Annotated in this window: 65 protein-coding genes and 2 pseudogenes (1 of these 67 only partly in view); 57 read left to right on the top strand and 10 right to left on the bottom strand. The window is 71.2% G+C overall.

The genetic code is table 11. The features are described from left to right. Positions 1-723, top strand: the end of a protein-coding gene (locus ACIF8T_RS22050) for a hypothetical protein (protein WP_400037534.1). 783 nt of this gene lie to the left of the window's left edge; only the last 723 of its 1506 coding nucleotides appear in the window; its start codon lies beyond the left edge, outside the window; the stop codon is at positions 721-723. A gap of 216 nt (positions 724-939) precedes the next feature. Here the strand turns inward: ACIF8T_RS22050 and ACIF8T_RS22045 are convergent, their stop codons facing one another. Together ACIF8T_RS22045 and ACIF8T_RS22040 are read right to left on the bottom strand one after the other, a co-directional pair. After that, a complete protein-coding gene (locus ACIF8T_RS22045; protein WP_400037532.1) occupies positions 940-1185 on the bottom strand; it encodes a hypothetical protein in 246 nt (81 codons plus the stop codon). Between the two features lie 520 nt (positions 1186-1705). After that, on the bottom strand, positions 1706-8377 hold the full coding sequence (locus ACIF8T_RS22040) for a DUF3320 domain-containing protein (protein WP_400037530.1): 6672 nt from the start codon (positions 8375-8377) through the stop codon (positions 1706-1708). 277 nt (positions 8378-8654) lie between these two features. Between ACIF8T_RS22040 and ACIF8T_RS22035 the strand changes: the two genes are divergently transcribed. Genes ACIF8T_RS22035 through ACIF8T_RS22020 form a run of 4 tightly spaced genes read left to right on the top strand, consistent with a single transcriptional unit; the run spans position 8655 to position 13686 of the window. Further along, positions 8655-9191 carry a GNAT family N-acetyltransferase gene (locus ACIF8T_RS22035; protein WP_400037528.1) on the top strand — a complete coding sequence of 179 codons (537 nt, stop codon included), beginning with the start codon at positions 8655-8657 and terminating at the stop codon, positions 9189-9191. A 2-nt stretch (positions 9192-9193) separates the two neighbouring features. Next, positions 9194-10684, top strand: coding sequence for an ABC transporter substrate-binding protein (locus ACIF8T_RS22030; RefSeq protein ID WP_400037526.1), 1491 nt, complete (start codon positions 9194-9196; stop codon positions 10682-10684). Positions 10685-10687: 3 nt separating this feature from the next. After that, positions 10688-12448 (top strand): ABC transporter permease subunit, encoded by a 1761-nt coding sequence (locus ACIF8T_RS22025; protein ID WP_400037524.1) that lies wholly within the window; start codon positions 10688-10690, stop codon positions 12446-12448. Further along, positions 12445-13686, top strand: coding sequence for an MFS transporter (locus ACIF8T_RS22020; protein ID WP_400037522.1), 1242 nt, complete (start codon positions 12445-12447; stop codon positions 13684-13686). Before ACIF8T_RS22025 ends, ACIF8T_RS22020 begins: the two co-directional genes overlap by 4 nt. Before the next feature lie 100 nt (positions 13687-13786). Here ACIF8T_RS22020 and ACIF8T_RS22015 read toward each other — a convergent pair whose 3' ends face one another. Continuing rightward, positions 13787-14554 carry a CDP-alcohol phosphatidyltransferase family protein gene (locus tag ACIF8T_RS22015; protein ID WP_400037520.1) on the bottom strand — a complete coding sequence of 256 codons (768 nt, stop codon included), beginning with the start codon at positions 14552-14554 and terminating at the stop codon, positions 13787-13789. A gap of 108 nt (positions 14555-14662) precedes the next feature. On the opposite strand from ACIF8T_RS22015, the gene ACIF8T_RS22010 reads away from it, so the two are divergent. From ACIF8T_RS22010 to ACIF8T_RS21990, 5 genes and pseudogenes are all read left to right on the top strand, one after another. Next, a complete protein-coding gene (locus ACIF8T_RS22010; protein WP_400037518.1) occupies positions 14663-15643 on the top strand; it encodes a zinc-binding alcohol dehydrogenase in 981 nt (326 codons plus the stop codon). A 182-nt stretch (positions 15644-15825) separates the two neighbouring features. Continuing rightward, positions 15826-16224, top strand: a complete 399-nt coding sequence (locus tag ACIF8T_RS22005; protein WP_400037516.1) for a 6-pyruvoyl trahydropterin synthase family protein — start codon at positions 15826-15828, stop codon at positions 16222-16224. Then, entirely contained in the window at positions 16221-17420 is a 1200-nt protein-coding gene (locus tag ACIF8T_RS22000; protein ID WP_400037514.1) for a glycosyltransferase family 4 protein, read from the top strand. Before ACIF8T_RS22005 ends, ACIF8T_RS22000 begins: the two co-directional genes overlap by 4 nt. Next, complete coding sequence (locus ACIF8T_RS21995; protein WP_400037512.1) at positions 17417-18373, top strand: methyltransferase domain-containing protein; 957 nt, start codon at positions 17417-17419, stop codon at positions 18371-18373. Before ACIF8T_RS22000 ends, ACIF8T_RS21995 begins: the two co-directional genes overlap by 4 nt. After that, positions 18370-19317, top strand: a pseudogene (locus tag ACIF8T_RS21990) (lysylphosphatidylglycerol synthase transmembrane domain-containing protein); the annotation flags it as partial. The gene ACIF8T_RS21995 and the pseudogene ACIF8T_RS21990, both read left to right, overlap by 4 nt. A gap of 200 nt (positions 19318-19517) precedes the next feature. Here the strand turns inward: ACIF8T_RS21990 and ACIF8T_RS21985 are convergent. Further along, on the bottom strand, positions 19518-20306 hold the full coding sequence (locus ACIF8T_RS21985) for a creatininase family protein (RefSeq protein ID WP_400037510.1): 789 nt from the start codon (positions 20304-20306) through the stop codon (positions 19518-19520). Positions 20307-20347: 41 nt separating this feature from the next. Between ACIF8T_RS21985 and ribA the strand changes: the two genes are divergently transcribed. Beyond that, the gene (gene ribA, locus ACIF8T_RS21980; protein WP_400037508.1) at positions 20348-21007 is read left to right on the top strand and encodes a GTP cyclohydrolase II; all 660 of its coding nucleotides are present in this window, start codon (positions 20348-20350) and stop codon (positions 21005-21007) included. A 27-nt stretch (positions 21008-21034) separates the two neighbouring features. Here the strand turns inward: ribA and ACIF8T_RS21975 are convergent, their stop codons facing one another. Continuing rightward, positions 21035-22267 (bottom strand): serine hydrolase domain-containing protein, encoded by a 1233-nt coding sequence (locus ACIF8T_RS21975; protein ID WP_400037506.1) that lies wholly within the window; start codon positions 22265-22267, stop codon positions 21035-21037. A gap of 275 nt (positions 22268-22542) precedes the next feature. Between ACIF8T_RS21975 and ACIF8T_RS21970 the strand changes: the two genes are divergently transcribed. Continuing rightward, positions 22543-22980, top strand: coding sequence for a PPOX class F420-dependent oxidoreductase (locus tag ACIF8T_RS21970; RefSeq protein ID WP_400037504.1), 438 nt, complete (start codon positions 22543-22545; stop codon positions 22978-22980). Positions 22981-23050: 70 nt separating this feature from the next. On the opposite strand, the pseudogene ACIF8T_RS21965 reads toward ACIF8T_RS21970, so the two are convergent. The 3 genes and pseudogenes from ACIF8T_RS21965 to ACIF8T_RS21955 all read right to left on the bottom strand — a co-directional run. Further along, positions 23051-24325, bottom strand: a pseudogene (locus ACIF8T_RS21965) (MFS transporter); the annotation flags it as partial. A gap of 75 nt (positions 24326-24400) precedes the next feature. Beyond that, positions 24401-25687, bottom strand: a complete 1287-nt coding sequence (locus ACIF8T_RS21960; protein ID WP_400037502.1) for a tyrosine-type recombinase/integrase — start codon at positions 25685-25687, stop codon at positions 24401-24403. A gap of 442 nt (positions 25688-26129) precedes the next feature. Then, entirely contained in the window at positions 26130-26558 is a 429-nt protein-coding gene (locus tag ACIF8T_RS21955; protein ID WP_400037501.1) for a hypothetical protein, read from the bottom strand. Positions 26559-26735: 177 nt separating this feature from the next. Here ACIF8T_RS21955 and ACIF8T_RS21950 point away from each other — a divergent pair, with 177 nt between their 5' ends. From ACIF8T_RS21950 to ACIF8T_RS21855, 20 genes are all read left to right on the top strand, one after another. After that, a complete protein-coding gene (locus ACIF8T_RS21950) occupies positions 26736-26981 on the top strand; it encodes a helix-turn-helix domain-containing protein (protein WP_400037499.1) in 246 nt (81 codons plus the stop codon). 1 nt (position 26982) lies between these two features. Beyond that, a complete protein-coding gene (locus tag ACIF8T_RS21945; RefSeq protein ID WP_400037497.1) occupies positions 26983-27255 on the top strand; it encodes a helix-turn-helix domain-containing protein in 273 nt (90 codons plus the stop codon). 82 nt (positions 27256-27337) lie between these two features. After that, entirely contained in the window at positions 27338-27775 is a 438-nt protein-coding gene (locus ACIF8T_RS21940) for a hypothetical protein (RefSeq protein WP_400037495.1), read from the top strand. Beyond that, entirely contained in the window at positions 27772-28038 is a 267-nt protein-coding gene (locus tag ACIF8T_RS21935) for a hypothetical protein (RefSeq protein WP_400037493.1), read from the top strand. Before ACIF8T_RS21940 ends, ACIF8T_RS21935 begins: the two co-directional genes overlap by 4 nt. Next, positions 28035-28214, top strand: coding sequence for a hypothetical protein (locus ACIF8T_RS21930; RefSeq protein WP_400037491.1), 180 nt, complete (start codon positions 28035-28037; stop codon positions 28212-28214). Before ACIF8T_RS21935 ends, ACIF8T_RS21930 begins: the two co-directional genes overlap by 4 nt. Beyond that, positions 28211-28951 carry a hypothetical protein gene (locus ACIF8T_RS21925; protein WP_400037489.1) on the top strand — a complete coding sequence of 247 codons (741 nt, stop codon included), beginning with the start codon at positions 28211-28213 and terminating at the stop codon, positions 28949-28951. The genes ACIF8T_RS21930 and ACIF8T_RS21925 overlap by 4 nt, the downstream gene beginning before the upstream one ends. Next, positions 28948-29502 carry a hypothetical protein gene (locus tag ACIF8T_RS21920; RefSeq protein WP_400037487.1) on the top strand — a complete coding sequence of 185 codons (555 nt, stop codon included), beginning with the start codon at positions 28948-28950 and terminating at the stop codon, positions 29500-29502. Before ACIF8T_RS21925 ends, ACIF8T_RS21920 begins: the two co-directional genes overlap by 4 nt. Continuing rightward, the gene (locus ACIF8T_RS21915) at positions 29499-29735 is read left to right on the top strand and encodes a hypothetical protein (protein ID WP_400037485.1); all 237 of its coding nucleotides are present in this window, start codon (positions 29499-29501) and stop codon (positions 29733-29735) included. Before ACIF8T_RS21920 ends, ACIF8T_RS21915 begins: the two co-directional genes overlap by 4 nt. Position 29736: 1 nt before the next feature. Beyond that, positions 29737-30237 (top strand): hypothetical protein, encoded by a 501-nt coding sequence (locus ACIF8T_RS21910; RefSeq protein WP_400037483.1) that lies wholly within the window; start codon positions 29737-29739, stop codon positions 30235-30237. Between the two features lie 3 nt (positions 30238-30240). Further along, positions 30241-30648, top strand: a complete 408-nt coding sequence (locus tag ACIF8T_RS21905; protein ID WP_400037481.1) for a hypothetical protein — start codon at positions 30241-30243, stop codon at positions 30646-30648. A gap of 109 nt (positions 30649-30757) precedes the next feature. Then, complete coding sequence (locus tag ACIF8T_RS21900; protein ID WP_400037479.1) at positions 30758-31213, top strand: hypothetical protein; 456 nt, start codon at positions 30758-30760, stop codon at positions 31211-31213. Positions 31214-31289: 76 nt separating this feature from the next. Beyond that, the gene (locus tag ACIF8T_RS21895) at positions 31290-31421 is read left to right on the top strand and encodes a hypothetical protein (RefSeq protein ID WP_400037478.1); all 132 of its coding nucleotides are present in this window, start codon (positions 31290-31292) and stop codon (positions 31419-31421) included. Next, entirely contained in the window at positions 31421-32536 is a 1116-nt protein-coding gene (gene dnaN, locus ACIF8T_RS21890) for a DNA polymerase III subunit beta (protein ID WP_400037476.1), read from the top strand. Before ACIF8T_RS21895 ends, dnaN begins: the two co-directional genes overlap by 1 nt. A gap of 15 nt (positions 32537-32551) precedes the next feature. Then, positions 32552-33196, top strand: coding sequence for a hypothetical protein (locus tag ACIF8T_RS21885; RefSeq protein ID WP_400037474.1), 645 nt, complete (start codon positions 32552-32554; stop codon positions 33194-33196). 127 nt (positions 33197-33323) lie between these two features. Continuing rightward, positions 33324-33938, top strand: coding sequence for an exonuclease domain-containing protein (locus ACIF8T_RS21880; RefSeq protein ID WP_400037472.1), 615 nt, complete (start codon positions 33324-33326; stop codon positions 33936-33938). Then, on the top strand, positions 33935-34777 hold the full coding sequence (locus tag ACIF8T_RS21875; RefSeq protein WP_400037470.1) for a PD-(D/E)XK nuclease-like domain-containing protein: 843 nt from the start codon (positions 33935-33937) through the stop codon (positions 34775-34777). Before ACIF8T_RS21880 ends, ACIF8T_RS21875 begins: the two co-directional genes overlap by 4 nt. 10 nt (positions 34778-34787) lie before the next feature. After that, positions 34788-35768, top strand: coding sequence for an AAA family ATPase (locus tag ACIF8T_RS21870; protein WP_400037468.1), 981 nt, complete (start codon positions 34788-34790; stop codon positions 35766-35768). Between the two features lie 81 nt (positions 35769-35849). Then, positions 35850-36221 (top strand): hypothetical protein, encoded by a 372-nt coding sequence (locus ACIF8T_RS21865; RefSeq protein WP_400037466.1) that lies wholly within the window; start codon positions 35850-35852, stop codon positions 36219-36221. Continuing rightward, a complete protein-coding gene (locus ACIF8T_RS21860; RefSeq protein ID WP_400037464.1) occupies positions 36218-36463 on the top strand; it encodes a hypothetical protein in 246 nt (81 codons plus the stop codon). The genes ACIF8T_RS21865 and ACIF8T_RS21860 overlap by 4 nt, the downstream gene beginning before the upstream one ends. Continuing rightward, on the top strand, positions 36460-37290 hold the full coding sequence (locus ACIF8T_RS21855; protein WP_400037462.1) for a helix-turn-helix domain-containing protein: 831 nt from the start codon (positions 36460-36462) through the stop codon (positions 37288-37290). The genes ACIF8T_RS21860 and ACIF8T_RS21855 overlap by 4 nt, the downstream gene beginning before the upstream one ends. Positions 37291-37351: 61 nt before the next feature. On the opposite strand, the gene ACIF8T_RS21850 is transcribed toward ACIF8T_RS21855, so the two are convergent. Then, the gene (locus ACIF8T_RS21850; RefSeq protein ID WP_400037460.1) at positions 37352-37615 is read right to left on the bottom strand and encodes a hypothetical protein; all 264 of its coding nucleotides are present in this window, start codon (positions 37613-37615) and stop codon (positions 37352-37354) included. A 168-nt stretch (positions 37616-37783) separates the two neighbouring features. Between ACIF8T_RS21850 and ACIF8T_RS21845 the strand changes: the two genes are divergently transcribed. The 25 genes from ACIF8T_RS21845 to ACIF8T_RS21725 all read left to right on the top strand — a co-directional run bounded on the left by ACIF8T_RS21845 (position 37784) and on the right by ACIF8T_RS21725 (position 54434). After that, positions 37784-38596, top strand: coding sequence for an HNH endonuclease (locus tag ACIF8T_RS21845; protein ID WP_400037458.1), 813 nt, complete (start codon positions 37784-37786; stop codon positions 38594-38596). Then, entirely contained in the window at positions 38596-39660 is a 1065-nt protein-coding gene (locus tag ACIF8T_RS21840; protein WP_400037456.1) for a hypothetical protein, read from the top strand. Before ACIF8T_RS21845 ends, ACIF8T_RS21840 begins: the two co-directional genes overlap by 1 nt. Beyond that, entirely contained in the window at positions 39641-40261 is a 621-nt protein-coding gene (locus ACIF8T_RS21835) for a DnaA ATPase domain-containing protein (RefSeq protein WP_400037455.1), read from the top strand. Before ACIF8T_RS21840 ends, ACIF8T_RS21835 begins: the two co-directional genes overlap by 20 nt. After that, positions 40258-40656 (top strand): hypothetical protein, encoded by a 399-nt coding sequence (locus tag ACIF8T_RS21830; RefSeq protein WP_400037453.1) that lies wholly within the window; start codon positions 40258-40260, stop codon positions 40654-40656. Before ACIF8T_RS21835 ends, ACIF8T_RS21830 begins: the two co-directional genes overlap by 4 nt. Beyond that, positions 40653-42017: a replicative DNA helicase gene (locus ACIF8T_RS21825; RefSeq protein WP_400037451.1), complete on the top strand. Its 1365-nt coding sequence runs from the start codon at positions 40653-40655 to the stop codon at positions 42015-42017. The genes ACIF8T_RS21830 and ACIF8T_RS21825 overlap by 4 nt, the downstream gene beginning before the upstream one ends. A gap of 1 nt (position 42018) precedes the next feature. Continuing rightward, positions 42019-42288, top strand: coding sequence for a hypothetical protein (locus ACIF8T_RS21820; protein ID WP_400037449.1), 270 nt, complete (start codon positions 42019-42021; stop codon positions 42286-42288). Beyond that, on the top strand, positions 42285-42521 hold the full coding sequence (locus tag ACIF8T_RS21815; RefSeq protein ID WP_400037448.1) for a hypothetical protein: 237 nt from the start codon (positions 42285-42287) through the stop codon (positions 42519-42521). Before ACIF8T_RS21820 ends, ACIF8T_RS21815 begins: the two co-directional genes overlap by 4 nt. Next, a complete protein-coding gene (locus ACIF8T_RS21810) occupies positions 42518-43501 on the top strand; it encodes a DNA cytosine methyltransferase (RefSeq protein ID WP_400037446.1) in 984 nt (327 codons plus the stop codon). Before ACIF8T_RS21815 ends, ACIF8T_RS21810 begins: the two co-directional genes overlap by 4 nt. 196 nt (positions 43502-43697) lie before the next feature. Further along, positions 43698-43988: a hypothetical protein gene (locus ACIF8T_RS21805; protein ID WP_400037444.1), complete on the top strand. Its 291-nt coding sequence runs from the start codon at positions 43698-43700 to the stop codon at positions 43986-43988. An 85-nt stretch (positions 43989-44073) separates the two neighbouring features. After that, positions 44074-44346 (top strand): hypothetical protein, encoded by a 273-nt coding sequence (locus ACIF8T_RS21800; RefSeq protein WP_400037442.1) that lies wholly within the window; start codon positions 44074-44076, stop codon positions 44344-44346. Between the two features lie 74 nt (positions 44347-44420). Then, complete coding sequence (locus tag ACIF8T_RS21795; protein ID WP_400037440.1) at positions 44421-45383, top strand: DNA cytosine methyltransferase; 963 nt, start codon at positions 44421-44423, stop codon at positions 45381-45383. 53 nt (positions 45384-45436) lie between these two features. After that, positions 45437-46693, top strand: coding sequence for a hypothetical protein (locus tag ACIF8T_RS21790; RefSeq protein WP_400037439.1), 1257 nt, complete (start codon positions 45437-45439; stop codon positions 46691-46693). Positions 46694-46885: 192 nt separating this feature from the next. Further along, a complete protein-coding gene (locus tag ACIF8T_RS21785; protein WP_400037437.1) occupies positions 46886-47146 on the top strand; it encodes a hypothetical protein in 261 nt (86 codons plus the stop codon). A 232-nt stretch (positions 47147-47378) separates the two neighbouring features. Beyond that, the gene (locus ACIF8T_RS21780; RefSeq protein WP_400037435.1) at positions 47379-47705 is read left to right on the top strand and encodes a LuxR C-terminal-related transcriptional regulator; all 327 of its coding nucleotides are present in this window, start codon (positions 47379-47381) and stop codon (positions 47703-47705) included. After that, positions 47702-48073 carry a hypothetical protein gene (locus ACIF8T_RS21775; RefSeq protein WP_400037433.1) on the top strand — a complete coding sequence of 124 codons (372 nt, stop codon included), beginning with the start codon at positions 47702-47704 and terminating at the stop codon, positions 48071-48073. Before ACIF8T_RS21780 ends, ACIF8T_RS21775 begins: the two co-directional genes overlap by 4 nt. After that, positions 48070-48471, top strand: a complete 402-nt coding sequence (locus ACIF8T_RS21770; RefSeq protein ID WP_400037431.1) for an SLOG family protein — start codon at positions 48070-48072, stop codon at positions 48469-48471. Before ACIF8T_RS21775 ends, ACIF8T_RS21770 begins: the two co-directional genes overlap by 4 nt. Then, the gene (locus ACIF8T_RS21765) at positions 48468-48749 is read left to right on the top strand and encodes a hypothetical protein (RefSeq protein WP_400037429.1); all 282 of its coding nucleotides are present in this window, start codon (positions 48468-48470) and stop codon (positions 48747-48749) included. The genes ACIF8T_RS21770 and ACIF8T_RS21765 overlap by 4 nt, the downstream gene beginning before the upstream one ends. After that, on the top strand, positions 48746-49009 hold the full coding sequence (locus ACIF8T_RS21760; protein WP_400037427.1) for a hypothetical protein: 264 nt from the start codon (positions 48746-48748) through the stop codon (positions 49007-49009). The genes ACIF8T_RS21765 and ACIF8T_RS21760 overlap by 4 nt, the downstream gene beginning before the upstream one ends. Before the next feature lie 2 nt (positions 49010-49011). Further along, the gene (locus tag ACIF8T_RS21755; protein WP_400037425.1) at positions 49012-49509 is read left to right on the top strand and encodes a hypothetical protein; all 498 of its coding nucleotides are present in this window, start codon (positions 49012-49014) and stop codon (positions 49507-49509) included. Positions 49510-49775: 266 nt separating this feature from the next. Then, entirely contained in the window at positions 49776-50282 is a 507-nt protein-coding gene (locus ACIF8T_RS21750; RefSeq protein ID WP_400037423.1) for a helix-turn-helix domain-containing protein, read from the top strand. Between the two features lie 35 nt (positions 50283-50317). Continuing rightward, positions 50318-50581 carry a hypothetical protein gene (locus tag ACIF8T_RS21745; RefSeq protein ID WP_400037421.1) on the top strand — a complete coding sequence of 88 codons (264 nt, stop codon included), beginning with the start codon at positions 50318-50320 and terminating at the stop codon, positions 50579-50581. Between the two features lie 58 nt (positions 50582-50639). Further along, a complete protein-coding gene (locus ACIF8T_RS21740) occupies positions 50640-51662 on the top strand; it encodes a helix-turn-helix domain-containing protein (protein ID WP_400037419.1) in 1023 nt (340 codons plus the stop codon). Between the two features lie 192 nt (positions 51663-51854). After that, positions 51855-52580, top strand: a complete 726-nt coding sequence (locus tag ACIF8T_RS21735) for a hypothetical protein (RefSeq protein ID WP_400037417.1) — start codon at positions 51855-51857, stop codon at positions 52578-52580. Then, complete coding sequence (locus ACIF8T_RS21730; protein ID WP_400037415.1) at positions 52577-53461, top strand: hypothetical protein; 885 nt, start codon at positions 52577-52579, stop codon at positions 53459-53461. The genes ACIF8T_RS21735 and ACIF8T_RS21730 overlap by 4 nt, the downstream gene beginning before the upstream one ends. A 160-nt stretch (positions 53462-53621) precedes the next feature. After that, on the top strand, positions 53622-54434 hold the full coding sequence (locus ACIF8T_RS21725) for a hypothetical protein (protein ID WP_400037413.1): 813 nt from the start codon (positions 53622-53624) through the stop codon (positions 54432-54434). 50 nt (positions 54435-54484) lie between these two features. On the opposite strand, the gene ACIF8T_RS21720 is transcribed toward ACIF8T_RS21725, so the two are convergent. Beyond that, on the bottom strand, positions 54485-54874 hold the full coding sequence (locus ACIF8T_RS21720) for a hypothetical protein (protein ID WP_400037411.1): 390 nt from the start codon (positions 54872-54874) through the stop codon (positions 54485-54487). Positions 54875-54919: the final 45 nt, after the last annotated feature.

Here is a 54919-nt window from a genome sequence, read left to right as displayed (position 1 = left end):
AAGAACTCCGGGAAGGTCCGGCTGTATGTACTGGGAGGGATGTGGCGTATATATGGCTTGTCGACGAAATTTTCCGAAAAGGCGAGAAATATGGATGACTGGAAAAGGGATATTACTCCACCTTATGAGTTGGACTTCAGGAGAAACTCTGTAGAAGATGACTGGGACCTCGTCGACTCCGGCGGGTTCTCCGCTCCAGGGGACTGGCTCGAGCCGGGCGACGACTTCAAGCATGAGAGGCTCGTCGAAATTCCCGCGAATTCTAAATTTCAGATCGTGCATGCCGACCTGGAGTTGGCGGTCGTCAGGGGAGACAGGGGAACGCTGGATCCCGACTTCGCGGATTCATGGAAAGTGTCATGGAATTTGAAAAATCTAAAACATGAAGCGAATGCGCCCGAGTGGGTTGCTGATCCAGGGGACGAGTACGTCAGGTATCAATCGCGCCTTTATTACAGCAGCGAAATTTTGAATGTGACCAGGAAGGGTCGATATGTTACCACCTGGCGGGTAATTCCGAACTTCTCTGACAACCTTCCCGCCGAAAGGGATGACACGGATCCCTACATTGTCGCCATTATCGCATTGCCGGGCAAAGAGGGCGAGTACGAAAATTCGGAGCAGCGAAAGATTGCAGAAAGGTTCGGAATGTCTTTCGTTTATGGCGGCTCCGCGATACAGGTGTCATTTCCCGGGCTGGTCAATTCGGCAAAAGGTAAATAATTTTTTCAATGTTGCAAGTTTTTTCTTTGAGGGCAATGGTAATCTTTCCCCCCGCCCTCAGTCTGAGCTCGCCATATACAAGTTGAGGATGGTCTGGAGGAGACCCGGGATGCGAGTGGTCGCGCAATGGAGCTTGCGGAGGAATCACACGGATTCCCACAGACCTCTTGGTCCGCCTCCAACCCGCCAGTCACGGGTATGTGGACTCGCCCCCGGTCAAATGGCCTCCACCGGCTTCCTGTCGAGTGCTTCCACGCGTGCGGAGACGCCGAAATCCCGGCGCATCTCATCCCGTAGAGCGGTCAGGTGGTCCCAGAGGTCGTCCACCCGTCGGCCCAGTTCCCGAAGGTTCTCCTCCTGGCCCGGCTGCCCCGCGTCCAGGTGCTGCACCAGCCCGTAGATTTTCCGCAGCGAGCCGTTGGTGGCACCCAGAACGGGCAGCACGGCATCGGACACGATCATGTGTGGGACTCCGCGTGCTGGACGACGTAGGCACCCTAAAGCTCCTTCAATTCCGTCCGTCGCGCCTCGTCAAGGGTGCCGCCCCGGCGAAAATCGTGCATCCATTCCGCCAAAGCGTCTCGGGCTGCTCTCGCAGTGGCGTTCAACCGCGTGTACACGGCTCGCCGTTCCTCCAACAAACGGCTGTCCCACTCACGGGCCCGGTCCTCCTCGCGATGCCGCTCGATCCGCTTGTGCTCACGAGTCCATCCGCGTTCCGCACTGCGCTGCGTGAGGAAAACCGACGCCAGAGAGACCCCGCCTCCGATCACCGCAGCCGCAAGCGCTAGTAGAGCCGCACCTATCGTTCGCCCCCTCGTTCACGGACTTCACAGCATTCTTCCCGACATCACCCGTCATCGCATCGGATTCACCGTCATCAAGGCCCACCACGTCACTGTCGACCGATCGGTGAGCGGACTGCTCCGCTCGCGCAAGTTGCCGGCCGTGACCCGTCTGTCCTTGAACCGGCGCACGGTCGTCACCCGGTGGTGTCCTCCACCGACACGAGTCCTGACGGGCCCGTGGCGACGAGCCCGCCGGCGATCAGCTCCTCGATGTCCGCCTCGAACGCTGCACGTATGTCCGGCCCCAGACGTAGCCACCCGAAGAACCGGGCGGTCTCCCTGGCCAATTCCGTGCGTTGCAGGCCGGGGGATTCGGAAAGCACGCCCAGCAGGGCGACCCGGCGCTCGACCGGCGGGACGTGGGAAACCTTCTTGCGATCGAAGTCCGCGCTCGGCGTGCGGGCCGTCGTGACCTCGCGGTCCGGCAGGTCCCACGTGGTCCCGGACCTCACCACGGATCCTCTGCGCACCAAGACCTTCAGCGCGTTGCGGGCACTCACCTGCACGACCTGCTTCGAACTGCCGATGTCCCAGGCCGCGCGGATCCTGCCGATCAGCACCTCCTCTTCGACAGGCCCCTCGACCGCAATGATCTGCTGGGCCACCTCCGCTACCAGCCCGCGGGCCTCAGGTTCCCGGAGGTCGATGTCACCGAGCCCTGTCCGCATGCCCAGCACCCTCCGCAACTCGTACAGCTCCTCGAGGCGCATGGCGCGGTAGGGACGGCTCCACTCGGAGCGGTCCGATTCGGCGACAGGGACAATCTCGACCTCCGATGCCGCGGTGGGTACCGTCACAGGCTCGGGCTCCGCCGCAATCGCGTACGGGGCGGTCGCACAGGCGGCTTCCACCGCCTCGCGCAACCGCCGCTGCGCGTCCTTGCGGTTGCGGTACCAGTCCGTTCCCCAGATCCGGTGCAGGTTCCACCCCAGGCCGCGCAGGATTTCCTCGCGCAGCCGATCGCGGTCGCGGGCCGCGCGGGAGGAGTGGTACATCGCGCCGTCGCACTCGATGCCGAGCGCGTACGAGCCAGGAGCCCCGGGGTGCCGGACCGCCATGTCGATCCGGAAGCCTGCCACGCCCACCTGGGGCTGCACGTCGTAGCCCCAGCCGCGCAGGGTGTCGAGCACGTCCTCCTCGAAAGGGCTCTCCGGCACGGCGTCCGCGTCGGGGGCGGCCGTGGCCAGGATCGTGGGACCCTGCTCCGCGTACTGCAGGTAGCGCTTGAGGTGCTGGACGCTCTTGTTCGCGCTGTCCGGCAGGTCGGCGCCGTGGAAGGACGCCACGACCTCCACCCGGTGCCGCGCCCGGGTCACGGCCACGTTCAGCCGCCGCCAGCCGCCCTCGCGATTGATCGGGCCGAAGGAGGAACGCAGCTTGCCCTGCGTGTCGGGACCGTAGCCGACCGACAGGATGATCACGTCGCGCTCGTCACCCTGCACGGTTTCGAGGTTCTTCACGAAGAAGCCGCCCAGGCGGTCCTCCGTGAAGTACCCGTCGAGGTCGGGCCGGGACCTGCGCGCCTCGATGACGGCGTCCTCGACGGCGTCCGCCTGTGCCTTGGAGAGCGTGACGACGCCCAGGGTCAGATACGGCCGCGTCGAAAAGTGGTGGACGACCCGCTCGGCCACCAACTGGGCCTCGCGGACGTTGTCGCGCTTGTTGCTGCGGTCGTACACGCCGTCGGCCTTGTAGAACGCGACGCCCACGTTGTGGCCGTCGATGATCGCGCCCGGGAACACGACCATGGAGTTGTCGTAGAACTCGTGGTTGCTGAAGGCGATCAAGTCCTCGTGGCGGCTGCGGTAGTGCCAGCGCAGTGACAGCTCGCGCAGCACCCCGCTGGCCTTGCAGGCGTCCAGGATGGACTCGAAGGAGTCGGGCGCCTCCTCATCCCACTCGTCATCATCGTCGGCGTCGCCACCGGCGCTGAAGAACGACGTGGGCGGGAGCTGCCGTGGATCACCCGCCACGATCAGGGCGTCACCGCGGTACACGGCGTTCACCGCGTCCTGCGGAAGGACTTGGGACGCCTCATCGAAGATCACCACGTCGAAGTGGAAGTCTGACGGAAGGTACTGACTGACCGTCAACGGGCTCATCATGAAGCACGGCTTGAGCCGCTGCACGACGTCTCGGGTCTCGTCCAAGAGCCGACGTACCGGCATGTGCCGTCGCTGCAACTTCGCCTGACGGCTGAGGATCGCGGCCTGTCCCGTTGTCGCCCGGCGAGGACGTCGTGCGTTGCAGGCGGCGATCACCGTCGCGTGGGCGGACTGGACCAGACCGCGGTCCAGCCGACGGTAGCGCTCCACCAACTGGTCACGATCGGCGGCTCGTACCACCGCGAGACGGCTGTCGGACGCCAGCAGATGCTCCACCCAGGCACGCAGCACGGTGCGCTCCACGGCCACGGGAAACAGTGAAGCCGGCACTCCACGGTCCGCAAGCTGCGTCGGCAGGTCCTCCAGTCCGTAACGGCTCAGCACCTCGTGGGCCTCGGCGGAGCGAAGCCAGGCGTCCGGGCCGTAGGGATCGTCGGACATGCGGTCGAGGAGTGTCCGGGCGGACGGGAACCCGGCCTCCAGCTCGGCGCGGATCTCCGCTGCCCGGACCGGTGTGAAGTGGCCGATGAGAACCTCCACCCGCTCCAGCCAGTCGCGGTTGCGGCGCTCCACCGACGAATCGGCCGCCGCGCGCAGCAGCAGGCGGGCGGCCTCGGGCCCCAGAGGAGCGGCCGAGCCGGTGACGGAAGCGGTGCGCCTGACACTGAGGGCCCAGTCCAAGGCACTGTGGACGGTCTCCCGAGAGGTGCGCACCCCCTCGTACAGGTCACCGAGCAGACGGCGGTGGTCCGCCTCGGCACCCAGGAACTCCTCCTCGGCCGCGCGGGCTGCCACCACGGCCGCCACGGAGGAGCGGGCGCCGCCCAGGGACAGCCAGTCGGCATCCCCGCCCGGGGAGTCTGTGGCACGGGCCACCGAGTGGATCAGGGAAGCGGCCTCGTCGAGGGGATCGAGGTGAGCACGCAGCCAGGCCGTTCCCTCAGGGAAGGAACAGGACCGCAGCCCGGAGGCGGCAGGGGCCAGGGCAGGGGAGCCGGTGAAGGTCTCCCAGTCAGCGCACTCGGCCCGCAGGCGAGCGGCCGTCTCCAGCAGCCCCGGAACAGGCGGCCGCTCGGCGCAGAGGGCGCGGGCGGGACCGCTGCGCCGGTTCGGGTCCGCCAGGACCGGTCCGGCCAGCCGGTGGGCTTCGGCCGCGGCGGCAAGTGCCGCGGCCAGGGCGGCGGTGCGGGGACGGCCGTCCGCCGCGTACGCGCCCAGCAGCTCAACGGTCTCGCCAACAGAGGGTTCCGCACCGGATCCGTCGCCCGTGGACGACAGCAGCATGGCCCGGCGCAGCAAGTCGTCTTCCGCCGTCGTGCTGCCGCCGGTGTCCGGCTGGCCGTCAAGACGTGTGTCCAGGCCCGCGTACCAAGTACACAGCAGCTCCCGGTCGTGGGTCTCTCGGGCGGCGAACGCCGCGTCCTCCTGCTGTGCCGCGTGCGCCGCAGCGACCGCCGTGCGTGCCGAGGCGAGAGTGTGGCCCGTTCCCCCGGTGAAAGTCCGGCGGCCGACGGACTGGACCGCATCGATGAGCCGTACGGCGTCCTCCAGCGCCGGCACGTGGGCGCGCAACCACATGGCGGCTGCCGCCGGTCCCAGACGGCCCAGTTCCGTGGCGTGCTCGCGCAGCTGCGGCTCCCGCAGTGCCGAGTCCCATGTGCTCAGGTCGTGCTTCAGCTGCTTGCCCCACCCACACAGGGCCGGGTCGGCGGCGGAGTCGTGGGCCAGCTGCGAGACCAGACGGTTGCGACGGACCGGGTCGGCCACGACGTCCGGGGCGAGCCGGCAGGCGTCCTCGGCTTGGCGCAGCGCGCCGTCCAGCGCGTCGAGATCGGGCAGGTCGTCACCGGCATAGGGTGCGAGCAGTTCCGCGTGCTCGGCCACCACGGCACGTACGGCTCGGTGCGCCTGATGCCAGGCCGCAGCCTTGCCCAATTCCGTCTGCAGGCCGCTGCTCCATGACCCGCCGGTACTGATGCCGCCGACGAGTTTCCGGTCGGCCCGCACCTGGGAGGACAGACCCGCCGCGAAGCGTCGGCCGCTCTCCGAGAGACGGCGCACCGCATCGGTCAGACCCTCGGTGTGAGGAGTGCCGGGACCGAACACGCCCTGCGCTTCCCGGCGAGCCTCGTCGAGGACGTTCATGAGGCGGTGCAGTTCGTCCACGCGCTGACGTACCCGAGGCAGCACGGCCGGATCGAACCAGGCGGCCGGCGCCCGATGGACGGTGCCGGTCAGCGTGGCCAGCTCGGTCACGGACCGCGTCGCGGAAGCGGTGGCCGGTGGTTCGCAGCCCAGCAAATTCGCGACTCCTACCGCGCACTTGGCGGTGCCCTCCAGCATGTCGGCGAGAGAGCCCCACCGGGAGGCGAGCGAGTCGGCCTCGTCCCGTCCGAGTCCCGTGAGGTCGGCACCGGACGGCTCCAGGAAGCCGAGCGCGGTCTCCGCCGCCTCCGGCTGTCGGGGCAGATGCGGCGGCATGTCCGCCCAGCCCGGCCCCGCGTGCTCCTGCGCGATCGCCCGTGCCGCCGCCGTACGGTCACGGCGGGCCTCGAACTCCCGCACCGCGGTGGCCACGAGACCGAGGGCCGCACGCTGGGCCGCGGCAAAGCGCTCCGGGGCGAGCCACGCCTCCAGCGGACGGTGCGGAACGCCGGACAGGTCCGCCAGATCGCACAGGGCCGTCGCCTCGGCCAATGAGCGCGGTTCGTCGCTGCCCAGAGTTCGGGCGAGCTCACGGGTCGAGGCGGTAGCGCTGCCCAGCAGGTCGGCCGCCTTCCGGAAGTCCCGCCCCAGACCCACCGCCTGCCGCTCGGTCAGCCCGGTCAGATCCAGACCCCGCGGTTCAAGAGACACCAAGGCCTGCTCCGCCGTCGGCGGCTCGGACCGAAGCCGCGGGGACACCTCCTGCCAGCGGTCGCCCACCAGATCTTGCGCGGCTTCCTGGACCCGCCGTACCCGGCGCAGAGCGTCGAGGAAGGACTCGACCGGATCGGTCACGGCGTGCGCCATGTCGGCGTCGGTGAGCCACCACTCGGGCACCGGCAGCCGTTCGTCCAGCAAGCCGAGCAACCGGACAAGACGGTCCACCTGGAGCGACGTCGTGAAGTGCGCGCCGCTCAGGTTGAGCGCTTCGTAGCCGTCAAGGGCATTCAGGAGTCCGGCCAGGGCCGTGCGTGCTTCTTCCAGCGCAGGACCAGGATGAGACCGGTCCGTGCGCAGTTCTCGCCAGGGAAAGTCTGGATCGGCCACCGTCTGCCAGGAGTCACCCATGGCGTGCGCGGCCTTGAGGACGTCATCCAGACCGGCCGCGGAGAGGGAGGAAGCGTCGAAACGCCGGGACGAACCACCCCCAGAAGCGGAGAGGTAGGCGACCGGGGCGTCGTCGAGACGCCCCACCTGGCCGATGACGTCGTGCAACGTGCGTCCCAGTGGCTGGCGTACCTCGTTCATCGCGGTGGCGTACGCGGACAGCGCCTCGCGGTCGAGGCGTGCCTGGGCCTTCTCCTGGTCGGGCAGCCCGGTCGCCTGGGGTTGTTCGGAGAGCGCACCGCCCAGCTCCTGTGCCACGGCCTTGCGGCTGGTGTTACGGCTGTGCAAGGCGAAGGCGTAGGAGTCCAGGCCGACCGAACCAAGGCGCTGAAGCACGACGTCCAAGGCCGCCGCCTTCTCGCTGACGAACAGCACGCTGCGGCCGGCGTGCATCAGGCCGGCGATGATGTTGGTGATGGTCTGGCTCTTGCCCGTTCCGGGAGGACCGTCCAGCACGAAGGACCGGCCCGCCACGGCGGCCGCGACGGCCTGCCGCTGCGAGGTGTCCGCGTCCAGGACCAGAGGCGTGTCCTCGGGAGGAGCCAGCTCGTCGACGCGTTCCGACGGCACCTCCTCGAAATCGAAGCGGTCGGAGGCGAGGACGCCGCCGGGGCCCACCGCCACCGCGCGCACCAGGTCGCTCGCGAGGAGCCGGTCCTCGTTCTCCAGCAGATCGCGGTACATCGACTCCTTGTGTGAGGCGAAGAGAGCCATGACGGCTCGCTCCTCTACCTCCCATAGGGACTTGCCGGCCACCGCTTTGCGTACGGCCTCGACCACCGCGCCCACGTCACGGCAGTCGGTCTCCGCGACAGGCGCCCAGTCGATGCCGAACTGTTCCAGTCTGATGGGCAGCGCGGGATTGAGCTGAGGGTCCTCGTCGGGGTTCGCCTGGAGGAGAAGCTGCCCGGTGGACGTCCGCACGAGCTCCACCGGGAAGAGGATCAGCGGCGCCTGGCTACTGGTAGTAGCCCCGTCTTCGCGCCAATGAAGCATGCCGACGCCGAGGTTGAGGGTCCACAGACCGTAGTCGTTGAACACCTGGGTCGCCTTGCTGCGGAGGGAGCGCAGCGCCCTGTGCAGGGCGGGGGCCGTGGTCTTCTGCGTGACGATGTCGTACTCGCCCGGGGGAGGACACAGTGGCTCCTCGCCTTCCGCGGGAACCTCGTCGGGAAGCGCCGCGAAGTGCAGTGCGCGGTCCTCGAGCAGGCCCACGAGGTCAGATGGCGAAGGGGCTGAGATCTCCAGCGTCGAGGAGCGGGTGTGCCGGAAGTTCAGCAGCCGGTTGCGCCCGCTGAGGTCCACGAGCGATGTGCGCCAGCCAGCGAGGATCGATTTCAGGCGTTCCAGATCTCCGCCGCCCGCGAATCCACCCGGAATTGTCGTCACGGTTGTCCCTGCTCTCACGTTGCGCTTCACCGGCCCGGAGAAGGGAAAGCACGGACTTCCTTCCGGGGAGCACGGCGACGCGGGCAGGCCCGGCGTTCTCCGACTGATCCCCCCTGTGCGACATGTTCGCCTTGTCGCACTCGCCCCCCACGGACGGACGGATTCTATGGGGACGTTGGGTAAAGCAGAAGTGGATCATGTGACTGGTCGCCTCCTTGCGGCTGGAAAGCCCGGGCTTCCGCGATCACTCCATCTCCTTATTGCATATGATACGCAAGTGCACGACTACAGCATCAGACCGGCAGACCCCACCCACATAGACGCCGCCCGGGCGGTCATGCTCGACACCGTCTACCGCGACTTCGGCACCGGCTACGTGCCCCGCTGGCACGGCGACATCGTCGATCCGGCGGCCGCGTATCTGGTGCCGGTCCGTCACACGTTGCTGGTCGCGCTCGAACCGGAGGGCGGGGAGGTGGTGGCCACCGCGGCGCTCGACTCCCGGGGGCCCGCCCATCCGCCGAACCCGCGCCGGCTCGCCGAGCGCTACCCCTCGGGGGAGACGGCCCAGGTGCGGCGGGTGTACGTCCGGCCCGGGCACCGCAGGCGGGGGCTCGCGCGGCGGATGGTCGAGGAGCTGCTGGCCTTCGCCGCCGCCGACGGCGGGTACCGCGCCGTCTACCTGCACACCGATCCCTCGGTTCCCGGTGCCGAGGCCTTCTGGCGGTCCCTCGGGAAGGTCGTGCACGACGAGCGTGAGGAACCGGGCGGCGGCAACGGCGTCGTCCACTTCGAGATACCGGTGGGGTGGTGACCGTGGTGCGTACCTCGCGGCTCCTCGCCGCCGTGCTCCTCGCCCCGCTCCTGGCCGGCTGCTTCTCCTCCGCCGGCGGCGAGGCGGGGAGCGGTGCGGCGGACGGCTCGCGGCTGCGCGTCGCCCTCGCCTTCCCGCCCGCCGAGCGGCTCTCGCCCTACGGGGCCGACGCCACGATCCTCAGCCGGCTCGGGGTCGCCGAGGGGCTGACCGCGCTCGACACCAACGGTGCCGCGGTGCCCGCGCTCGCGGAGTCGTGGCAGCGGGAGAGCGCCCGTACCTGGCGGTTCACGCTGCGGGAGGCGGTCTTCCAGGACGGCACCGACGTCAGCCCGTCCGCCGTCGCCACCGCCTTCGCGCACGCCGCCGAGGCCAGGCCGGCGCCCGCCGCGCTGTCCGGTGTCCGCCTCGCCGTGACGGCCGACGGGAGCCGCGGCGTGCGCGTCACCACCGGCGAACCCGACCCGGTCCTGCCACTGCGGCTGTCCAGCCCGAGTCTCGCCGTGTTCTCCGACGCGGCGTACGGCGAGGACGGCCGGGTGGATCCGGTCGGCACCGCCACCGGGCCCTTCGAGCTCACCGGCGTCGACGGCTCGGCCTCCGCCACCCTCGACCGGTTCGACGACTACTGGGGCGGCCGCGCCCAGGTCGCCGGCATCGACGTGCGGTTCGTCGCCGACGGCACCGCCCGCACCAACGCCCTGCGCACCGGCCAGGTCGACATCGCCGAGGCGGTGCCCGTGTCGCAGGCGGCCGGCCTCGACGCGGACGCCCGGCGGGCCACCGCCACCACCCGCACCACCAGCCTGCTGCTCAATTCCGCCTCGGGTCCCTTCGCGGACCCGCGGGTGCGCGCGGCCGCCCGCCGGGCCGTCGACACCGCCGCGCTCGCCGACGGCGTGTACGAGGGGTACGCCGACCCGGGTGCCGGGATCTACGGGCCCGCCGTGACCTGGGCCGCGGGCAGGCGCACCGAGCCCACCGGGCGGGCCCGGCCCCGTGACGCCGAGGGCACGACCGTCACCCTCGCCACCTACGACAACCGGCCCGAGCTGCCCGAGGTCGCCCAGGTGCTCGAACAGCAGCTGGAGAAGGCCGGGTTCACGGTGAAGCTCCACGTGCGGGAGTACGCGCGCCTGGAGGCCGACGCGCTGGACGGAAAGTTCGACGCGTTCGTCCTCGCCCGGAACACGCTCGTCGACACCGGCGACCCCGTCGCCGTCCTGGCCAGCGACCACACCTGCGACGGCGGTTACAACATCGCCCGGTTGTGCGACGAGGACGTCGACCGGGCCGTGGCCCGGGCCGAGCGGACCGCCGACACCGCGGAGCGGCAGGACGCCGCCATGGCCGCCGAGGCGGAGATCCTCGGCACCGACGCCGTGGTGCCCCTGGTCCACCAGCGGGTCGTCACCGGCGTCGGCGACTCGGTACGCGGTGTGCTCCTCGACCCGTACGAGCGGACCCTCGTCGGCACGGGCACGCGGCGCTGAACCGTGCGACAGGTCCTGTGGCGGGTGGCGCTCGCGGCCGCCCTGCTGTGCGGAGTCGGCCTGCTGCCCTGGCTGTCGCGCACCGACCCGGCGCTGACCGTCCTCAAGGCCCGGTCGGCCGACCGCGACCCCGCCCCCGAGGTGCTGGCGGACATCCGCGGCGGGCTCGGACTCGGCCAGGGGCCGGTGCACCTGCTGGGACAGTGGTTCGGCGGGCTGGCGCGCGGGGACGCCGGACGGTCGTGGCTCACCGGCGGCGAGGTCACGCCCGCCGTGCTCCGGGCCCTGGGGGCCTCGCTGCTGCTGATGACGGTGGCCCTGGCGGTCGCCGCCGTCACCGCCGCCCTCGTGTGCGCCCGCACGCTGCGGACCGGCGGGCGCTCCCGGAGGAGCGGCACCGGCTCGGCCGTGCTCGCCGCGCTGCCGGAGTTCCTCACCGCGTCGGTGCTCGCCACCGTCGTCGGCGTGCACCTGGGCTGGCTGCCCGCGCTCGGCTGGTACGGGCCGCGGTGGACGGTGCTGCCCGCGCTCGCCCTGGGGCTGCCCGCCGGTGCCGTGCTCGGGCGGCTGCTGGACGACCTGCTGCCGGGCGCGTTCGCCGAACCGTGGGCGCGGGCCGCCGCCGCGCGCGGCCTGCCGCGCGGGCGCCTCGCCCGCCACGCGGTACGCCGCTGCCTGCCCGCCCTGTTGCCCAACCTCGGCCTGTTCGCCGTCGGCCTGACCGGCGGGGCCGTCGCCGTGGAGCAGGTCTTCGACATCCCCGGCCTGGGCCGCACCACGCTGCGGGCGGCCCTCGCGCAGGACCTGCCCGTCCTCCAGGCGGGCGTCCTCGCCCTCGTCCTGCTCGGCGCCGCGGCCACCGCGCTGTGCCGCCTGGCGGCCCGGCCGCTCCTCGGGCCCGCCCTGCGCGACGGGGCGCTGCCCACGCTGCACCGGCCGGCGGGACCCGCGCGCAGTGCCCTGCCCTTCGCCCACGGCGGGCTGCTGCTCGCCGTGACCGCGCTCGGCCTGCCCCGCGACCCGCTCGCCCTGGACACCGGCGAACGGCTCCAAGGCCCCAGCGGGGCGCACCCGTTCGGCACCGACGCGCTCGGCCGGGACCTGCTCGCCCGGGTCGCCCACGGCGCCCTCGACACCCTGTCCCTCGCGTGCGCCGTCAGCGCCACGACGCTGTGCCTCGGCGTCCTGCTGGGCCTGGCGCCCCGGCTGTCGGGGCCGCTGGCCGACACCGTCAACGCCGTCCCGCCGGTGCTTGCCGCGCTCCTGGTCACCGCCGTCGCGGGCAGCGGCGCCGCCACACCCGCGCTCGCGGTGACCGCGGTCGCCTGGGCCCCGCTCGCCGCGCACACCGCCGCGCTGCTGCGGCAGGAACGCGCCACGCCGCACGTCGCGGCCGCCCGCGCCCTGGGCGCCGGCCGCCGGTACCTGGCGCGCCGCGTCCTGCTGCCCGCCGTCCTGCCGTCCGTCGCCCGCCACGCCCTGCTGCGGCTGCCCGGCGTCGCCCTCGCCCTGGCCTCGCTCGGCTTCCTCGGCCTCGGCGCCCAGCCGCCGTCCCCGGAGTGGGGCCTGCTGCTCGCCGAGAACCAGCCCTACGCCGAACGCGCCCCCTGGGCGGTCCTCGCCCCCGCCGCCGCCCTCGCCCTGCTCGGCGCGCTCGCCGTGACCGCGGCGCGCGGGGTGCGGCGCCCGCGTCCGGCCGGCCGTACGCCGGAACGCACCGGGGAAGGGCCGGCGCGGGAGAAGCAGCCGGCGGGAGCCCCGTGACCGCCCCGCCCGCCGGCCTGTCCACCGGTCCGCGCGGGACGCCGGGACGGCCCGCCCGTCTCCCGCCGCTCCTGCGGCTGCTGGTCCTCACCCAACTCGCCTTCAACATCGGCTTCTTCGCCGTCCTGCCCTTCCTCTCCGCGCACTTGGGCCGGGAGATCGGCATGGCGGGGTGGCTGGTCGGGCTGGTGCTGGGGCTGCGGACCTTCAGCCAGCAGGGGCTGTTCGTGGTCGGCGGGGCACTGGCGGACCGGTACGGCGTCCGGCCCGTGGTGCTCGCGGGCTGCGCGCTGCGCGTCGCCGGGTTCGTGTGGCTGGGGTACGCGGCGCGGACCTGGGCGGTCATCGGCGCGGTCCTGCTGATCGGGTTCGCCGCCGCGCTGTTCTCCCCGGCCGTCGAGTCGGAGGTCGCGCGGCAGGCGGTCGTGTGGGAGGAGGCGGGCGGCGGGCCCCGGACCCGGGTCCTGGCGCTGTTCACCGTGGCCGGCCAGGCCGGGGCGTTCCTCGGGCCGCTGCTCGGCGCGCTGCTGCTGGCCGTGGACTTCCGCACGGCCTGTCTGGCGGGCGCCGGGGTCTTCGTGCTCGTGTTCGCCGGGCACGCCCGGCTGCTGCCGCGGCACCTCCCGGGCCGGGCCCGCACCCGGGTGCGGGGCGGGCTGCGGCCGCTGCTGCGCAACCGCCCGTTCCTCGCGCTGTGCTGCGCGTACGGCGCCTACCTGCTCGCCTACAACCAGCTCTACCTGGCCCTGCCCGGCGAGGTGGAGCGCGCCACCGGCTCGCAGGCGGGCCTGGCCTGGCTGTTCGCCCTGTCGTCGCTGCTGGTGGTGACCGCGCAGATGCCGGTCACGCGCCGGTCGGGGGAGCGGCTCGCGCCGCGCCGGTCGGCGGCGGCCGGGCTGCTGCTGGTGGCGGCCGGGTTCGCGGCCGTGGCGGCGGCGCGGCCGGCCGGGTGGACGGGAGCGGCGGGGCTGGTGCCCGCGGCCGGTTTCGTGGTGCTGCTCACCGTCGGCCAGATGCTGGTCGTGCCCGTGGTGCGGGCCTGGGTCCCGGACCTCGCCGAGGAGGGCCGGCCGGGCCTGTACACCGGGGCGCTGTCCTCGGTGTCCGGCCTGGTCGTGCTGGCCGGCAGCTCCGCGACCGGCCTGCTGCTCGACTCCGGGCTGCCGCCCGCCGTGCCGTGGCTGGTGCTGGCCGCCGTACCCGCCGCGGCGGTGGCGCTGCTGCCGCGGGGCCGCTGACGCGCGGGGCCGCTGACGCGTGGGGCCGCCGGGTCACTGACGCGCGAGGCTCCAGGGCCGGACGCGCCGGCGGCGCCCGCCCGTACCGCCCGCCCGCGTCTCACCCCGCCACCAGCTCCCGCACCTCTCGCGCGGCCGGGACAGGAGCCGCCGCCGTCCGGGACGTGCGCCACAGCCACAGCACGTCCCGGCCGAACGACCACACCAGCAGACCCAGGGCCAGCGCCGTCACGGCGAAGGCCGCCGCGTACGGCAGCAGGCCCGCGCCGGCCAGCAGCAGGAGCACGCCCTGCAGGGCGGCCACCGTCTTGCGGGCCGTGCTCGGCGGCAGCGGCGCGGTCAGCCAGGGCCACACCCGGGCGGCGGCGACGAACACGTACCGCATCGCGCCGATCAGCAGCACCCACGGGCCGAGCCGCGTGGCCACGTACACGCTCAGCACCAGGATGAGGAACGCGTCGACCTCCATGTCGAAGCGGGCGCCCAGCGGGGTCGAGGTGCCGGTGCGGCGGGCCACCTTGCCGTCCACGCCGTCGAGGACCAGCGCGACGGCGGTCAGGCCGACGAACAGCGCGACGGGCGGCGAGCCGTGGAAGGAGTCCGCGACCAGGGCGGTCACCCCGCCGACGAGGACGGCCCGGCCGAGGGTGACCCGGTTCGCGGCGCCGAAGCTGCGCAGCCGGGAGCGGTGCAGGGCCCGGGAGAGCACCGCCCAGCCGGCCGACGCGAACGCGAGGCCGGTCAGCCAGCCCGCCGGGCCGAGGCCCGCCGCCGTGCCGAGCAGACCCAGCAGCAGGACCTGCACGCCCGCCCCCACGGCCGTCTCCTGCTGGACGAGCCTCGCGCCGTCAGTAGTGTTCAGGGCCACCGAGCATCCTCCGGCCGTGTGACAGAGTCGATCAACGCCGCTACCTTGTGCGCGGCCTGTGCACCCCTCGGTACGCAAGCGGCTTCCCGATCGTTCAGGAGGACTTGGATGAACCGCAGCGCACGCGCGTTCTGGCTCGACGCCCCCGGCCGGGGTGCCGTACGGGAGGTCGGGCTGCCGGAACGGGGCGAGGACGAGGTGCTGGTGCGGACGCTGTACTCCGGGGTGAGCCGGGGCACGGAGACGCTCGTCTTCCGCGGCGGGGTGCCCGCCGGCCAGTACGCGGCGATGCGGGCGCCGTTCCAGGAGGGCGACTTCCCCGGCCCGGTGAAGTACGGCTACCTCAACGTCGGTGTCGTGGAGGAGGGCCCCGGCGCGCTGCGCGGCCGCACGGTCTTCTGCCTGTACCCGCACCAGACCCGCTACGTCGTCCCCGCGAGCGCCGTCACCCCGGTGCCGGACCCCGTGCCCGCCGGGCGGGCCGTGCTCGCCGGGACCGTGGAGACCGCCGTCAACGCGCTGTGGGACGCGGCGCCGCTGGTCGGCGACCGGATCGCCGTGGTCGGCGGCGGCATGGTCGGCTGCTCGGTCGCCGCGCTGCTCGCCCGCTTCCCCGGGGTGCGCCTCCAGCTCGTCGACGCCGACCCCCGCAGGGCCGCGGTCGCCGAGGCGCTCGGCGTGGACTTCGCCTCGCCCGAGGACGCCCTCGGCGACCGCGACCTCGTCGTGCACGCCAGCGCCACCGAGCAGGGCCTCACCCGCTCCCTGGAGTTGCTGGCCCCCGAGGGCACGGTCCTGGAACTGAGCTGGTACGGCGACCGGAAGGTGAGCCTGCCGCTCGGCGAGGCGTTCCACTCCCGCCGGCTGGTCGTGCGCAGCAGCCAGGTCGGCACCGTCTCCCCGCGCCGCGCCGGCCGCACCTACGCCGACCGGCTCGCCCTCGCCCTCGACCTGCTCGCCGACCCCGCGCTCGACGCCCTCGTCACCGGCGAGTCCGCCTTCGAGGACCTGCCCGCGGTGCTGCCCGCCCTGGCCTCCGGGGAGATCCCGGCCCTGTGCCACCGCGTCCGCTACGACCCGGCCGGCTGACACCGGCCGGCCCCCGGCCGCGGACATCGGCGGAAGAACCGTTCAATCCGGTACGACACGCGCGCCTGACCTGAGAAAAGACGTGACCCGCGCTGAACGCGGGAAGGGAATCAGCCGTACTACCCGGCATCCCCGCAGCGATCGGCGGGGGAGCAGACGCGCCGCACCTGGAGGGTCGTCCGTTGTTCAGCATCACCGTCCGCGATCACCTCATGATCGCCCACAGCTTCCACGGAGAGGTCTTCGGACCCGCGCAGCGCCTGCACGGGGCCACCTTCCTCGTGGACGCCACGTTCCGGCGCGAACAGCTGGACGAGGACAACATCGTCGTCGACATCGGCCTGGCCACCCAGGAACTCGGCGCCGTCGTCAGCGAGCTCAACTACCGCAACCTCGACAACGAACCCGACTTCGCCGGGGTCAACACCTCCACGGAGTTCCTGGCCAAGGTCATCGCCGACCGGCTCGCCGAACGCATCCACAAGGGCGCCCTCGGCGAGAACGCCCGGGGCATCGCGGGCATCACCGTCACGCTCCACGAGTCCCACATCGCCTGGGCGAGTTACGAGCGTGCGCTGTGACCGACACGACCCTGGAGAAGCCGGGGCCGGCCGGCTCGGCGCCCCCGGCCCGCCCGCCCGTCCGGCCCGCCGCCCTCACGAACACCGGGATCGTCCCGATGTCCCTGCGCACCGTGCACTTCGTCCTGCCGGGCGGTGTCGACGATCCGGCCGCGCCGAGCGGCGGCAACGCCTACGACCGGCGCGTCAGCCTCGACCTGCCCGGCTTCGGCTGGCAGGTGCGCCCGCACGCGGTCGCCGGCGACTGGCCCCGGCCGGCCGCGGCGGCCCGTGCGGAACTGGCGCGGCGGCTGCGGGAGTTGCCGGACGGTGCCATCGTCCTGCTCGACGGGCTCGTCGCCTGCGGCGTCCCCGAGGTCGTCGTACCGCAGGCGCGGCGGCTGCGCATGGCCGTCCTGGTGCACCTCCCGCTCGGCGACGAGACGGGCCTCGACCCCGCCGTGGCCGCCGCGCTCGACGCGCGGGAACGGGAGGTGCTGCGGGCGGTGCCCGCCGTGGTCGCGACCAGCGACTGGGCGGTCCGCCGCCTCGTCGCCCACCACGGGCTCGCCCCGGAACGCGTCCACGTCGCCGCCCCCGGCGCCGACATCGCCCCCCTCGCGCCCGGCACCGACGGCGTCTCCCGGCTGCTGTGCGTCGCCGCCGTCACCCCGCGCAAGGGGCAGCACCGGCTGGTGGAGGCGCTGGCCCAGGTGGCCGACCTGCCGTGGAGCTGCGTGTGCGTCGGCGGCCTCGGCCAGGACCCCGAGTACGTCGCCCACCTGCGGGAGCTGATCGGGAGGCACGGCCTCGAAGACCGGCTGGAGCTGGCCGGACCGCGGTCCGGCGCCGCCCTCGACGCCAGCTACGCCGCCGCCGACCTGATGGTCCTCACCTCCTACGCCGAGACGTACGGCATGGCGGTGACGGAGGCCCTCGCGCGCGGCATCCCGGTGCTGGCGACGGACGTCGGCGGCCTGCCCGAGGCGGTCGGACGCGCCCCCGACGGCGGCGTGCCCGGCATCCTCGTCCCACCGGAGAACCCCGCCGCCCTCGCCGCCGAACTGCGCGGCTGGTTCGGCGAGGCCGACGTGCGCCGCCGTCTGAAGGCGGCCGCCCGCAGCCGGCGCGCCGCCCTCGGAGGCTGGGCGGCCACGGCACAGAGCCTGGCCGCGGTCCTGCGCCGGCTCCCGACCGGACCCCGGAGGGCCGCATGACGAACCCGGCGACGACCCGGCACGGCGGGCGCGGCACCGCACCCTCCGTCATCCCGGGCGCCGGCCCCGGCGAGCGGGCCACCCTGCGGCTGCGGGAGGACGGGCCGGGGGACGCCGCCGAGCCGCCCCGGTACGCGCCCGAGTGGCTCCGACTGCGGGAGCCCGCCGACGGCGCGGCGCGGGCGGGGGCACTGCTCGACCCGCTGCGGACCGAGCTCGCCGCCCGGCCGGGGAGCGCCGACGGGCTGGTCGTCCACGACCTGGGCTGCGGCACCGGTTCCATGGGCCGCTGGCTCGCGCCGCGACTCGACGGCGCCCAGCACTGGATCCTGCACGACCGCGACCCCTACCTCCTGCACTTCGCGGCCGCCGCCTCCCCGCGCACCGCCGCCGACGGCAGCCGGGTCACCGTCGAGACCCGGCGCGGGGACGTCGCCCGCCTCACCCCGGACGCCCTGCGCGGCGCGTCCCTGGTGACTGCCTCCGCCCTCCTGGACGTCCTCACCCGCGAGGAGATCGACGCCCTGGCCGCCGCCTGCGCGGGGGCCGGCTGCCCGGCCCTGCTCACGCTGTCCGTCGCCGGGCGCGTCGACCTGACCCCGTCCCACCCGCTGGACGCGGAGATCGCCGAAGCGTTCAACGCCCACCAGCGCCGCGCGGGCCTGCTCGGCCCGGACGCGGTGACGGTCGCCGCCGAGGTGTTCGCCGGGCACGGGGCGACCGTACGGCTGCACCCGAGTCCCTGGCGGCTCGGCGCCGGGCAGGCCGCGCTCACCGAGCAGTGGCTGCGCGGCTGGGTCGCCGCCGCCGTCGAACAGCGGCCGGGGCTGCGGGAATCCGCCGAGCGGTACCTGGCAGAGCGTCTGGAAGCCTGCCGGGCAGGTGAGTTGGCCGTCGTCGTGCACCACGTCGACCTGCTCGCCCTGCGCCGGTCCGGGGGCGGGGCGTCATGACCGCGCAGACGGTGGAGGCACGGGTCGTGCGGCGGCCCGCAGGCGGGGACGCGGGCCCGCCGGCGCACCGGCCGCCGGATCCGGCGGCCGCCGCCACCGCGACCGGCGCTCCCGCCCCCCGTCCCCGCGGCCTGCGCCTCCTGCGCGCCCGCCTCGGCACCCTCGCCGGTGCCGCCGTCCTCGGCGTGCTGGTGTGGCAGCTGGGCACCGGCGCCCTCCTCGACGGACTGCGCGGGATCGACCCGCCGGCGCTGCTCGCCGCGCTCGGCATCGGCCTGGTGACCACGGTGTTCAGCGCCTGGCGGTGGGCCGTGGTGGCCCGCGCGCTGCGGCTGGGGCTGCCGCTCGGCGCGGCCGTGGCCGACTACTACCGGGCGCTGTTCCTCAACGCGGCCCTGCCCGGCGGGGTGCTGGGCGACGTGCACCGGGCGGTCCGGCACGGGCAGAGCGCCGGTGACCTGGGCCGCGGGGTGCGGTCGGTGGTGCTGGAGCGGACCGCCGGGCAACTGGCCCTGTTCGCCGCGGGCGCCGTGGTCCTGCTGACCCTGCCGTCGCCCGTGCTGCCCGCGGCCCGGGACCTCGCCCCGCTCGTAGGCCCGGCCGCGCTGGGCGGGCTCGCCGTGGTCCTGGCCCTGCGGATGAACCGGGCGCCCGCCCGCCGCGGCGGCGCCCTGCGGGCCACGCTCGCCGAGGCGCGCCGGGCCCTGCTGTCCCGCCGGACCGGACCGGCCGTCGCCGTCTCCTCCGTCGTCGTCCTCGCCGGACACGTCGCGATGTTCGTGCTCGCCGCCCGCGTCACCGGCACCACCGCGCCGGTGACCGTGCTGCTGCCGCTGGCCGTGCTCGCCCTGCTCGCCATGAGCCTGCCGCTCAACGTCGGCGGCTGGGGACCCCGGGAGGGCGTCACCGCCTGGGCGTTCGGCGCCGCCGGACTGGGCGCGGGCCAAGGGCTCGCCGTCGCCGTCTGCTACGGGGTGCTCAGCCTCGTGGCCAGCCTGCCCGGTGCCGTCGTCCTGGCCGCCCGCTGGTCCACCGGCCTGCGCCGCACGGGCCACGCCACACCGGCGGCCGTACCGGCTCCGCCCCGCGCGGGCCACGACGGGCCGGCCGCCGTACCGGCACCGCCCCGCGCGGCCGGCGGACGCTACCCGCGTGCCTCTCCCGGCTCCCCGGCGGCGGTCAGCAGCGAGAAATACGCGGCGAAGGAATCCGCCAGGCTCGCCAGGAGTTCCTTCCCCTTTTCCGCCGAACCCAGTGAAGGACGGCCGATGACACCGGAATCGGTGTAGGCGGACATACCGAGGGAGAGCAGATGACGCCGGTCGTCCGCGACGAAATCGGAAGTCTCGTAACCGGGCCGGAGCATTTCGGGATGAGCGTGCAGAAGGACGGAGGTCTCGATTTCCCCCGCGTGCATGTCGGTGAGCAGCGAGGTGGCCACCCCCGCCCGCTCCCGCGCCGCCTCCCAGTCCTCCGGGGCCGGGAACAGCGCCATCCGCTCGCCGCGCGCGGAGGCTTCCTGGACGACGTTGCCCAGGACGTAGTTTCCGCCGTGTCCGTTGACCACCACCAGGGCGTCCACGCCCGACCGGCGCAGTGAGGCCGCTATGTCCCGTACGACCGCGTGCAGGGTCACGGCGGAGATGCTGACGGTGCCCGGCCAGGCCGCGTGCTCGTGCGAGCAGGAGATCGTCACCGGAGGAAGGAGGTGCACCGGGTACGCGGCGGCGATCTCCCGTGCGACCGCACAGGCCACCAGCGTGTCGGTCGCCAGCGGAAGGTACGGGCCGTGCTGCTCGAAGCTCCCGACGGGCAGGACGGCGACCTGCGTCGAGACGCCGGCGCCCCGCGTCCGTACGTCCTCCGTGGTGTCCGCCGGCAGCAGACCGTGCTCCGGACCGAATGCCGCCGCCCGCTTCCCCGAATCACTCATTTCTTCACGGCCTTTCGTCTCTGCTTAGGAACTCGAGAATCATGACAGACAAAGTTGGCGTCCTCGGCAAGAAGTCCGCGCAGCGCACCGGCACGGAACGCGTCGTGAATGCGCCGCTGCCCACGGTGTACGGGAAATTCCAGGCGGTCGGCTATCTCGATCACGACCGCGGTGACGAACAAGTGGCGCTGGTGTACGGCGACATAGCCGCCGACGACGTGCTGGTGCGGCTGCATTCGGAGTGCCTGACCGGCGACGCGTTCGGCTCGCAGCACTGCGAGTGCGGCGCCCAGCTCGACTCCGCGCTGCGCGCCGTCGTCGCCGAAGGCGCCGGTGTCGTCGTCTACTTGAGAGGGCACGAGGGCCGCGGGATCGGCCTGCTCGCCAAGCTGCGCGCGATGGCGCTCCAGGCGGAGGGCCTGGACACCGTGGAGGCGAACCTCGCGCTCGGGCTGCCGGTGGACGCCCGCGACTACGGCGTCGCGGCCCGGATCCTGCACGACCTCGGGGTGCGCTCGGTGCGTCTGATGTCCAACAACCCGCGCAAGCGCGAGGCGTTGGTGCGCCACGGCGTCCGGGTCGCCGAGCAGGTGCCGCTGCTGATCGAGCCGTGCGAGAACAACATCACCTACCTGCGCACCAAACGGGAGCGCCTCGACCACCACCTGCCCCATCTGGACGCGGTGGCGCACTGGTCGTGACGCCCCCGGCGGGTGCGGACCGGAGCCTCAGCCGGTCGCCGCCTCGTGGACCAGCCTCTTCAGGTCCCGGAAGACGGTGTGCGAGGTCCTGGGCCGCACCTGCGTCATGAACTGCACGGTCAGGTCGCGGCCCGGGTCGACCCAGAACGTCGTCGTCGCCACCCCGCTCCAGCCGAACGTGCCGAGTCCGGACGGGGACTGGGTGCGGGAGGGGTCGATCACCACGGAGAGGCCGAGGCCGAACCCGACGCCGTCGTTGCCGGGTTCGTCGTGGGCCGGGCGGCTGCCGAAGGAGCGCAGGTCGGCGCCGCCGGGCAGGTGGTTGGAGGTCATCAGGTCCACGGTCTCCGGCGCGAGGACGCGTACGCCGTCGAGTTCGCCGCGCCGGCGCAGCAGCTCCATGAAGCGGTGCACGTCGTGGGCGGAGGCCACCATGCCGCCGCTGCCGGACAGGAACCGGGGCCGGCCGTGCAGGGGCAGCCCGGGGATCGGTTCGATGCCGCCGTCCTTGCTCTCGCCGTACATCTCCGCGAGCCGGCCGGCCTGCTCGGCGTCGACCTCGAACCCGGCGTCCGCCATGCCCAGCGGCCGGAAGATCCGCTCGGCGAAGAACACGTCGAGCGGCTGCCCGGAGACGACCTCGACGATCCGGCCGAGGACGTTGCTGGCCACCGAGTAGTTCCACTGCGTGCCCGGGTCGAACTGGAGCGGCAGGCTCGCGTACACCTCGATCGTCTCGGCGAGGTCCTTGCCCGGCGGCACCGACGACTCCAGGCCCGCCGCGCGGTACAGGGCGTCGACCGGGTGGGTGTGGTAGAAGCCGAACGTCAGGCCCGCGGTGTGGGTCATCAGGTGGCGGACGAGCAGGGGACCGGCGGCCGGACGGGTCGTCAGGTCGTCGGGGCCCGAGCCGCCGGCGTACACCCGGGGTTCGGCGAAGGCGGGCAGATGGCGCTCGACCGGGTCGTCGAGGGAGAGCCGGCCCTCCTCGACGAGTATCAGCGCGGCCACCGCCGTGACCGGCTTGGTCATGGAGTAGATCCGCCACAGGGTGTCGGCGGTGACGGGCAGCCCGGCCGCCACGTCCCGCCGGCCGTACGTGGTGAGGTGGGCGACGCGTCCGCCGCGGGCGAGGGCCACGAGGAAGCCCGGCAGGCGGCCTTCGTCGACGTGACGGGAGAGGTGCCGGTCCAGACGGTCCAGTGCCCCGGGATCCAGCCCGGCCTCGTCCGGCTCGATCTCTTGTCGCAGCTGTGCCATCGCTCTTCCTCCGTCGTGCTCGTCGAGGTGAGTCCGGCATACCCCGCCCGGACCGCCTCAGACCTCCTGGTGGCGCGGTCCCCTCATGATCGCGCCGTTCCGTGCGCGGGGCCGTCCCCGGCGCAGGGAACGGCGCACGCGCCGCCGGTCCGCCCCGGCCCCCGCCCCCGGCAGGGCCGGGGCCCTCACCGCACCGGCCGCGGCGGCGAGCCCGGCCCGCCGCGGACGTCACGGCCGCGGGAATGGGCGCACCCGGCACGGAGGTTGAGTCGGGCATGACCGACGACACGACCCAGGACGCACTGCTGAAGCTGCTCTCCGAGAGCCACGACGGGCTGCTGGCCACGCTGAAGCGCGACGGCCGGCCCCAGCTGTCGAACGTCAAGCACGCCTACGACCCGGACGAGCGCGTCATCCGGGTCTCCCTCACCGACGACCGCGCCAAGACCCGCAACCTGCGCCGCGACCCCCGGGCCTCCTACCACGTGACCACCTCCGACCGGTGGGCCTACACGGTCGCCGAGGGCACCGCCGACCTCACGCCCGTCGCGCGCGACCCGCACGACGAGACGGTCGAGGAGCTGGTCCGCCTCTACCGCGACATCCTCGGCGAGCACCCCGACTGGGACGACTACCGCGCCGCCATGGTCCGCGAGCGCCGCGTGGTGCTGCGGCTGCGCGTGGACCGGGTGTACGGGATCCCCCGGCAGTAGCCGGACCCGGCCCGGGCACGCCCGGGTCCCCGGCGCCGCGCGGGGCTCCGGGGACCCGGGGAGCGGCGGGTCAGGCCGTGACCGTCTCGGGCCGGGGGGCCTCCTGGCGGGTGCGCGCGCCCAGCTCCTCGGTCGGGACCTCGTGCGTCTCGCGGGCGGAGAGCGCGGCGACGACCGGCGGGAGGCACAGGGCCGCCGTGAAGAGGGCGACGGCCGTCCAGTCGTCCCCGTCCGGGCCGGCGATCCGCGCGGCGAACGTCACCGCGAACCCGGCGACGGCGAAGCCGATCTGCGTGCCCACGGCCATGCCCGACAGGCGGACGCGGGTGGAGAACATCTCGCCGTAGAAGGCGGGCCACACGCCGTTCGCGGCGCTGTAGACGACACCGAAGGCGACGACGCCCGTGAGCAGCGTCAGGGGGTAGGAGCCGGTGGAGATCGCCCACAGGTAGAGGAACATCGTCACCGCGCTGCCGACGGCGCCGACCAGGAAGACCGGGCGGCGGCCGATGCGGTCGGACAGCGCCGCCCACAGCGGGATGGCGGCCAGCGCCACCAGGTTGGCCAGGGCGCCCACCCACAGCATCGAGGACCGGCTCAGACCGACGGAGTCGCTCGTCGCGTACGACAGCGCCCACACCGTGAAGATCGTGCTGACCGAGGCGATCAGCGCCGCCGCGATCACCCGCAGGACGTCGGCCCAGTGCTCGCGCACCAGCACCATCAGCGGCAGCTTCACCACGCCCTCGGTGGCCGACTGCTGCTCGAAGGCCGGCGTCTCGTCCAGCTTGCGGCGGATGACGAAGCCGACCACGGCGACCGCCACGCTCAGCCAGAACGGCACCCGCCAGCCCCAGGACATCAGCTGCTCCTCGGGCAGCGCGGCGACCGGGATGAAGACCAGGGTGGCCAGCAGCTGGCCGCCCTGCGTGCCGCTGAGGGTGAAGCTGGTGAAGAAGCCGCGCCGGTGCGGCGGCGCGTGTTCCAGCGTCATGGAGTTGGCGCTGGCCTGCTCGCCCGCCGCCGAGATGCCCTGCAGGACGCGGCACAGCACCAGCAGGACCGGGGCGAGGGTGCCGATCTGGTCCCGGGTGGGCAGGCAGCCGATGAGGAACGTCGACAGCCCCATCAGGATCAGCGTGAAGACCATGATCTTCTTGCGGCCGAGCCGGTCCCCGAAGTGGCCGAGGAACAGGGCGCCGACCGGCCGGGCGGCGTACGCGACGCCGAACGTGGCCAGCGACAGCAGGGTCGCCGTGGCCGGGTCGGACTCGTCGAAGAAGACCGCCGGGAAGATCAGCGCGGCCGCGCTGCCGTAGATGAAGAAGTCGTAGTACTTGAAGGATCAGGGCCTCAGATCGCCCTGACCTGCGGATTCCTTGATCCGAACCCTGCGAGTGGGAAAGAAGTGGGAAACCGGCTAGCTCTCCACCCGCCGCGCCCGCTCCTGCAGACGCTCCCACCGCTCCTGCAACGTCTTCATGATGGCACGCTCCATCGGCACCGTCACACTGCTGTACGTCCCCTCGACACCCGGCACCTCGTGCCCCATCCGCGACTCCACCGCGTACCGGCTGTGCCCGTCCTCGTCCAGCCAGGCCTTGTGCCCGTGCCGGATCAGGTACAGCCGCTTGCCGGCGAACGACGGCACCGCGGGGATCGCCGGCCGGTTCCACCTGGCTTGGTGCCCGACGCGCTCCTCGGCCCCGTCGGCGATCGGCCGCCACCACACGTAGCTGAAGTTCATCGCCCCCAGGCTGCTGCCGTTCAGCGCCGGGAACACCCACTTGCTGTCGTGACTGTCGAGCAGCCGCTCCAGCAGGTCGGCGAGGAAAGGCGGGACGACGAGGCTGCGGTAGCTCTCGTACTTCGGCGCCATGAACGTCAGCGTGCTGTCCTTGTACTGCACCTGCCGCTCGACACGGATCGCGGGCATCAGTCCGTCGCCCTTGCCGTACCTCTCCAGGTCGTCCTCGTACCGGTCCTGCTCGTCCGGGTTGAGCCGCAGGTCGGCGGCCGGCCAGTTGGGGTAGCAGTACTCGCGGGTCAGCCCGTACAGCTCGGCCGGCCGCATCCCGGTCATGGCCATCGTCCAGATGAAGGCGTAGCCCGGCTCTCCGAGCAGGGTGCGCGCATTGCACGCCAGCTGCTCGACGGCCTCCTCGGTCATGTCCCGCTTGCGCTCTTTCGGCTTGCGCGTGTACTTGCCGCGGCGCTTGGTGCGCTCGACGGGGGAGACCTTGATGAGTCGGGGCACGGCATCATCGAGGATCATGCCGAGGATCGTCATGACCTTCTTCGCCGTGTTCGGCTTCAGCACTCCGTTGATGTGCTTGCGGAACGCCCGGTAGGCGATGACGTCGATGTCCGCGACCGCGGCGTTGCGCTTCTTGAAGTACGGGCGGATGTGAGTCTCGACGATGGACCGGTAGTTCTGCTCGGTCAGGTGGGCGTGGTCCAGGCCGGCGAGCCAGTCGTCGAGCCAGTCGGACATGAGGGTGGCGCCGTCGCGGTTCTTGACATGCGTGCCGTGCCGGATCTCGTACAGCTTGTCCTGGCCGTGCTGGAAGGCTTCGTCCTCGTCGGTGAACCCGCCCTTGGACTCGAAGCGCTTGCGGCCGTCGTCGTGGTACTCACCCGACCACCACTTCACGCGGCACGTTCCGCCGCGCCACTCGGTGTAGACGTCCTGAGCACGTCTGGCCATGGTGCCCCCTCGCGTGGTGATGCCGCGGCCGCCCGGCAGTACCCCTACCGCCGGGACGCCACGTCGTACATGATCTCAGCCCGCAAGCCCCAACCCCAAGGGGCAGCGCGGGCAGAGACCGCATTCACCACCAAGGCCCCTCACCAGGTCCCGCATGGACGCTTCTACCTGCGACCGGTCGCGGATCTGGCGTGGGACCACACAGACGATCCCGTCGCCGGTACGCACCGCCGTTCCGTGGAACTTCGGCCCGTACTCGACTATGAGTGCGTCTCTTTGCATGGCTCCCCCTAGGTGTCGCCGGGAAGGAGCCTTCGAGGGCGTGACACGACTCTGCCATGTCCTGCGTCGTTTGGGACTGACTGGGACTGAGTGACAGACGGAGACTGTGTAACAGATCGGTGAAGACGAAAAGGTTGTACGAAAAAAGGCTGAACTTCGATCAGATGATGCCGCGTTCGCGTAGATCTCTCACCACGCGCTCGCTCATCTCCCGGATCTCCTCAGCCGACGTCCCCTTGGCTGTCGCGATGAGCGCGAGCTGCACGACGTCGCGCGCCTTGGCGTCCAGGGCGTCCCGCGGCATGGGCGACTTCTGGACGTCTGGCGCTCCGGCCACGTCCCCGATCGGGACCGGATCACCGCCGTCCAGAACTTTGAGGCAGCTGCCGGGAGCCCACTGCAGCAGGCCGTCGATCTTGACGTAGTTGGTCTCCCGGATCTCAAGGCCCTTCTCGACTCGCTGCCAGGTCCTGTTGGAGAGCCCCCCGGCTTTGGCGTTGGCGTCGTTCAGGGCAAGGCCGAGCTCGGCTCGGCGACGGCGGGCGAGGTTCGCCAGCCTTTCGTAGTCACGTTGGTCGGCGCGTGGCATGGGGTCATCCTCGCAGGACTGGAGGGGACCAGCCAGGACTGGGGGTCACTTAGGCCCAATCTATGCGCCATCTTTACGCAGGTCACAGCGCACCTATGGGTATCGAGTGAGTACACGTGGGCAACTAACTGCCACACATAGGTAGACAGCGTGGGCATCTATGGGTAGCTTCTACCCATGGCACGAACCCCAACCACCTTCGAGGTGGACGGGATGGCTATCTGCACCAAGCGCATGCAAGCGGGGATGGAAGTCAACCAGCTCGCCGACCTCGTCGGCATAACGCCGAACTACCTGCGAAAGCTCGAGCGCGGCGCCCGCAAACACATGAGCCCCAAGCCGTACACCCGGCTCAGAGCCGTCCTGGATGCGACCGACGACGAACTCCTCGCCCCCCACACAAACCCACCAGAAAGGAAGTGAAGTGGCCAGCAAGCAGTCCCCGCGGACCCCCATCGAGCCGAGGGACCTCAACGCGCCGTTCTTCAACATCCGCGAAGTCGCCTGGCTCCTGCACTGCAGCGTCCCCACCGTCCGACGGTACATCGTCGCCGGCCTCCTGCCCTGCAGCCAGAGCGCTCCGGGCGGCACCATCCGGGTCTCCCAGGCCGACCTCGACGCGTACCACGAGGCCACCCGGCGCGTTGCCCTCCCGCAGCGCGCCACCCGCCGCAAGCCGGCCCGCGCCGCCGCCTAGACGGCAAAGAGGCCGCCCCGCGCCTACGGGACGACCTCGCGATCCCCATCCAGAGCACGCAACGAAAGGGACCGCCGTGTCCATGATCTCACCTCAGCCCGAGGCCAGGAAGGTCTCGCTCGACACCGAACTGCGGAACGCCGCGGCGAAGCTGCGGAAGCACGTGAAGCACGCGACGGACAGCCCGTGGGTGACCAGCTCCGTGTGGTCGCCGCGCGCCACCGCCACGAGCGCCGTCTACTCCCACGCCCACCCGACGGGCACGGTCGAGTCCGAGGTTGTCGCCTCGGGCCGCATCAAGTCCGGGTACGGCGGGATCCGAGAGCCGTGGAACGCCGAGTACATCGCCCTGATGCAGCCGGCCGTCGGCGCGGCGCTCGCCAACCTGCTGGAGGTCGAGGCCACCGTCGTGGCGTCCCGGATCGCCGAGGACGGCACTGACGAGTACGCCGCCGACTTCGGCACCGACCACCTTCTCCGGATCGCCCGCCTCATCAACGGCGAGGAGGCGGCCCGATGAGCGACCTGACCGTGTTCGAGCTGCTGATGCGCGACAACGACGTGCGGCTGCCCGGTGTGTGGCAGGCGGCGTTCGAGGAGGCCGAGGCGCAGCTGCTGGCCGTCGCTCCGCACGGTGTCGACGTCCTGGACATCGCCCGCGCCGCCTGGGACTGCCTGCCTGACGAGGCCCGCGGCGAGGCGATGGACGCCCTGTTCTACGGCTGGTGGGAGAACTGGCAGGACCGCCAGACCCGCACCGGCCAGGGCGGGGGTGCGGCATGACCGTCGACGCCGCGGTGACGAAGCTGCGCTGGCTGCTGGCCCACCCGGAGGCCGTGGCCGCCGGCACCCCCGCCAGCCCGGGCGAGGCCGCCGAGCAGCGGCACCTCCTCTACGACGCCGACGACGACGCGTCGACCCCCGCCTTCCCCTACCCGACCCCGCAGGAGACGCCGTGACCGACTACGCCGAGATCGCCGCGCACGTCGAGCGGGACGTGAAGGACGCCAAGCTGGTCGAGCTCCGTGAGGACGGCCTGTACAGGCACGTCGAGTTCAAGGCCTTGCAGGGCTGGTCGCGGATCATTCTGGTGACGTGGCCGTACAACCTGCTGGTGGCCGGCTCACACGGCTCGTTCCACTTCGAGCGCTTCGGCCAGGACACCGAGGACATGTTCAACTGGCTGCGCGGGATCCGCGTCGAGCCGGACCGGTGGGCGTCGAAGCTGGTCAACGGTGCCGACTCGGTCCGCGAGTACGACCGGGAGCGGTTGGTTGCCGAGGTCAAGGCCGAGGTAGCGGAAGCGGTCAAGGAGGGCGCCCCGCGCGGCCTGCGCGCTGCGGTCCGTGAGCAGATCCTCGACAGCGACCGGCTGCACTCGCGGGACTGGGCCATGCAGATGGTCTACGACTTTGAGCACGGGGTCACGTACCGCTCCGAGTGCTCGTGTGGCGCATCCGAGGACCACGACAACCAAAGCGACGCCTATCTCTGGGAGTTCGGTAAGCATTCCGTCCGCCGCTTGGAAGGTGAACACGAGGTCAAGGTCCGCGAGATCGGTGGTTTCGCCTTCTCCGACGTCGGCGAGTGGAGCATCGACAAGCTGAACTACCACTTCGTCTACCAGTGCTACGCCGCATCGTGGGCCATCGCCCAGTACGACGCCGCCCGGAAGACGGCGGGGGTGGCCGCGTGAACGCCGAGCAGTGGAACGAGCTGTACCCGGTCGGCACTCCGGTGATGGCCTACCCGAGCGTCCGGCCGGAGCACCCGGTGGCGATCGCCTACCAGAAGCGCGTTAGCGAGGGCCGTACTTTCGGCGACAAGGACCCGTGCACGCGACTGGTGACGAGGACCCGCACCCCGGCATGGCCGCTGGGCCACGGTGAGCCGGTCGTGTCCGTCGACGGCTACGCGGGCGGCATCGTCCTGGAACACATCGACGTGATCTCGGAGGGCGAGTTCGCGAAGGCCCGCGCCCAGAAGACCGCCGCTGCTGTGGCCGCCCACCGCGCTCTGTCCTGGGAGGAGCGCACGGCCCGACTGGCCGACCTTCGCGCCCGTGAGGCCGCCCGCAAGGTCGTCGTGCGCGGTGTCCCCCTGATGGACCTGCCGCTGGAGCGCCGCATCGCGTTCGCCGTCTACGACCCGGGCGCGATCACTCCCCGCGGCGACGACTACCAGGAACCGCTCCACCGGTGGCAGGCCCGCGCCGTCACCTACGTACTGCCCGAGGAGACGCGATGAGCGCTGACATCTACGGCGGGATCACCGTCGCCCTGAACGACGCCCCGATCCGCACCGAGTACGACCACGGGATCGACGGCCGGCCGCTGGCCCGCCTGGTGATCGGCGAGCCCGGCAAGTCGATCGCGATCACCGTCACCAACTCCAGCCCGGACACCGTCGACCAGCTCGCCGAGGCCGTCGCCCAGCTCGCCGCGTGGACGAAGCGACAGGCACTGAAGGAGGTGGCCTGACATGGCGGCCGTTCTCGAAGCTCTGCCTGCCCGACCTCGTAAGGCATCGGCGTCCCGGCGACGCAGGCACCAGCACCAGCTGCCTTGGCGGCTCCGCCAGATCGCACCGGGCGCGGCAACGATCCTCGTCACCCCGATCTGGACGGACGCGACCGGCATCACGGAGCGCACCTACCTGGCCCGGGCCCTCGATTCCTACGGTCGGATCATCAAGTTCCAGCCCGGCGGATCCCAGCGGATCGCCGCGCTGCTGCAGGGCGCCTACCCGGCCGCGGACTGGAGTCGGCCGCAGACCTGGCACGCGGAGACGAACACGATCACCGTCCGTCGGGTCATGTCGAACGCGGAGATGCGGGCAGCGGTCCAGCGGCTGGAGGAGCGGGCCGCCCTGCTGGAAGCGGAGGCCGCATACAGGCGCGAGGAACTGTTCGAGCTCCGCACCGCCGCCGACTTCCGCGCCACCGAAGCCGCCGGCTACATCGACCGCACCGGACTGGAGTAGATCGTGACCGGACGCCACCGGTGGACGAAGACCGGGCTGAAGCACGACAACGGCAAACTGCAGGAACTGCTGCGCGCCGAGCGGACCAAGTCCGCACGCCTCGCCGACGAACTGGCTCTGCATCAGCGTGACCGGCGCTTGGAGAAGGAGCAGGCCGCCGAGCAGCACCAGGTCGACACGCGGGAGATCGCCCGCCTCAAGGCTGCGCTGCAGGCGTGGGAAGCCCGCTGGGCCAACGCTCACCCGGTGAGCGTGCCTGCGCCGAGGGACCTGCGTACCGGCGACGACCAGCCCACGGTGCCTCAGGGGACCGACGTCAGTGCCCTCCGCGCGATCTACCCGGTGGTCCCGATCACGGAGCGACCTGCTGCACCGGGCGCCACCGACCCGGCGAACCTGCCGGCCGCCTAGACCGCCGCCCCGCCGGATGCCACCGGCCGGCAGGGGCGGCGCCCAAGAAGAACCCCACCCGAGTCCAGCGGGCGGGGGCCCACCAACCAGCATCCCACGGGAGCCCCACATGAAGATGACCGCCAAGGAGCGTCGCGCTTTCGACCAGCAGCAGCGCGAGACTGCGGCAAAGGCTGAGGCCATCATCGCCGCCAACGCCCCGCGCACCCCTGCGGAGACGGCCGCCCTCAACGTTGTCAACGAGGACCGCTGGGTGCTGTGGCACACCGACGGACTCACCGACTACGCGCTCGCCGTGGTCCGGCTGCTGTCTCGTGCCGACCTGCTGCGCGACAAGGAGGACGAAAAGCGGCGGGCGAAGGCCGACGAGTTCTGGGCTGGCCACAGCGAGCGCACCCGGGTCGCGGAGCGAGCCGCGATCGGCCGCCTCAACGTGCTCGCCGAGCAGGCCGCCGACCGGCTCGACGCAGGCGACGACCCGGCCGAGGTCGCCAAGTGGCTGCGTGAGACCCGCGACCGCATCGCCGAGGCACGGGAGAAGGCGACAGCCGACAGCACCAGCTGATCGGCGGGCAGCAACGAAAACCCCCGAGTGCGACAGACACCCGGGGATCCGACACCAGCATCTCACAGGAGACCTCATGAACCAGCTCTACCTGTTCCCCCTGGCCGACATTCAGACGAAGGGCTACGCGCAGCCCGAGTCCCGCTGGGGCAACACCGACGACGAGGCCACCGAGGTCGAGGTCGAGCAGCAGGCGGAGGCCGCCTGATGAAGCTCCGTATCGACCAGAAGCAGTTGGCGGAAGCCGCCAAGCGGGCACACCGCCGCCTACCCAGCAATCCGCTGCAGCCAGTCCTCGGCGGCCTGCTGCTGGAAACCGACGGCGACTCGGTGACCCTGTCTGGGTTCGACTACGAGACCAGCACCCGCGCCATCCTGGCCGCCGACGTTCTCGAGTCGGGCCATGTGCTCGTGTCGGGCCGACTCCTCGCCGATGTGGCCGCCGCCATGCCGGCCGGGCCTGTCGATCTCGTGGTCGACAACCACGAGGCCACGCTCACCGCCCCCGGCACCACGTTCACTCTGCCGACGATGGACCGCCGCGACTACCCGGAACTGCCCCAGGCACCGGAGCCCGCGGGCGCCGTGGACGGCGACCTGCTGGCCGCCGCCGTGGTACACGCCGCGCAGGCATCGATGCCCGACAAGGAGGCAGCGGGCAGTCTCGAAGGCTTCCGCGGCGTGCACGTGGCAGCCGACGGTGACCACCTCACCGTGTCGGCGTCGGACCGGTACCGCATCGTGCGACACCGCATCCCTTGGGAGCCGGACGGCGATGTCTCCGGTGAACTGCTGGTGCCCGCCGCCAATCTCGCGGCCACCGTCAAGCAGATGGCCGGCGGCCCCGTCCGAGTGTCGTTCACCAGCGCCAGCCTCAGCGTCGCCGCCCTCGCCAACGACACGCTGACCGTGACCAGCCGCACCGTCGCCACCCCGTTCCCCAACATCGACGGCTTCTTCCCCGACCCGGCCAAAGCTGTGGGCTGGATGCGGGCCGACGCCGACGAACTGCTGGGCGCGGTGAAGCGGGCCGCCCTGGTCAACGACAAGGAAGAGCAGGCCATCCGGCTGGTCTTCGATCGAGATCAGGTCACGGTGACGGGCGGCGCCGAGGGCTCCAAGGGGGCGTCCCGTGTCGACATCGAGGCCGCAGACCTGGACGGGTTCGAGGCCGGCTACCGGCCCGGTTTTCTCGGCTCCCTGCTCGCCCCGATCGACGGCCAGGTGCAGGTCTGGTTCACCACCCCGAACAAGCCGGTGCTGATCAAGCCGGTCGACGACGACACCTACCGGGCCGTATGCATGCCCGTCCGCCTCACGTAACCCAGGAGACCAGACGTGATCACCATCGCCGACCACACCCTCAGCCGCCTCGTCGCCCAGACTCGCCCGCACGTCGGCAACCTGGCCGACTCCGAAGCCGTCCAGTGCATCACCTTCGACCACGACGGCCACCACCTGTACGCCATGGCCACCAACCGGTACACGATCGCCGTCTCCCGCACCCAGGTGACGGGCGGCGACGACAAGCCGTGGCACGCCATCGTCCACCGAACCCAGCTGCCCGAGCTCGCCGCGGCGGTCAAGCTCCTCGACGCCGACACCGTCCAGTTGGAGCGCACCGACGACCAGCTGATCGTCTCCGGGAAGCGCGGCCACCGCGTCGCCGTCGACCTCAGCCCTTACGCCAAGGTGCCGCTGGACTGGCGAAAGATCCTCCTGCCCGCCGTAGAGAAGCCGGCCGCCGACGTGCAGATGACCATGGACCCCAAGTTCTTCGGGGCCTGGAAGAACCTGCCGAAGCCGCTGCAGATGTGGTCGACGGGCGAGGGTCGCCTCTCGCTGATCGTCGCAGCCGACTTCCTCGGCGCGCAGATGCCGATCCGACGCGAGGGCGGAGACCTCGAACTGCGCCGCGAACTCGACGGGTGGCTGGCCGCCAAGCGTGAGGAGCCCGAGGCCGCCACGCAGGCCGCCGCCTGATCCACAACCTCACAGCCGGCGGCGCGTCGAGCCCCCACTCCGCGCCGCCACCCAGGGCCCGCTCCGCCGGAGCACCCCCCGCCCCGGCGGAGCGGGCCCACCCTCAGCACACCCGAAAGCAGGAGACATGACCACCGAAACCAGCACAAAGCAGGCGCCGCCACTGGCGTTCGTCGACACGGAGACCACCGGCCTCGACCCGTTCCAGCACGACACGTGGGAGATCGCCGTCATCCTCCGCAAGCCGGGGGAGGCCGACCAGGAGTCCGTGTTCTACCTGGAACCCGACCTCACCAACGCGGACCCCAAGGCGCTGGAGATCAACCGCTACCACGAGCGCGTCAAGACGGAGGACTGGACCTGGGGCAAGCCGCAGGACGTCGCGCGCGACCTGTACCGCCTCCTCGACGGAGCGGTCCTCATCGGGTCGAACCCGCCCTTCGACGCCGACATGATCTCCAACATCTTCACCCGGTACTACTGGCACCCCAAGCCGTGGCACTACCGCACCATCGACGTCGCCACCCTGGCCGCCGGTTACCGGCACGGGCAGGCCGCGTCCGGCGCCTACGGTGGCGACTTCCTCTTCCCCGGCGACTACCCGCAGCTTCCGTACAGCTCCTACGGCCTGTCCCGCGCTGTCGGCGTCGAACCGCCCGCCAAGGAAGTGGCCCACACCGCCCTCGGTGACGCGCGCTGGGCTCGCGACGTGTGGGACGCCGTGACAGGCGGCGCCGCATGACCGCCGCGGTCGAGGTGGAGGCGCCGGACGAGGTCGAGCCCGGCGTGTACGACATCCCGGCCGAGGTCTACCACTCGGATCCCGTTCCCGGCGGCAGCCTCTCTTCGACCGGAGCCCGCAAGCTCGCCACCCAGTGCCCGGCCGCCTTCAAGCACTGGCTCGACAACCCCGAGCCGGCCAAGAAGGAGTTCGACTTCGGTACCGCCGCACACAAGGTCGTCCTCGAAGACGGGCCCGAACTCGTCCTCGTCGACCGGGACCGCTGGGACACCAACGAGGTCAAGGAGCAGGTCAAGAAGATCCGGGCCGCCGGGAAGATCCCGCTCAAGCAGCGCGACCTGGACAAGGTCCACGCCATGGCGAAGGCGCTGCGCGAGCACCCCGAGGCCGCCGAACTCCTCGAGCCGGGCAGCGGCGTCGCCGAACGCACGATCATCTGGAACGACCGCGGAGTCTGGCGCCGCATCCGCATCGACTGGGCCCGCCACGACGGCACCCTCGTCGACTACAAGTCCTGCCGCACCGCCAACCCGTCAAAGCTGGCCAACCACATCTTCGAATACGGCTATCACCAGCAGCAGGAGTACTACCGGGACGGCGCCCTGGAGTTCGGTCTCACCGAGCTGGTCTGCCCGTTCAAGTTCATCTTCCAGGAGAAGGAACCGCCCTACCTGGTCTCCGTGATCGAGCTCGACTCGACCGCCTGCAGCATCGGCCGCCACCTCAACGAGGTCGCCCTCAACACCTACGCCATCTGCCGCGCGAACGACGAATGGCCCGGCTACCTGCAGACGCCCCTCATCTCGCCCCCTGCCTGGCTTGAGCGCCAGTACCGCTAGGAGAACCCGCATGTCCCAGCTTGGAAAGCCCATCCAGACCGGCCGCCCCAACCAGCCCCAGCCGCCGATCGACGAGTACAGCGACAACCTGTTCACCTTCCGTCCCGCCACCAAGGACGGAGCCAAGGCCCGCATCTCCATCCAGGGCCCGTCCGGATCAGGCAAGACCTGGACCGGCCTGTCCATCGCAAGCGGCCTGGCGGAAGGCGCACGCTTCGCCGTCATCGACACCGAGCGAGGCGCCGCCTCTCTGTACGTCAACGACCTCGACGCCCAGTTCGACATGCTCCCGATGCGCCGCTTCGACCCGCGCAACCTGCCGAAGGCTCTGGCTGCCGCCGCGCAGCAGGGCTACCCGGTCGTGATGGTCGACTCCCTGTCGCCCTTCTGGAACGGCCCCGAAGGAACCCTCGAGCAGGTCGAGAAGGCGGCCAGCAAGTACGGCGGCAACAAGTTCGCCGGCTGGAAGGACGGCGGCGAGATCCAGAACGAGATGATCGAAGCGCTCATGGCCTACCCCGGCCACATCGTCGTCACGATGCGCGCCTCGATCAAGTGGGTCCTCGAGGAGAACGAGCGAGGGAAGAAAGAGCCCGTCAACAAGGGTATGCGCGCCGAGCAGCGCGAAGGCATCGAGTTCGAGTTCGGCGTCGCCACCGAGATGAACCAGAGCAACCAGCTCCGCTTCATCAAGAGCCGCTGCCCCGCCTTCCGGGGCGTCAAGCTCGACCAGCCCGACGGCGCCCGCGACATCGCCAAGCCGTACCTCGACTGGCTCCGAGACGGCGCCAAGGACATCGACGTCACCGCCTGGATCGACGCAGCTAGCGACGACGAGGCAACCGCTGAACAGCTGCTGAAGCTCTACCGGGAGGTCGAGGCGGCCAGCGCCCTGGCTACGCCTCTGATGCACCCGCGAACCGGTCAGCCGACCAGCCTCGGCGCCTACATCAAGGAGCGCGGCACCGCGCTCAAGAACGCCCAGCAGTAGGCGATCTCTGCCGGGCCGGCCGCACCCGTAATGCGGCCGGCCCGGCACCACCAAGGACACCACACCGTGAAGGAGCCCGCCATGGCCCGCAAGCTCACCCCCGCCGAACGCCTCGCCTCCGCCGAAAAGGACTTCCTCCTCGAGGAGATAGCCGACCAGTCCTCCTGGGACCAGTTCCTCGTCGAGCAGGCCGCCTTCCACTTCGGCCAGCGCCACGACGACTTCTCCTGCAACGACCTCCGCGACGTGCTGCCCGAGCTCGGTCACGGCTTCCTCGGTGCCGCCATCAACAGCCTCCGCACCGGCGGGATCATCGAACACACCGGCCGCACCGTGCCCTCCACCCAGGCCAACACCCACGCCCACCGCATCGCCGTCTGGCGCCTCACCGCGAAGGGTCGGCAGATAGCCGCCCGCCGCGCCGCCCGAGCAGCCGAAAAGAGGGCCGCGTGACGCCCGACCTGATCGCCGACGGCCTCGCCACCCTCGACACGATCCTCGACCTGGCCGTCCTCTACGTCGCCGCCGCAGCCGGACTCGCAGCCCTCACCGCCACCGCGATCGTCACCGCCGGCCACTGGGCCTTCACCGCCATCGCCATCCACCACCACGGCAAACGCCTCGCCCGCCACGTCGAAGCCTACGCAAACCACCCCGCACACCGCGCCCAGGATCGAGAGGAGGACCGGCCGTGACCACCGCCGTCCGCAAGCTTCCACCGCACGGTACCGAGTACCGCTACCGGGGCCCGAAAAACGGGTCTTGGCCGGGATGCCGCTGCACCAAATGCACCCACGCTCAAACCCGTGGCGGCAAGGCTCGTGCCGTCGCCCGACTCCGCGGCGAAGGCCCGCTGTACCCCGGCACCCCCGTGGTTGAGCACATTAAGAAGCTGCACGACGAGCATGGCATGAGCTACGCACTCATCGCTCGACGAGCCGGCGTATCCGACGCCACCATCACCTATCTCGTCCGCGGCATCACCAAAAATCCGAAGCGCGAAAAGGCCCTGCGCATCCTCGCGGTCAAACCCGCCGACTTCGACGCCGAAGCCATCCGCCCAGCCATCGGTACTGTCCGCCGCATCCGCGCCCTCTACGTAATCGGCCACAGCCCGAAGACGATCGCCGCCGCCGCCGACCTCGACGAATCCACGGTCAGCCACCTCGCCAACGGCCGCCACGCCACCGTCCTCCACGCAACCGAGAACAAGATCCGCCGGGCGTACAGCAAACTCTCGGCCGTCTCCGGCCCCAGCGAAAAGGCCAAGCAGCGGGCGGCAGCCCAGAAGTGGCATGGCCCGCTCGCCTGGGACGACATCGACGACCCCAACTGCAAGCCGGAAACCTTCCGAAAGTCCAAGGCCAAGGCCGGGGTGCGAAGGATGCACGCCGACCCTGCCCGCGTCGCCGAGCTCACCGCAGCCGGCCGCACCGCCCAGCAGATTGCCGACGAACTCGGCTGCCACAAGCGCAGCGTCACCCGCGCCCGCCGCCGCGCCGAACAGCAACTCGCCGCCTGACCCGCACGACAAAGGGCCCCGCAACCGCGGGGCCCCGGAGGAGAGAAGGGAGGACCGGGTGTCAGTCGTCGGACTCGGTCGGCTTGGTGCGCACGATTTTGATCTTGCGCTTGCGCGGCGCAGCAGGAGTTTCCAGCTCGGTTTCGAGGCTGGCGGGGTCCGGCCGCTTGGGCAGCGTGGCCTTCGGCCGGCGCAGGTACCAGGCGATGAATTCCCGGATCAGCCGGGACCGCTCCCGGTCACCCACGAGCGCACCGAAGTCGTCCCAGTCCTCCTTGGGGATGCGGACGGGACGAGCGGTCGTGTGGGTCTCCTTCGCAGCCATGTCGTGAGCGTAGCGCGTGTGCGTACACGAGCGCCAGATAGGGCGTTGCCGTGTACGTACACGACCGGTAGGGTCGTGTACGTACACGGAGGCGTCAAGTCGAGCCCCCCGTCTACCTCTTTGCGCCCTCAAGACGTCCAGCGCAAAACGATCAAAGGACACCACTCCATGGCCGTCTCCAAGCGACTCCGCTACGAGATTCTCAGGCGGGACAATCACGCCTGCAGGTACTGCGGCGCCGCGGCGCCCGACGCGAAGCTCAATGTCGACCACGTCATCCCGACGTCCCTTGGCGGCAGCGACAAGCCCGAAAACCTCGTCACCGCCTGCGCCGACTGCAACAGCGGCAAGACCAGCAGCCTGCCCAATGCGATGCCCGTCGCCGACGTTGACCAGGACACTTTCCGGCAGGCCAAGGACATCAAGGACCGGGCCATCTCTGATCATCTCTGGCGCGGCGGCTACCCGCCACAGTGGGGGCCGCGCCAGATCGAGCACTCGGTAGCGGAAGAGGCCTGGCGGTACGCCTGGTCCGTCGCCAGCCGGGGCGGAGAGCCCCCCCACGACCAGTACTCCGAGTTCCTCGTTCACGCAGCAGCCCTCTTCGAGATTGGGCACAGCGCAGCCGAAGTGTTGTGCGCGGCAGTCCACGCCGGCACGCACCTGACCGCCCACCTGTCGTGGGGGCTACGCACTACCGACGTGCAGTACGCCTCAATCTCAGGCGAGCAATGCAGCCGCATCAGCGGTGTGTTCGAGGGGTGGCTGGACCTGTGGCGCCAGCACGGCTGGGCGGATCCCAGCGCCGAACAGCAAGATCAATTCCGAGGTGAATTGGTCCTCGCCGCCCGCAATGGCGAAAGTCGTGAGGACATCCAGATCGCGTCTGGCATGGCTGCTGCGTCCCGCAGCGCGCAGCTCGACAAGTTTCTTACTCAGTGGGCCCAGGCTGGCATCGAACCGGCTGGCGGTGCCGTCTGATGGCCCGCGGACACGGACGCATCCTCACGAGCATCTGGGACGACTCCGACTTCCTCGATCTCGACGAGAGGCAGCAGCGGCTCTACCTGTTCCTGATCTCGCAGCCGAACCTGAACCATGCCGGCCTGCTCGACCTGACGCTGCGCCGATGGGCGCGCAAGGCCCGCGGCCTCACCTCCGGCGAGCTCGAGAAGCTGCTGCACGACCTGGAGGCGTCCCGCTTCATCGTCATGGACGAGGACACCGAGGAACTCCTCATCCGCTCCTTCGTCCGCAACGACGGCGTGTGGAAGCAGCCGAAGGTCATGGGCGCCATGGTGTCCGGTGCCCTCGAAATCTCTTCCTGGCAGCTGCGGCGCGCCCTTCTCGAAGAGATGGACCGCATCCCGCTCGACGAGCTCAGCGACGAGCCGACGAAGAGGCGCGACGGCACCCACGGTCCGTCGAACCGGCAGCAGGTTGTCGAGCACATCGAAGCCCTTCGCAAGGCGTTCGGCAACCCTCCCACCGACCCCTCCCGAAGGGGGTACGGAACCCCCTCCGCACCCCCTTCGGGAACCCCCTCCGATACCCCTTCGCAACCCCCTGCCGAAGGGGGTCCGAAAGCCTCTACGCGCGGGCGCGCGCCCGCGTCACGCGCGCATTCCCCTTCCCCTGCCCCTGCCCCTGCCCCAACCAATGTTTCGGCTGAGGTCGGAGAGCAGCAGCAGTTCGGCGTCGTCGATGCCGACTCCGTCGGCGCACCTGACGGTGCGAGCAACGAGGGCAAGCCAGTCACAGCGCAGACGATCGTCGGCGAGTGGCTCGACCGGGTCAGCAAGCGGCCTCCGAAGGCGGTCGTCGGCCAGGCCTCCGCACAGATCAAGAAGCTCCTCGACGAGGGCATCGACCCCGACGACATCCGCGGCGGCATCGCCATCTGGATGACCAAGGCCTACGCCCCGTCGGCGATCCCCAGCTTCGTGAACCAAGCCATGAACACCAAGCCGGCCCAACAGGGCCCGTCCACCGCACCCCGCGACATGACCGCAGAGGAGAAGAAGAGTGCACTTCGAATCGGCTGACGAGCTCAGCCCGCGTGAGTCGTTCCTGTTGGAGCGTGTATCGATCGCGCTCAACCGGTTCGATGACGAGACCCCGGACATCTACCGCCGGCCGATCGAGCTGCCCGGGCAGGTGCAGGACTGGATCGCCGGCTGGGGCGGCCGGAGCCTGTTCCTGACCGGCGCGATCGGTGTCGGGAAGACGCACACGGCGTGGAAGACGTGCCGCCGCTGGCTGGAGGCCCAGTACGCGCCGGGGATGCCGTGGCAGGGGTCCCCGGTCATCAAGATGTTCCGGTCGACGGCGCTGTTCGACGCGCTTCGGCCGAACGCCCCGGAGGGGGACGGCCGGGCGCTGGTGAAGAAGCTGCAGCAGGTTGATCTGTTGTTCGTCGATGACCTTGCTGCCGCCAAGGCCAACGAGTGGACGCAGGAGCGGCTGTTCGAGATTTTCGACGAGCGGTACATCCGCCGCCGTCCCGTGATCATCACGTGCGATGTGCTGCCGAACCAGTTGTCCGAGGTGACCGGGCCGCGGGTCGCTTCCCGACTCGCGGAGATGTGCGGCAACAGCATCGTCCTCCTCGAGGGCCCCGACCGCCGCCAGGGAGCCGCTGCGTGACCCGGGGCGCCGGCCGCAGCCGCGGCTACCGCGCGCAGGAGTCCGAGCTTCGCCCCGGGAAGGTCGTTGTGCCGTTCGGGGAGAAGACGACGATCTGCCCGGCCTGCCGGCAGCACAAGCACCACGCCTGCTGGGCACACACCGCGGCCCTCGGGATCGGAGGGGAGCCCGGCTGCCCTTGCGGCTGCCACGTCCCCCTCGACGAGCCGCTGCTGACCGACGAGGCCATTGACGACATGGCCGCCCACGGCACCCTCGCTGCTCACGTCAAAGCGCAGAAGGCGTGGGCCATGGGTTCCGGCCCCATCCACTTCGACGAGCCCTGCCGTCGCTGCGCCGCCATCAAGGGCGCCCGCACCGGACAGCAGACCGAACTTTCCTTGGAGAACGAGTGAGCACCGAAACCGACGTGTGGGGTCCGGACGAGGCCGCCGCGCTCGCTCCTGCCGGCAACCCGGAGGCCGAGCGGATTCTCGCCGCGACCGCCATGGCGCAGCCCGCCTGCATCGACGAACTCCTCAGTCAGGGCTTCGACCCCGCCGACATCGGCGACGAGCGGTACCGCATGGTTTGGTTCGCCGTTGAAGACCTCGCCGCCACCCTGCCCGCGTCCGCGATCCGCTGGGCAGCCGTCGCCGACAGGCTCGCCGTGTGGCACGCCGAAGGCCGCATGACCGTCCGCCCGTTCACCAGTCACGAACTTGGCGAGCTGTACATGGTCGCTCATCCCGGGGCCGGCGAGTACTGGGCGAACAAGGTCACCACCGCGGCCATCGCCGGCCGGGCTCGCGCCCTCGGAGCCAACATCATGGTCCGCACCTCGAACCCGGCGTTCGACCCGGACACGGACATCGCCGCCATCCAGGACGAGGTCGACAACCTGATCCGTCCCGTCGGCCAGTCCCAGATGGTCGACCTCGGCGACCTGCTGCCCGACGTGATCGAGCGGGCCACGACGAAGCCGACGATCGAGGACCGGGTGCCGACCGGGTTCATCGACCTCGATGCGCTCCTCTCCGGCGGATGGGCGCCCGGCCAGCTCGTTGTGGTGGCAGCCCGTCCGGCGATGGGCAAGACGACGCTGATGGCGGGGTTCGCGCGGGCTGCCGCGATCACCAACGGGATCCCGTCGGCGATCTGGTCGCTGGAGATGAGCCGGGACGAGCTCGCCACGACCATCCTGTGCGGCGAGGTCAAGATCGCGCTGCACCATGTGAAGCAGGGCATCGTCGACAACACCGTCGTCGCGCGGGCCGCGGCGAAGCTGCCGGAGATGGCCGCGGCCCCCCTGAAGATCGATGACAACGCGTATCTGACCCTGCCGTCTCTGCGGGCCGCGATCCGCAACCTGGTCCGCACCTTCGGCCTCAAGGTCGTTTTCATCGACTACCTGCAGCTGATGCAGGCGCCGCCGGCCGAGTCCCGTCAGGTCGCCGTGTCGATGATCTCCCGGGCGCTGAAGGTGATGGCCAAGGAGTTCGGCATCACGATCATCGTGCTCGCTCAGCTCAACCGCGGTCCCGAGCAGCGCCAGGACAAGGTGCCGATGGTGTCGGACCTGCGTGAGTCCGGTGCGATCGAGCAGGACGCAGACATCGTCATCCTGCTGCACCGGCCTGACGTGTACGAGCGGGAGAGCCCTCGAGCAGGTGAGGCCGACGTGATCGTCGGCAAGCACCGCGGCGGGCCGATGGGCACCGTCACCGTCGCCTTTCAAGGGCACTATGCCCGATTCGTCGATATGGCGGAGAGCTGACATGACCGAGCCCACCGTCGAAGACATCGCCGCCATGCGCGACGAGGGGAGCCTCAAGGACTACCTGCTGCTCCTCACCGGCCGCGCCCCGAAGGCCAAGCCGAAGCCGGTCCTGGCCGTGGTCCCGGACCCCGGTTATCGGGTCGCGCACACGGGCGGCTGGCCGCTCGGTACGGCCGCCTCGGGTCCGACCCCGCCGCTGGACGCGTGCACCTGCGCCCGATGCGGCGGCAACCCGGCCGTCCACCGGCAGATCGGAGACGTCGCATGACCCGCCGCCGCAAGCCCACCGTCCACGTCCACCACCGCCCGACCGGCTGGGTGCTGCCCGACTACACCGACCTCGCGGATTGCACCACCAACCATCACCGCGAGCAGGACGGCCGGCCCGCCTGCACGGAGACGGCGGTGTGGAAGGTCGTCGAGGACCACGGCCTGCACCTGACCATCGGCTTCTACTGCGACGCCGACCTGCCCGCCGAACACCGGAGGGCCGTCGCATGATCGTGGATCTGTTCGCCGGCCCCGGCGGTCTCGACCACGGTGCTGCTCTGGCTGGTGTTCCGTCGGTCGGGATCGAGTGGGACGCCAACGCCGTCGCAACCCGCCTTGCTGCCGGACTCGCGACCGTGCATGGCGATGTCCGCCGGTACGGCCCCGCCGACTTCCCCGACGCCAAGATCCTGGCCGGTGGGCCGCCGTGCCAGACGTTCACCGTCGCCGGTGCGGGTGCGGGCCGCGCGGCCCTGGCCGAAGTCCTTGACGCGGTGAAGCGCATGGGCGCCCGCGAGACGGTCGATCCGGTCGTGCTGGGGGATGAGCGCACCGGCCTGGTCCTGGAGCCGCTGCGTTGGGCGCTCGAGGCCGTGGACGCGGGCCGCCCGTATGAGGCGATCGTGCTCGAGCAGGTGCAGCAGGCGCGGCAGGTGTGGGACGCCTACGCCGAAGTCCTGCGCGGCGAGGGCTACTCGGCGGTGACCGGTGTGCTGCGCACGGAGCAGTTCGGGGTGCCGCAGACGCGACGCCGGGCGGTGCTCGTGGCGCGCCTGGGCGAGCCTGTGAAGCTTCCGGAGCCGTCGCGGCGCCCGTACCGCCGCGGGGTCCTCCAGGATGCGGGAGACGCCCGCCTGGCGCCGTGGCTGTCGATGGGGGACGTCCTGCCCGACCGTGGCCCGTTCACGGTGATCTCGAACTACGGCACCGGCGGCGACCCGAAGAACCGCGGGCGGCGTACCAACGCCGAGCCGGCGTTCACCGTCACCGGCAAAATCTCCCGGCTCCGTCTCGTCGACCCCGACGGCGGTGAACTCCCCCGGCTCACCCCCTCCGAGGCCGGCAGGCTGCAGGGCTTCCCCGCCGACTGGCCGTGGTCCGGCGGTGACATCAGCCAGCAGATCGGCAACGCCTGCCCGCCACCCCTGGCCACCGCGCTCGTCGAAGCCGCGTTCGCCTCGATTCCGCGCCAGCAGCAGGACGCCGCCTGATGGCCCGCTGCCAGGCGTGTGGCCGCCCGCTGCGCCGCCCGTCGCCTACGGGCCTGGGCCCGGTCTGCGCCCGCCGTCTCGCCGCCACTGTCCGCCGGCCGCCTGTGGTCCGTGCCGTGGATCCGCCACCCGAGATCCACCCCGACCAGACCGCCCTGCCCCTCGTGACCCACCAACCCAGCCTCTGGAGCCTCTGATGACCGACCTCGACCCCCGCATCCCGACCTTCCGCTGGGCTGCCCTCGACCGCTACCGCAAGGCCCACGTGTGGCTCGGAGAAGCCACCGCCTGCGGGCTCGGCCTGCGCTGGACGCTGCAGATCTGGAAGCCCGACGCCGACCAGATATGCCCGACCTGCCGCGGCTACGTCCAGGGCTGGCTCGACCGCCACGACCACGGTGCCAACCCGCAGCCCGGCCCCGGAATGCCGGTCCCGCTCGCCCACGGCACGGTCACCGACCAGCCCGCCACCACCCCTGCCGGATAGGGACCGGTGGTCCCCAAACCCGCACCCCAAGCCCGTGACCAGCCGCGCGTTGACGCCCGCCTGACCACCCACACGAGGAGACACCGTGACCATGACGCAGGAGCAGTACGACCGCGAGCAGCAGATGCGCGCCGAGTTGGAGGCCGGCTTTACCGATTACGCCGGTTTCGTCGGATGGGTGATCTGCCCCGCCCGGGAGAAGTGCCCGTGCGGACTCCGGGGGGTGTTCAAGCCGCTGAAGAACGGCCGCCTGCCGATGCACCGGCACGGCACCTACGGCGATCCCTGCTCGGGTGCCCGCCAGAAGCCGACTACGCCGCCCCTGCAGCTGCGCCCTGCCGCCACCCCTGCCCCGTGACCGCAGACGGCCCGGGCGTGGTCCTAACACGCCCGAGCCTGGCACCCACCGTACCCACGCCCGGAAGGATCACCGTGACCCATCCCGCCGCCATCAGCCTCTGCTCGGGCGTCCGCGCCCTCGACAAGGCGGTCGAACTGCTCACCGGCTGCGAGACGGCCGTGTACGCCGAGAAGGACCCGTGGGCCGCCCAGGTGATGGCCGGCCTGCTGCCCGGTGTGGAGAACCTCGGCGGCATCGACCTCGTGGACTGGCGCGCCGTCGCCGCCCGCTACCCGCGGCTGCGGAAGCTGATCGCTGGCTGGCCGTGCCAGGGCATCAGCCACAACGGGCACCGGCTGGGGCTGGACGATCCGCGCTCCGGGCTGTGGAGGAGCGTCGCCCAGGCCATCGGCGTGATCCGGCCGGAGGAGGTGTTCCTGGAGAACGTGGCCGCCCTGCGCACCCGTGGCCTGGACGTGGTTGCCGCGCATCTGAACGAGCTGGGCTACGACCTGTACTGGATGACCACCAACGCGTCTTCGATAGGTGCGCCGCACACCCGGCCCCGCTGGTTCGGCTACGCCGTCCCCGGCGCCGGCGCCATCGTCGAAGTGCCGGCGCCAGCGCCGACCGTGGAGCCCGTGCCCCGGTTGCTGCCCACCCCGAAGGCGAGCGACGGCCCCAACGGCGGGCCCAACCAGCGGGACGGCGCCGGGAACTACTACCTGCCCGGTATCGCCGTGAGGCTCGACGAGGACTGGCGGGCCTCGGAGCTCGGTCACGACTACGCGCCGGCCATCCGCCGCTGGGAACGCGTCCTCGGTCGGCCCGCGCCCGCGCCGACGGCTCCCGACGCTCGCGGCAACCTCCGGCTCTCGCCCGCCTTCACCGAGTGGGTGATGGGCCTCGACGAGGGCGTTGTCACCCAGCACGCCGACATGCCGCGCCCGCAGCAGATCAAGCGCGCCGGCAACAGCGTCGTCACTCTCCAGGCGCTCGCCGCCTACGAAGCCCTCACCGCCGCCGTCCGCACGGCCCTGCCGCTCGCCGCCTGACCACCCGCCCGGCCGGCCGTCTCGCGCGGCCGGCCCACCCCTGGAGACCGACCATGACCGACCAGACCGGCGCCTGCACCGCGCGCATCGTCAACCAGTACAGCGGCGGAGAGCACCGCTGCGTACTCGACGTCGGCCACCGCGACCCCGAGTTCGGCACCGACCACGCTGGCCCTGTCGACGACAAGGGCGTGCGCTACCGCTGGAGCGATGACGCGATCGGCGCCGTGCCGCACGAGGCCGCCGCTCCTACCGCGCAGGCGCCCGCCCTCGATCGGACCGACGAGCTGGAAGCCGCGCGGGCCACGAATCGGCGCCTCAACCGCCGCGCCCAGGCGCTCGAAGCCGAGCTTGCTGCCTACCGGCGTGCGGTGGCCGACTGGGAGATCACCGACCGCAGCACCTATGTGCCGCTGCGGTCCCTGGCCGCGATCGCGCGGGCGGCCGGGCTCGATGTGCCAGCGTCCTGGGAGCTGCACTACGAGCGGGTGGAGCGCGCCGAAGCGGCACTCGCCGCCGCTCCGGCCGTCCAGGCGCCCGCCACCGACCAGACCGCCGCCGACGTCCGCGACCAGCTCCTGCACGCCATCGATCACGCCTACGCGAACGGCGTCCTCGGGTACGAGACGCCGGAGGAGTTGCTGGCCGCCTACGACGCCAGCCGGGCCGCCGAGCAGCCGACCGCCGACCGGGCCGCCACGCTGGAGGCTGAGACGCCGCTGGAGAAGCGGCTCCGGTTCAGCGAACGCCGCAACGACGAACTGCGCGCCGAGTGCCGACGGCGTGGCAAGCGGGTGCTGGAGCAGTCGGAGCACATTCTCGCGCTGGAACGGCAACTCGACGAGGTGCGCCGCCAGCTCGGCGCAGAGATCCTACGGGCGGGACAGACCGAGGCCGAGCTGCGCCGCCTGGCCGACGAGACACAGCCCGCCGAAGCGCACCCGACCGAACACACCTGGGCCGCCGAGCTGTACGACCCGGTCGCCGAAGAGTGGGTGCCCGGCACCCGGTACCGCGCCCGCGCCCGCGCCGTGGCCCACCTCACCCATGCCCGAGCCATCGGCCCAACGTGGAAGGACGGCACGCTCACCCAGCGCCGCCTCGTCCGCGCGACCACGACCTACACCGTCGAGGAGCCGGTCCCCGTCGTGCAGCAGCCCAAGATCGATGAGGCGCAGCCCGAGGGTGAGCCCGCCTGCGCGCACTGCGGAGGCGGCCACGCGTGGGACGACTGCGAGGCGTACACCGCGCTCGTAGCCGCCGACGGGGCGCGGCAGGACGGCACCCGCCCGGACGCTTCGCCCGCGTGAGCCTCACGGGAGGCGCCAGACGCCCGCTGTGGCGCCTCCCGCCCCCTCCGGCGACTCTCGCGCCGCCGGAGCCTTCCCTAAAGCCTCACAGAGGCGCTGAGCGCCTTGCCCCCCTCATGCTCAAACCGCGCCGAAAGGAACCAAGATGCTCAACTCGGACCAGCAGCCCGCCGTTTACGGGGTGACCGCCTGATGCCCCGCGTGATCCGCGCCGCCGATGTCGAGGTCGTCCTCGAGGAGTTCCCGCCGTCCGAGTGGACCGACCAGGGCTGGCTGCCCGGCTGGCGAACCGCCCAGGACGGCCGCCGGCAGGTCAACGTCTTCCACGACGGCCCCGGCGAAGCAGACGGCCTCGAGCAGTACCGGCAGCAGCTCCAAGCCGCCGGCTTCCACGTCGTGGCCGACCAGCAGCCCGGCGGCGGACGACGCCGACTCCACATCACCAAGCCGTGAACCACCCGCCGCCGCCCCATTGTCGGGGCGGCGGCCCCACCCGAAAGGCCAGAACCGTGCCCCGTTCGCCGATCCGCTGGATCCCCGACGACGGCTCCGCGCAGATCCTCGCCGCCTACGCCCGCACCCGCGAACCACTGCGGTCCGTTCTCCGTCGGGCGCTGCGCCTCCTCGCCCAGGCTGACGGTGTCCTCGATGGCCGCGGGCAGGTACAGCGAGCCGGGAGGCCGCGATGACCGGTCTCACCGCGCACGAGCTCCGCGTTCTTCGTCTCGTCGCGCTCGGCCACACCCACGAGCAGATCGCCGAGCAGCTCGTCATGACCCGCAAGGGTGTGACCCCAACCGTGAACCGGGTGATCCGCAAGCTCGGTGCCCGCAACGCCCCGCACGCCGTGCACCTCGCCCACCAGGCCGGGATCCTCCGCCGGGAACGGCACGGCGACCACGCCGGCTACGCCGCCCACCTGTACCGCGGCGAAACCCCCTGCGAGCTGTGCAAAGCAGGGGAGCGTGCCTACCGCAATAGCCGCCGCAACACCCGGAAGGAAGCCGCATGACCAACCAGCCCCGCGGGCCCATCGACTGGGCCCGACACCAGCAGGCCGAGCGGGAAGCCCGACAGACAGCGGCCCCGGCAGCGACCGAAGCGACCGACGCTGCCGAGTCTCCGCTGCACAAGCTGATCACCACCGCACTGCACGATGCCCGCAAGAACGGGCTCGGCGGCATGACCGAAAAGCAAGCCGTCAACCACATGGCCAATGCCGTCCTCGCCGCCATCCTCGGACCGATCCCCGACGGCATCACCACTGCGGACTGGACGGCGATTCGAGCACTGCAGCTGATGAACGAAGCCAGCCAGCAGCGCGACAAAGCCCAAGCTGCCCTCGAACAGGTCCGCACCCGGCTGGGGGAGCAGTCGTGACCGCCCCGTTCCGGGTCTTGGTGACCGGCAGCCGCGACTGGCCGTCCCCGAGTGTGGTGTGGGCGGCACTCAACGACGTCCGGGCCGACCTCCTCGTCTCCGGCCGGCCGCTGGTCGTCGTGCACGGCGCCTGCCCCACCGGCGCAGACACCCAAGCAGCCCAGTGGGCCGCGGTCGCCGGCCAGTTCACCACCAGCGTTCAGGAGGAGGCGCACCCCGCGAACTGGCGGCCCGGCGGAGTTCTCGACCGCTCGGCCGGGTTCCGCCGCAACGCCGCGATGGTCCAGCTCGGCGCCGACGTGACGCTGGCCTTCATCAAAGACGGCTCCCGCGGCGCCACCCACACCGCCGACCTCGCCGAAGCCGCCGGCATACCCGTCAGGAGGTGGACCGCATGACCGCCGAGCAGCTCGCCCTCCTCGACATCCCCCGCGAGGAGCCCGCGCCCGAGCCGCGCACCTACTGGGAGAACCGCGGCCCCGGCCTGTGGGAGCCGGTCGTCGTCCGCACCCGGTACGCGATCCCCGGGCCGCCGCCGGACGTCCCCTTCCCGCACCTGGCCCTCGGCCGGGCCGCCCCGCGGAACGTCCTCGTGGAGAGGGCAGACGGCTCGTGGGACGTGCGGCCCGTCCGACTCCTCCGCACCCGGAAACCCCGCAGCAAGGAGCAGTCGTGAACCGTTACGACGATCTCAGTCCGCGCGCCCTGTGGTGGCTGCAGAACCTCGACGAACTCGACCTTGCCGAATCCTGCGCCTACTACGAAACCGTCTTCGAGCAGGTCCGGGAGCTGCACCGGCCCGTCGACTACCGCGGGCAGACCATCTGCGCCGAATGCTCCGGCCTTGATCCCGACGGCGACAGCACCGACAACCCGCCCGTGCCCCACGACCAATGCGCCACCCTGAAAGCCCTCCAGCCGCCGAAGGAGCCCTGACCGTGCGCGCCGACGACATCCTCGCCCAGATCGACAACGCTCTCGAGGACTGGGAGGTCGGCCCGGACGCCATGCGCAGCCGACCCGCGGTCGAGCCCAAAACAGCCCTTGGCCCTCAGGTCTGGATCGCCCCCGTCGGCACCGGCCCCGACGATCCCGAGTGGGAAGCGGTCGGGCACATCACCAGCATCGACTTCCACATCGACCCGCAGGAGATCGACCCCGGCTTCCGGCAGGCCTGGGAGGAGATGCGGGAGCGTCTCGCCCGCGTGGAAGCCGAACGGGTTCGCCGAGCACAGGCCGTCCTCGAGGCGTTCGCCCGCGCCTACATGCAGGCGGTGAAGCCGGCCGTCGAGGCAGCCGGACGCGCGATCGCCGAGGCCGCGCAGGCGATCCAGCAGGCCGGGCTCGTCAACGCCGACGGGCGCCCCGCTCGCCGCCGCGACCGGCCCGCATGGCAGTCCCCCTACGGGCCGCCGCGGCGGGGGCGGCGCCGCTAAACGCGGCCCCCACGAGTCCGTCCGGGCTGTGAAGCGGGCTCGGACCGACCGTAAGACCGCACCCGGGCACGGTCGAGAGCCTCGGACGACACCGGACACACGCGGACGCCCCCGCCACCTCAACCCGAGGCAGCGGGGGCGTCGCCGTGTGGTCAAGGAGCAGTTTCGACAGAGGAGTTGCGCTACACCCTAAATCCGGGTGTAGTCTTTGAGTGTGAGGCAGGGGAACAGCCCCAGCCCGCTCCGTAAGTGACTCGGAGAGCTCCATGAACACTGCTCTTGCTGCTGCTCAGGCAGGCGTCAGCATCCCCACCGTCCGCAACTGGTGCCGCATCGGAGCCGTCGCCGCCGTCAAGCAGGCAGGCCGATGGATCATCGACACCGCCTCCCTCGCCGCCCGCATCGCCATCGGCGCGATGAAGCGGCCCGCCAAGCCGGTCGTCTACTCCGTCGAGACGATGACCGCGATCGGCGGCCGGCGCTGGACCAAGGCCGGCCACGACCGCGTCTACCTCAACGAGTTCGAGACCGTCCCCGGCCTGGAGCTCGACCACTACAAGTCCGGCAGCATCAGCTACGCCACCCTCGACGGCGAGAAGGTCTCCAACGCCGAGGGCGGCCGGCTCGCCAGCTCGGTCGACAAGGTCTACTTCGACGCCGCCGACGGCAAGGTGCACATCAAGTGGGGTTGGGGCAACCCTCGCAGCCTGGACCGCGACGAGATCGCCGAGCGGATCTTCGGCGCTATCCGCGCCGCCATCGCTGCTCTCTAGCCGCCACCGTCCGCAAACCTGGAAAGGCACCCGCCATGACCGCTTCCTTCCGCGTCACGCAGGACTCCAGCAAGGAAGACCTGTGGACCAAGATCGAAGGACAGAAGCGTCAGATCGCCAAGCAGGACGCCAAGATCGACAGGCAGCGCACCCAGATCGCCGCGCTGAACGAGCGCGTCGCCGACCGGGACCGCACGATCGCCACGCAGGACCGGGTGATCACGGAGCAGGGCGACCAGATCCAGCGACTCAAGGAGCAGCTCGCCCGACTCCAGGAGTCCGTAAAGAGCGACCGCTGAGCCGGCCTCGCTGACGCCCACACCGCCGCGCCTCCTCCCCGAAAGGGAAACCAACGCCATGGCCAAGGTCCGCATCATCGAATGCACCAACCCGACCGAGCTGTACCGGCACTACGACGGCCAGTACGAGCCGCAGGGCGCCTACATCGAGCTCGACACCCAGAACGAAACCCTGCTGGCCACCTACAACAGCGAGATTGGCAACGCGATCCCGTTCACCGTCTACCACGGTCTGGACCGCCGCTACAGCATCCCGATCCTCACCGCCGACGCCGCCAACCGGATCATGCACGAGATCGCGCCGCTCGCCGACCGGATCATCGCCGGCACCGAAGCCGTCTGGGACGGCAACAACACCGTCGCCGAGCTCACCGACGACGCCCGGGCCGCTGAGGAGGAGATCGAAAAGCTCCTCGGCTGCGGCTACTACTCCAACCAAGACCCCCCGTTCGAGGACGAGGACCTGGTCGGCGTGTGGGACATAGACGGCGCCGTCAACGGCCAGGAGGCCAGCGAGTACGGCATCACCGCCGACACCACCGACGCCCGCCTGGAAGAGATCGAACAGGACATCCTCAGCAACCTGAAAGCCTGCGGCTCCTACCCGGTGGTCGTCTGCCCCGGCCTGGACGACTACCTGAAGCAGCTGCGCGACGGGCTGGCCGATGAGGACCCGCTGACCGCGGCTGAGGTGCGCATCGCCCGCGAGTACCTGGGGCTGACCGGCGACAAGCTGGCGGAGAAGCTCGGCGTGAACCCGCGCACGCTGCGCTCCTGGGAGCAGGGCCGCGACCCGGTCCCCGGCCGTATCCGCCCCGAGATCGCCGAGCTGAAGGCCGCCACCGACGCTGCCGTCGCCAAGCTGGTCGCCGGCCTGGAGGACGCGGACGACGACACGCTGATCACCTACCGCAACGACGACGAGTACAAGGCCGGGGTGCGCGGCACCAGCTGGTCGGAAGGCTGGCACGGCTGGTCGGCGTCCTGGCACCGGCAGGTCTGCGCCCGCGCCGCCGCCCAGACCGGCGCCCGCATCGACTACGCCGACATCGAGGACACCGCCGACGAAAACGCCGAGTGACCCTACGCCCCTCCCTGCTGGGAGGGGCGCCCCTCTTTTCGGAGACATCAGATGACCTTGAAGTGCAAGGCGCCGAAGCCGTCGTGCGGAACCCCTTCCGGGTGGCGGGCCGGTGGGCGCTGCGTGCGATGCCGTCTCGCCCACAACGGCGAAACCAACCGGTACCGCGGACTGCGGGATGAGCAGCGCGCCATGGTGCTGGCCCTGCTGAACGAGGGGGCCTCCCCCGAGGACGCTGCCGCGCAGGCCGGGGTGAGCGTGCAGTCGCTGGTCGCATCCGCCGCCCACGACGGGGAGTTGCGCGCCGCTCTGAACGGGCAGCCGCCCGCCGTGCAGCAGGCGGCCCGCAAGGGCGACTTCCTTGCCGCGCTGACCCGCACCGGCGGCATCCTGCAGGAGGCCGCGCTGCTCGCCGACGTCGACACAGGCACGCTTCAAAAGTGGCGGACGGAGGATCCGGCGTATGCCGGCGTGGAAGACGCCGTGGTGCGATGGCTGACCTCCATGCGCCCGCCTAAGCACCGCGCCCAGCTGACGGACGAGCAGTTGGACCACGCAGCCTCCCTTCTGGAACAAGGCAAGACGATCAAGGAGGCAGCCAGAGCCGTAGGGGTGTCGGGGCAGGGCCTGAGGAACGCGGGCGCAAGACACCCCCGACTGGCAGCAGCACTGCCCCCGATCAAGGAGAAGGCCAAGAGGGAAGGCCGCGCCAGCGGACTGACGCCGAAAATCGAGGCAGAACTCCGCCGGATGTGGGCTGACTCCAGCATGAGCGTGACCGTCATGGCGGGACGGCTGGGCGTCTCACCGTCCACACTGAGGCGGTGGGCCAAGGACGACCTCCAGCTGCCGCAACGAGACACCCGCGTGGGCCGTCACTGGCGCGAGGCGCCCCCGGCGAGGAGGGCTTCTAAGTGAGCCTGCGTCCTTCCCATCTGCCGAAGGTGCGGCGGCAGACGCTGCGGCACCTTCGGGATCCGGAGTCCTCGCTGCGGTCCAAGACCAGCCCCGAGAACGCGCCCGCCCTCGACTGCCTCGCCACCATCCTGGAGGCTGGAGAGCTGTTCTGGGTGCAGCAGGACATGGCCGCCCTTGCCATGCACGCTGGGGAGCAGCTGGCTGCGGCGCGGTGGGCGACCGTCGACCGGCCGGCTCCGTGCGGCCTGTTGTACTGGCAGGACGGCATTGGCCACATGGACTACCAGGGCGTACAGATCCCGGTGGAGGCGTGCGCGTGGGGGCCGCACGAGGGGGAGATGATGCTGTGGCTGCTGATGTCCCGTGACCGGCTGGTGGCCGAGATGGCGGTGGTACGCCCCGATCTGAAGCTGGTCATCGAGGAGATTCCACCCCTGCTGCCGTTCTACGGGGCGACGATCCCCGTGACCGCGGAGCCGCTGTCGATGGCCGAGGTGCCCCCGAAGCTGCCGCCGCCGATCGTTGCCGCTCTGGCGTCGGCGTGGCTGCTGATGCAGCAGCCGCTCCTGATCGACCGCACCCGCGAGTGTGCCGACAAGCCAACTGCCCGCGCCTACGCCCGCGATGGCCTTCCCGCACCGGAGGTGACAGTCGTCGACCTGCGCCGCCAGTACACCCCTCAGGACCAGGAGCAGGACGACAGCGGGACCGGCCGGCACTACCGGTATCGGTGGGTGGTGTCCGGGCACTGGCGGACGTACCAGTCAGATCGGTACAGCGAGGAGATCCGCGGCAGCAAGCAGTGGATCCCCTCCCACGTGAAGGGCCCGGAGGGTGCGCCGCTGCTGTCGACGGAGAAGGTCAACGTCTGGAGACGGTAAGGGGCAGCGCCACTGCACGATGAAATCCTCGCCGGACCTTTCCTGGCGAGGACTTCGTCGTACCGCTGGCGTCGCCCGGCCCTTGACCGATTCGCGACCTTGTCGACAAGTCGCCCCCACACCACCCTTTCAAGGTCACTAGTGACCATGAGGGGGAAGAGTGCCGTTCGGCAGTTCAGACAGGGACCGACTCCAGCGAATCGAAGACCAGCTCGGCACGATCATCGAGGGCCTCGCTGCTCTGAAACAGCAGGTCAACGACCAACAGCACGCCATCGACCAGATGCGGCAGGACGCCACCGCGGCCATCAGCGGCGGCCTCGCCGAGATCCGGGCCGTCGCCCGTGAAGCGCTCGCCCGTACCAGCGACGCCGCCACCGGGCACCTCGCCAACATCGGCAGCGAACTCATCGCCATCCGCGGTGCGATCGGTCAGCTCGACAGCCGGCTGAAGGAGACGCCGGCCCCGGCACAGGAGACGAAGACGGTCAGGGAGGAGCCCGTCGTCGAACCCGAACCGCAGCCCGTCGAGCAGCCCGCACCCGAACCCGCGCCCGAACCGGAGCAGACGCCCGAACCCGTGTCCGAGCCCGATCCGGACATCCTCCGCGCCGCCGCCGGCATCGCCCACGCCACCGTCGAAGCCCACCGCGACACCTGGGCATTCCTCATCCAAGTCGCCGGCAACGAACAACACTTCCACATCCCCGGCCGCGTCGAAGACCACGACGGATTCGTCAGCGTCCGCTTCTCCGGCCCCAGCCTCGTAGCCGCCATCACCAGCCTCGACCACGTCCACCGCACCGCCGACAGCCCCGTCACCCGCGCCATCGCCGCCCACATCCACCAGAAGATCACCACCGCCGTACAGCAGATCATCGACCGGCCCCACCGCGGCGACGGCGACGGAACGCCCGTCCGCATCGTCATCGACGACCGCGCCGCACCTGCCGAACCAGACGACACGCAGTAACAACACAAAGCCCCCGGCCGCACACCGCGGCCGGGGGCTTCCTGCTGCTCTCAGACCAAGCGCACGAACGCGCGCTCCCCATTCCGGAAGAACACGGTCAACCCCTGCGAGGTCTTACCCTCGCGCGTCGACCACACGTCGATCCGCTCCGTGTCCACCGGCTCCGCAGCCCCGATCACCCCAGCCAGCCACGCATCCGGAGCCGCCGACACCGGTGCTGCAGTGAAAGCCGGCGGCTGCCCCTCCACCGGCGGCGTCGCGTTGTCGTGCTTCGCACCGTCCGCCAGCTGCCCGACCACCTGCCACCGCCGCTCCCGACCCGCCACCGTTGCAGCCAGCGCATACGGGTACGGGCCGCCCTCCAGCACCTCCACCCGCTGTATATCCGGCGAGTTCTTCAACAGGGCGACGAGGTAGTCGCGGTACTTCAAAGGGCGCATAAACGATCAATCCTTCCGTGGGGCGTGAGCCAGTATGAGGGGTGA

Source organism: Streptomyces sp. NPDC085946, assembly GCF_044540485.1.
GTDB lineage: Bacteria > Actinomycetota > Actinomycetes > Streptomycetales > Streptomycetaceae > Streptomyces.
The sequence above is the reverse complement of the archived record's forward strand: the minus strand, read 5'-3'. Positions and strand labels throughout refer to the sequence as shown.

Bases quoted from the DNA above. Each gene is read 5' to 3' on its own strand.
- ACIF8T_RS22045 (WP_400037532.1), bottom strand. From the start codon at position 1,185: ATGATCGTGTCCGATGCCGTGCTGCCCGTTCTGGGTGCCACCAACGGC.
- ACIF8T_RS22010 (WP_400037518.1), top strand. From the start codon at position 14,663: ATGAACCGCAGCGCACGCGCGTTCTGGCTCGACGCCCCCGGCCGGGGT.
- ACIF8T_RS21995 (WP_400037512.1), top strand. From the start codon at position 17,417: ATGACGAACCCGGCGACGACCCGGCACGGCGGGCGCGGCACCGCACCC.
- ACIF8T_RS21985 (WP_400037510.1), bottom strand. From the start codon at position 20,306: ATGAGTGATTCGGGGAAGCGGGCGGCGGCATTCGGTCCGGAGCACGGT.
- ribA (WP_400037508.1), top strand. From the start codon at position 20,348: ATGACAGACAAAGTTGGCGTCCTCGGCAAGAAGTCCGCGCAGCGCACC.
- ACIF8T_RS21975 (WP_400037506.1), bottom strand. From the start codon at position 22,267: ATGGCACAGCTGCGACAAGAGATCGAGCCGGACGAGGCCGGGCTGGAT.
- ACIF8T_RS21970 (WP_400037504.1), top strand. From the start codon at position 22,543: ATGACCGACGACACGACCCAGGACGCACTGCTGAAGCTGCTCTCCGAG.
- ACIF8T_RS21960 (WP_400037502.1), bottom strand. From the start codon at position 25,687: ATGGCCAGACGTGCTCAGGACGTCTACACCGAGTGGCGCGGCGGAACG.
- ACIF8T_RS21955 (WP_400037501.1), bottom strand. From the start codon at position 26,558: ATGCCACGCGCCGACCAACGTGACTACGAAAGGCTGGCGAACCTCGCC.
- ACIF8T_RS21950 (WP_400037499.1), top strand. From the start codon at position 26,736: ATGGCACGAACCCCAACCACCTTCGAGGTGGACGGGATGGCTATCTGC.
- ACIF8T_RS21940 (WP_400037495.1), top strand. From the start codon at position 27,338: ATGATCTCACCTCAGCCCGAGGCCAGGAAGGTCTCGCTCGACACCGAA.
- ACIF8T_RS21935 (WP_400037493.1), top strand. From the start codon at position 27,772: ATGAGCGACCTGACCGTGTTCGAGCTGCTGATGCGCGACAACGACGTG.
- ACIF8T_RS21930 (WP_400037491.1), top strand. From the start codon at position 28,035: ATGACCGTCGACGCCGCGGTGACGAAGCTGCGCTGGCTGCTGGCCCAC.
- ACIF8T_RS21915 (WP_400037485.1), top strand. From the start codon at position 29,499: ATGAGCGCTGACATCTACGGCGGGATCACCGTCGCCCTGAACGACGCC.
- ACIF8T_RS21910 (WP_400037483.1), top strand. From the start codon at position 29,737: ATGGCGGCCGTTCTCGAAGCTCTGCCTGCCCGACCTCGTAAGGCATCG.
- ACIF8T_RS21900 (WP_400037479.1), top strand. From the start codon at position 30,758: ATGAAGATGACCGCCAAGGAGCGTCGCGCTTTCGACCAGCAGCAGCGC.
- ACIF8T_RS21895 (WP_400037478.1), top strand. From the start codon at position 31,290: ATGAACCAGCTCTACCTGTTCCCCCTGGCCGACATTCAGACGAAGGGC.
- dnaN (WP_400037476.1), top strand. From the start codon at position 31,421: ATGAAGCTCCGTATCGACCAGAAGCAGTTGGCGGAAGCCGCCAAGCGG.
- ACIF8T_RS21880 (WP_400037472.1), top strand. From the start codon at position 33,324: ATGACCACCGAAACCAGCACAAAGCAGGCGCCGCCACTGGCGTTCGTC.
- ACIF8T_RS21875 (WP_400037470.1), top strand. From the start codon at position 33,935: ATGACCGCCGCGGTCGAGGTGGAGGCGCCGGACGAGGTCGAGCCCGGC.
- ACIF8T_RS21870 (WP_400037468.1), top strand. From the start codon at position 34,788: ATGTCCCAGCTTGGAAAGCCCATCCAGACCGGCCGCCCCAACCAGCCC.
- ACIF8T_RS21865 (WP_400037466.1), top strand. From the start codon at position 35,850: ATGGCCCGCAAGCTCACCCCCGCCGAACGCCTCGCCTCCGCCGAAAAG.
- ACIF8T_RS21850 (WP_400037460.1), bottom strand. From the start codon at position 37,615: ATGGCTGCGAAGGAGACCCACACGACCGCTCGTCCCGTCCGCATCCCC.
- ACIF8T_RS21845 (WP_400037458.1), top strand. From the start codon at position 37,784: ATGGCCGTCTCCAAGCGACTCCGCTACGAGATTCTCAGGCGGGACAAT.
- ACIF8T_RS21840 (WP_400037456.1), top strand. From the start codon at position 38,596: ATGGCCCGCGGACACGGACGCATCCTCACGAGCATCTGGGACGACTCC.
- ACIF8T_RS21820 (WP_400037449.1), top strand. From the start codon at position 42,019: ATGACCGAGCCCACCGTCGAAGACATCGCCGCCATGCGCGACGAGGGG.
- ACIF8T_RS21815 (WP_400037448.1), top strand. From the start codon at position 42,285: ATGACCCGCCGCCGCAAGCCCACCGTCCACGTCCACCACCGCCCGACC.
- ACIF8T_RS21810 (WP_400037446.1), top strand. From the start codon at position 42,518: ATGATCGTGGATCTGTTCGCCGGCCCCGGCGGTCTCGACCACGGTGCT.
- ACIF8T_RS21805 (WP_400037444.1), top strand. From the start codon at position 43,698: ATGACCGACCTCGACCCCCGCATCCCGACCTTCCGCTGGGCTGCCCTC.
- ACIF8T_RS21790 (WP_400037439.1), top strand. From the start codon at position 45,437: ATGACCGACCAGACCGGCGCCTGCACCGCGCGCATCGTCAACCAGTAC.
- ACIF8T_RS21785 (WP_400037437.1), top strand. From the start codon at position 46,886: ATGCCCCGCGTGATCCGCGCCGCCGATGTCGAGGTCGTCCTCGAGGAG.
- ACIF8T_RS21780 (WP_400037435.1), top strand. From the start codon at position 47,379: ATGACCGGTCTCACCGCGCACGAGCTCCGCGTTCTTCGTCTCGTCGCG.
- ACIF8T_RS21775 (WP_400037433.1), top strand. From the start codon at position 47,702: ATGACCAACCAGCCCCGCGGGCCCATCGACTGGGCCCGACACCAGCAG.
- ACIF8T_RS21765 (WP_400037429.1), top strand. From the start codon at position 48,468: ATGACCGCCGAGCAGCTCGCCCTCCTCGACATCCCCCGCGAGGAGCCC.
- ACIF8T_RS21750 (WP_400037423.1), top strand. From the start codon at position 49,776: ATGAACACTGCTCTTGCTGCTGCTCAGGCAGGCGTCAGCATCCCCACC.
- ACIF8T_RS21745 (WP_400037421.1), top strand. From the start codon at position 50,318: ATGACCGCTTCCTTCCGCGTCACGCAGGACTCCAGCAAGGAAGACCTG.
- ACIF8T_RS21740 (WP_400037419.1), top strand. From the start codon at position 50,640: ATGGCCAAGGTCCGCATCATCGAATGCACCAACCCGACCGAGCTGTAC.
- ACIF8T_RS21735 (WP_400037417.1), top strand. From the start codon at position 51,855: ATGGTGCTGGCCCTGCTGAACGAGGGGGCCTCCCCCGAGGACGCTGCC.
- ACIF8T_RS21720 (WP_400037411.1), bottom strand. From the start codon at position 54,874: ATGCGCCCTTTGAAGTACCGCGACTACCTCGTCGCCCTGTTGAAGAAC.